The following is a 57671-nucleotide window of genomic DNA, read 5'->3' on the forward strand; positions in this document are numbered from 1 at the left end:
CCTCGGCCAGTTCGCCCAGTTCTTCGCGCACCTTGTCGAGCACCTGGTCGATATCGGGCCAGTCGAAGCCGGCGCCGGCGGCTTTGCGTGAGATCTGGGCGGCCTCGGTCAGCGCGGGTTGGGCCTTCAGCACGCTGTCCAGCATGCCCTTGGGCTTCTCGCCTTTGTCCTTCTTCTCCTGGACCTTGATCTCGTCCCAGCGGCGCAGAACCTGTTCAGAGGTTTTCGCGTCGCCGGCTGCGAAAACATGCGGGTGACGGCGGATCAGTTTCTCGTTGATGGCGTCAAGCGAGTCGCCAATGTCGAACAGCCCTTCCTCGGCCGCCATCTGGGCATAGAAGACGACCTGCAGGGTGAGATCGCCCAGTTCCTCGGCCAAACCAGGGAAGTCGCGCCGGTCGATGGCGTCCATCACTTCGTAGGTTTCTTCGAGGGTGTAAGGCTTGATGGAATCGTAATTTTGTTCACGATCCCACGGGCATCCGTCGGGAGCGCGGAGGCGGGCCATGATCTCAACCAATCGCTGGAATTTCTCACCAGCGGATGGATTGCTTGGGTCTGACATTGCGAGGGGAAATTCCAGCGTAACATAACGGAAATATGGACCTTCACGTTGCAGAGACACCGGCCGACTTCGATCTCGCCCGCGAGTTGTTCCGGGAGTACGCCCAGACGCCGGGCGTAACAGTATGTGTCGTCGGGTTTGAGGATGAGCTGTCGCTGCTGGAAACGGCCTACGAGGCGGTGTTGCTGGCTGCTCATGAAGGCTCAGCGGTTGGCTGCGGGGCCCTGCGCGCATTGGGCGACGGGACGGCCGAGATGAAACGGCTGTATGTGCGGCCGTTCTACCGGGGGCTGAAGGCCGGACGGGCGATGGCCGAGTGGTTGATCGAGTCGGCTAAGGCGCGGGGGTATGCGGCGCTGCGCCTGGATACGCTGCCTTCCATGGACGCTGCTCAACATCTCTATAAGTCGCTGGGATTTCAAGTGATTCCGCCCTACTCGCCAGCGAATCCGCCAGAGGCCAGCTGCTACGAACTCCGGCTTCGGGTGACCGAGTGAGAGGGCTGATCCCGCTTCTGACACTAACTGTCCTGGCGGCTGCGCCATCGCCGTACTTCGGGGTACGGGTGGTGGACGACCAGACTGGCGGCGGGGTGCCGTTGGTGGAGTTGAAACTGCAGAATGACGTGAAGTATTTCACGGACTCCAACGGGTGGGCGGCGCTGAACGAACCGGCGCTGATGGGCCGGCCGGTCTTTGTCGAGGTCACCAGCGATGGCTACGAGTATCCGGACAAACTCGTATTCGGGCGCGGGCTGATTCTGCGGTTGAATCCGGGTGGGCGCGCGACGGTGAAGATCCGGCGGAAGATGATTGCCGAGCGGCTCTACCGAGTGACGGGGGAAGGGATCTACCGCGACTCGGTTCTACTCGGGCAAAAGACACCGATCCGCGAACCGCTATTGAATGGCCAAGTGCTGGGGCAGGATACGGCCACCACGGCGATCTACCAGGGGAAGCTGTTCTGGATCTGGGGCGACACCATTGGCCCGGACTTCTGGAATTTCAGCGTGTCCGGCGCTACCAGCGAACTGCCCGGGCGTGGCGGGCTGGATCCCGCGGTTGGCGTGGATCTGCACTACTTCGTGGACGGGAAGGGGCGGTCGAAGGGGATGCTGCCGCTGCCTCGGCCGGGATTGGTGTGGATCGAGGGGCTAGTCGCGGTGAAGGATCCGGCGGGTCGCGAGCGGTTGCTGGCCACCTATACTCGCCAGGACGGATTGAAGCCTCCGGACGAGTGCGGAGTGGCTCTGTTCGACGACGCGAAGGCGCAGTTTGAAGCGTGGGTCCAGATGCCGTGCAGGAAGAGCCACTATTCCGCGCATCCGTTCCGGCACAACGGGTATTGGTATCTCTACCCGTGGCTGCGGGTGAAGGACGATTGGGCCGCGATCCAGGATCCATCCTTATGGGAAGAGCGTAAAGTGCAGCTTCCGCCAAATGCCACTCGCATCTCCTGTGTGGTGTGGAATGAATACCGCCATCGCTGGATCATGCTGATGGAGAAGACCGGGATGGTTTCTTACGCTGAGGCGAGGGAGCCGGAAGGTCCCTACGGCCCGGCGGTGGAGATTCTGCGGCACGAGCATTACAACTTCTATAACGTCGTCGCGCACCCGTACTTCCAGCAGGACGGTGGGAAGGTGCTCTACCTGGAGGGAACTTATACTGATTCGTTCAGCGACGCCAGGCAGAAGACTCCGCGGTACAACTACAACCAGGTGATGTATCGGCTTCGATTGGACGATCCGAGACTACAAGAGGCGCAACGCTAGCCGCATTGCGCCCCTCCTCCGGCTTGCTTGATCGGAACACAGTCGGCAAACCCGTTAGAAAATGGCTCACCTCCTCCAGGTGAGCCTCCTCCGACAAGGCCAGGACTTTGCGGATCCGAACGTCCATACAGCCGATACCGTATCGTGTCGCAGGCCCCGGATTCGTTACACGGCGGGCGCGAAAAAATGCCAGGCGGTGTCCTAGACTGGGTAGCATGCTGGAAGTTCGCCGTGCGAGCGCCGGAGAGGCGCCGATTCTCCTCGACCTGATCCGGGCGCTGGCCGATTACGAAAAGCTGGATCCGCCGACGCCGGAAGCGCAAGCGCGCCTGGTGAGGGACATCTTTGGTGACAAGCCGCGTCTCGACGCCTTCCTGGCTTTCGTCGATGGGCAGCCGGCGGGCTATGCGCTGGTGCTGGAAACCTACTCCAGTTTCCTGGCGCTGCCCACCCTCTACCTCGAAGACATTTTCGTCAGGACGGAATTCCGGGGCAAAGGAGCGGGCGCGGCCCTGTTCCGCGAGATGGTGGCGGAAGCCGATCGCCGGGGCTGCGGCCGGATGGAGTGGGTGGTGCTGGACTGGAACCGGCTGGCGCAGGAATTCTACGCCAAATTCGGCGCCAGGCACCTGAACGACTGGATGACCATGCGCCTGGTGCAGGACGATTTCGCGGGGATCCTGAAAACGGATTGAAGAGTCTGAAATAATAAAACGGTGCGCCGTACCACCACACTCTGGATCCTCGCTCTTCTATTGACGGTAGCTTCCGCCGTATATCAAAGGATGACCGGCCCGAGTTACCCGGTCCGGGGCAAGGTGAAGCTGGCTGGGGCGGAGGTCTCATTCCGTCTGCCGCGCACCCAGGGCGACGGTGATGCCGAGGTCCGGGTGCCCGTGGCGGACGCCGCCGTGGAAGGGACGCTGGGCTGGAAGCGGTTCAAGACAAACGACCAATGGACCTATTCGAAGATGGCGCGGCAGTCCGGCGACCTGGTGGGACGCCTGCCTCATCAACCACCGGCGGGCAAGCTGATGTACCGGGTGGTGCTGCAGAAAGACCTGGAACGGGTTTCGCTGCACGGCCAACCGGTGGTAATCCGGTTCAAGGGCGAAGTGCCGCAGGTGGTCCTGGTCGTCCATATCTTCTGTATGTTCGTGGGCATGCTGTTGTCGACCCGTGCAGGGTTTGAGTTCTTCCGGCCGGAGCCCAACTACACGAATCTGATTCTCACCACGATCGGGCTGCTGACCGTAGGCGGTCTGATTCTGGGTCCGGTCGTCCAGAAGTACGCATTCGGCGCCTATTGGACAGGCTGGCCGTTCGGTACCGATCTGACGGATAACAAGACCGCGGTGGCGTGGCTGGCGTGGGTGATTGCGTGGTTAAAGACGCGACGAAATCCGAAAGCGGGCTTGTGGGCGTTGGGTGCGGCGATCGTCACGCTGGTAGTGTTCGGCATCCCGCACAGCCTCTTCGGCAGCGAATTGAAGTACTAGCAGGTTAGAAGAGGCGCAGCAGCGATTCCGGCGGACGGGCTGCTTTCATGCGGCGGAACCAGCCGCAGGCGGGGTAGAGCAGGGCCACGCCGCCGATCCAGACGGCATAGAGTACCCAGCGGTCCGGGCTGGCATCCCGGAAAAAAGCCAGGCGGAGCAGGCAGAACAGCCACAGGTGGGCCAGGTAGAAGAACAGTGGGGCCTGGCCGTAGACGGTCAAGAGTCGACGAAGCGGGTCAAGCCAGGTGCCGGCGCGGTATATCAGCGACAGTAGAGAAAGGTTGATGCCGAGGGTGAGCAGGCAGAACGCCAGGCTGGGCGGGTACTTGATCACGGTCAGGAACGATTCCAGGCTGTTGCCGGTGGGCACCATCAGGTTGCCGAAACCTCCGCCGTAACGGATGCCGGCGAAGCCGACAAGATAGGCGAGGCCCATGGGGAGCAGGGCGCGCAGGGCGCGGCTGGCATCATTTCTCAGGAGATGGGCGAACCCCACGCCGAGCGCGCAGATTCCGAACCAGGGCAGCAGCGGGTACATCGAGGCAACGATGCCAACGGAGCCGGGTACGACGAAGAGGTGCATGAGGACACCGGCGGAGGCCTCGTGGCCGCGGAGCGTGGGAATGAGGAAATTCGGAGCCATGATGGCGATGAACGCCATGGCGAGCCAGGAGCGGCGGCTGAGACCCAGCAACGGCGCGCTGAGAAGCATGGTGAGGCCGAGGGTCACCAGGACGGTGAGAACGACGAAGGGCATCTGTTCGCCCGAGATGGGGGTCATGGTGGTGCCGGCCGGGCTAAACCGCTCCGGCAGCAGCCAAACGACCATTTCGAGCAGGTAGCTGACGAGGACAAGTACTGCGCCGCGGCCCATCAGATGGCGGGTGACGCGCGTCTCGCTCCAACCGGCTTCCAGGCGGGCAGCCCGGAAAAACACAAGTCCGGCGCCCATGAGGAAGAAGAAGCCGGGGGCGCAGAGATGGGTGATCCAGCGAGTGAAGAACCAGCCTGTGTCCTGGTAGTGGGGCAGACCCATGTTCCAGTACTCGAAGGGGTGGATGCGGGCGATGAAGAAGCTGGCATGATCGAGTGCCATGAGGACCATGATGAGGCCGCGCAGAGTGTCTAGCGCAGTCAGTCTCACGGTGGCTGGACGTTGGGGGAGAGTCGACGCACTGCTCATGATATTTCCTGGGCCGGATCCTAATGCAGTGTACCGATTTGTCGAGGCTTGCGCGGAGCGGCATTCTGGCCCTGCCGGGTCGGATTGTCTATTACGCATTTTCCGGAACATTTGGCCTGATTCAATCGTCTGGATCATTTGAACGAAGCGCCGGGGACAGCGGCGATTCGCTAATACCGTAGGGAGTAGTCATCATGGCAGGCAATGGGAAGAAGTCGTCGAAGCGCCGCTGGATTTGGGCGTTGGTCATCGTATTGGTGCTGGCCGGAGCGGGCGTGGGTGTCCGGGCGGCGTTAAAGCCTGATAACAAGATCGATCCCTCGAAAATCGCCAGTGTCGATCGCGGCAATATTGCCCGCAGCGTAGTGGCCACCGGCAAGATTGAGCCGCGGTCCACCGTGGAAGTGAAGTCGAAGGCGAGCGGCATCGTGAAGAAGCTGTTTGTCGACTACGGTGAGAATGTACGCCAGGGTCAGGTGCTGGCCGAACTCGACAAGGAGTTGCTGGAAGCGCAAGTGCGGGAGTCCAAGGCGAACCTGCAGGCGGCCCAGGCCGCGGAAGAGGCGGCCATGGCGTCGCTGGAGCGGAACAAAGTCGAGGCGGAAGGTCCGGACGTCCCATTTACCAAGGCAGGCATGGACCGTGCCCGACAGCTCAACAAGGAAGGCCTGATCGCCAAGAATGTGGTGGAAGACGCCGAAAAGCTGTATCAAATGGCTTTGAACAAGCAGAGCTCGGCGTTCCGTACCCTGGCTGTCAGCCGGGCAGAGATCGCCAGGGCGAAGGCCCAGGTGGCGCAGGCGACGGCTGTGCTTGAGCGGGTGCAGGAAGATCTGCGGAATTCGACGATCACTAGTCCCATCGATGGATTGGTGCTGTCCCGCAATGTGGAAGTGGGCAATGCGGTGAGTTCGATTGTGGTGCTGGGTTCGCAGGCGACCCTGTTGTTCACGCTGGGCGATGTGAGCGACGTTTTCGTGCGCGGCAAGGTGGACCAGGCGGATATCGGCAAGGTCTACATGGGCCAACCGGCGCGCATCGTGGTGGAGAGCTTCCGCGACAAGAAGTTCGACGGCAAGGTTTACAAGATCGCGCCCCTGGGTGTGGAGAAAGAGAACGTCACGACGTTTGAAGTGCAGGTTTCCATCCACAACCCCGGCAATCAGCTGAAAGCAGCCATGAGCGCCAATGCCGAGATCATCATGGAAGAGAAGCCCAACGTGCTGCTGGTGCCGGAGGCCGCGGTGCTCTACGACAAGGATCGCAATGCCTCGGTGGAAGTGCCCGACATCACGGCCGAAAAGGGCCGCAAGAAGCTGCCGGTCAAGCTGGGCATCTCCAATGGGGTCAAGACCGAACTGATCTCCGGCCTGACGCAGGGCCAGAAAGTCATCCTGCAGTAGCGAATGACGTTCCGCGATCTCATCTGGGACACGGTTCAAACGCTGTTGGCGCACAAACTCCGGGCGGGCCTGACGATGTTCGGCCTGCTTTGGGGGGTGGTGTCCATCACCTTGATGACGGCCGCGGGCGATGGCTTGCGGGAAGGCCAGCGCCAGGTATCCGCCCAGTTTGGGGAGGACATCATCATCGTGTTTGGCGGGCGGACTTCCCTTCAAGTGGGTGGGGAGCGGGCAGGCCGGCGGGTGATGTGGACGATCTACGATCACACCCTGCTGGCTCCACAAACACCGTCGTGCGAATTCGTGATCCCGGAACTGACGCGCGGCAATGTCTCGGTGAGGAGCGACTACAACTCGGCGCTGCTGCTCATCAGCGGATCCCAACCGCCTTACCAGCGGCTGCGGGCCCTGGCCGTAGATGAAGGAAGGTTCTTCTCGTGGGAGGACGACACCCAGGGACGCCGCGTCGCCTTTATCGGCAGCGACGTGCGCAAGCAGTTGTTTAAAGGCCGCAAGGCGCTGGGCGAGTTGTTGACCATCAACGGGATCCCTTACCAAGTGATCGGAGTGATGAAGACCAAGGAGCAGGACTCCAGCTATGACGGCCGCGACATCAATAAGGTCTTCATCCCCTATGGTGCGATGGTTCGCGATCTGCCGCAGCCGCCGCCATTTCCGCCCGGCACGATGGACCAGATGATCGTCAAGGCCTGGTCGCTGAACGTGCATGAAACCTGCGTGGCGGAAGTGCGCCGCGGCCTGGCGCGCATCCACAATTTCGATCCTGAAGACAAGGATGCGGCCGCTATCTGGGACACTGTGGAGCAGTCTCGGGCGTTCGCCACGATGGCCGACGGGATGAAGTACTTCCTGGGGGCGATGGGGGTCGTCACGCTGCTGCTGGGTGGCATTGGGACCATGAACGTGATGCTGGTGTCGGTGCGGGAACGGACTCGCGAGATTGGGCTGCGCAAGGCAGTGGGCGCTACGCGGCGCGAGATCCTGACGATGTTCTTCCTGGAGACGTTCTTCATCGTATTCCTGAGCGGCGGGCTGGGGCTCGGCTTTGCGCACATGGTGTGCCATTTCGTGAACAAGCTGCAGATGCCGCCGTACTTCGCAGGCCTCTGGGCCACGTGGCAGGTGGGTGCGGCGTGTGTGGGCCTGCTGGGGCTGGTTGCATTCCTTTCAGCGCTTTACCCCGCTATCAAGGCGGCGAGCGTCGATCCCATTGAGGCGCTGCGGTTCGAGGCTGGAGGCTAGGCGGATGCTGAAAGAGATCCTGCTGCAGGCCTGGGATGCGCTGCGCCGTAATCCCACGCGGAGCTTTCTCACGATGCTTGGCATCGTGTGGGGCATTGCGGCCGTGACCTTGCTGCTGTCCTACGGGTCCGGCTTCCGTGACGTGATGGTGAGGACGTTTCAGAACTTCTCGAAGTCGGCGATGGTGCTGTTCCCGGGGCAGACGAGCGAGAACGCCGGCGGCGAGCGGGCGGGGAAGCGGATCCGGTTTGAGCTGGCTGACCTGGAAGCGGCCCAAGCCGAGTCGCCCCTGATCCGGATGATCTGCGCGGAGACCATCAAGCGCGTGCCTGTGACGTATCAGGACCGGGTGCAGACCGTGCCGGTACGCGGCGTGTGTCCCGAGTTTGGGGAGATCCGCAGCGAAGTCGCCCTGGATGGCCGCTGGATCAGTAAGGACGATTTCGGAGAGCGGCGGCGGGTGATCTTCCTGGGCGATTGGGTCCGCGGCAAGCTGTTTGCGGGGCGGCCGCCCATCGGTGAGACTGTCACCGTGCAGGGCGTACGGTTCACGGTGATCGGGGTAATGGATAAGAAGATGCAGTTCGGGAACTACTATGGCCCGGACGACCGGTCAGCGTTCATCCCATATTCGACAGCCGGCGATCTGTGGAATACGCGCTATGTGAGTGATGCGGTGATCCAGCCGATCGCGCCGATGTTTGAGGATAAGGCTACGGACCAGTTTCGGGCGGCGATCGCCAAGCGGCAGGGCTTCAATCCCAGCGACAAGCGGGCCATTACCGGCTTCGGCACTTCCAACCTGCGGCCCATCATTGATGGACTCACTATCGGGCTGCAGGTGCTGCTGGTGTTCATCGGGTTCCTGACGCTGACGATTGGCGGCATCGGGCTGATGAACATCCTGCTGGTCTCGGTGAACGAGCGGACGCGAGAAATCGGGCTGCGCCGGGCTCTGGGTGCGAAACGAACCCATATCGCCCTGCAGTTCCTGGCGGAGGCTCTGGTTCTCACGATCGGCGGGGGAATTTTTGGGGTACTGCTGTCGTATGCGGTGGTGTGGACGCTGCCCCCATTGCCGATGCTGGGGGCGCTGTTCGAGGACAAGAGCGGCAAGGGGGACCTGGTGCTGGCCATCCGCCCCATGACGCTTTTGATCTCGTTCTCGGTGCTGATGGTAGTTGGGATTGCCAGCGGACTCATCCCGGCCATCCGGGCATCCCGCATGGATCCGTCCGAGGCGTTGCGGACGGAGTAAACTCGAAGCTCTGGCACTGGTTCTCTTAGCGCTGCTGCTCGCCGCTCCGCCCGCGGAAGAGGCCTATCAGCACGGTGTGTCCCTACTGGAGCAAGGCCGCGCGGCCGAAGCAATCGCCTTCCTGAAAGAGTCCTCAAGGCTGGCGCCAAAGAATGCGCAGTATTGGAAGGCTCTGGGCGTCGCTCACGCCTCATTGAACCAGTTGCGCGATTCAATTGAACCGTTCCGCCAGGCGTGCACGCTGGAGCCCAGGCTGCTGGATGCATGCTACTACTTCGGGCGAAACCTGTACGGTACGGACAGGTATGCAGAGGCGCTGCCCCCGCTGGAAAAGGCGTTAGCAACAGATGCCGTCAAGGGGCGGGCCGAGGCGGCGATCGGACAGTGCCTTCAGGCCCTTGGGCGGAACGAGGCGGCGGAGAAGCGGTTCGAGTCCGCCGTGGCCAAGCACGATCGGGCGGAGCAGATGGCGCGACTGGCGTATGGGCAGTTCCTTATCAGGCAGGGCCGGGCAGCGGAGGCGGTGAGGGTGCTGCAGCCTGCACAGGAGCCAGAGACCCACGAAGCGAGTTATGAACTGGGGCTTGCGCTCTCGCAATCAGAGCAACTCGATGACGCTGTCGCAGCTCTGCGGCGGGCCGTCCGGCTGAGCCCTGGCAGGACAGTCGCTCGTCTTCTGCTAGCCAAGGTCTATCGCCGCCTGGGACGTGTTCCAGAGGCAGAAAGAGAAGAAATGGCAGCGATTGCAATGGGTCTTCCCGAGCAGCAATAGACTCCGAATGCAAGGCCTTGCACCTCGCTAAGATACTGATAGTTTTATACTTAACAAAATTAACAAGTATTCATCAAAAGGTCCTATCGATAGATCCTTCCCTGTGATAGCATGCTGCGCAGGACTACCGGCCCTGTCCGCCGGCTCCGTCCATGAAGATTACAGGGGGTCCAATTTGAGACAGTACATTTGCAAGCTAGTTGTGTGCCTCCAGATGGTTGTCTGCGCGATGTGGGCGCAGGAGTTTCGAGCAACCATATCTGGCCACGTTCTGGATGCCAGCGGCGGCGCCGTACCCAGCGCCAAAGTACAGGCGACCAACCTCAGCACCAACGAAACCAACATTGCGACAACGGATGCGTCCGGCACATACACCATTCCGCTGTTGCGGCCGGGCGACTACAAAGTAACCGTCACGGCAGCAGGATTCAAACAGTACAATCGCGAACACATTACCCTGCAGGTGGGCCAGAGCGCGGGCGTCGAGATCGCGCTCGAGGTCGGCGCGGTAACGGAGTCGATCAATGTGACGGGCGAAGCCGCGCTATTGGAGACACAAACGGCATCGCGCAGCGGCATTGTGAGCACGCAGCAGGTTTCCGAGCTTCCACTCAACGCTCGCAATCCTTTCATGCTGGGCACCATGATGCCTGGTGTGACGTTCCGCGGTGCAGCCATCTGGCAGCGTCCGTTTGATAACGGCGCTATCGCCGAATGGTCTGTCAACGGCGGCCGCCAGTCGAACAACGAGTTCATGATGGACGGCGCTCCGAACAACGGCCAGGCGGGCAACAACAATATCGCCTATGTGCCGATCGTAGACGCGGTACAGGAGTTCAACGTCCAGATGAACTCGTATGACGCGCAGTACGGCCACACGGGCGGTGGTGTATTCAACGTCGTCCTGAAGTCGGGCGGCACCGACTTCCATGCGACCGGCTGGGAGTTCCTGCGCCGGAAGTGGCTGGACGCCAATACATTCCAGGGGAACGCCGTCGGAGCGAAACGCGCCGACCACTTGCTGGACCAGTATGGCTTCCAGTTGGAAGGCCCCGTCTACATTCCGAAGATCCTGACGAAGCAGTCGAAGACGAAGCTCTTCTACCTGGGCAGCTTTGAGAATTACCGGGAGAACACGCCCAATCCGCTCACCAACTCCTACCCGGAGCAGGAGATGCGCAACGGCGACTTCTCGAAACTGAAGAACGCGGCCGGCAACCCGATCACGATCTACGATCCCCTGAACTACACGCTGGATTCGAATAGCAATCCGGTGCGTACACCGTTCGCGGGCAACATCATTCCGGCAGACCGCATCAATCCGGTCGCGAAGGCTGTTACCGGCTACATGCCGCTGCCCAACACGCCGACAAGGGCGGGTTTCGCGTATTCGACCAACAACCACCTGCTGCCGAACTACGTAAACCACGACAAGTTCTATAACCTGATCCTGAAGTTCGACTTCAACTTCGGGGACAGAAACCGCGCATTCTTCCGGCATGCTTCCAACGACCGTACGGAAGACCGTGCCGTCAATGGTCTTGACAATGTGCCTGGCACGGATGGCCAGCAGCCCTTCCAGCGCATCAACGATGCCTACGTGGCCGACTGGGTGAGCACAGTCACTCCGACGCTTATCCTGAACGTGCGCCTGTCGTACAACCGGTTCATTGAAACCGGTCGCGGGCAGGCCAATACCAGCTTCGACATCACGAAACTGGGAGTACCCGCCTCGCTGGTGAGCCAACTGCCGGGCCCGTATTACTTCGGGCGCTGGCAGATGGACGGCTACTCGGCTCTGGGCCGAGGCCAGGGCATCAATATCACGAACAACTACAACCTGGCGGCGAACGTGACCAAGATCGCCGGCAGCCACACGTTGAAGGCCGGCATCGACATCCGCAGGATCCACTACATCCAGCAGAACAGCGGTGACATCTTCAAGATGGATTCGCGCCGCGACTGGACGCAGCAGGTTTGGAACCAGGGCGACGCCGTTTCCGGCGACTCGTACGCCAGTTTCCTGCTGGGTCTCCCCAACACGAACGGCACAACGGACCGTTCGTCGCTGAACTACCCGCTGTACCCCTTCAACCGCCAGTGGTATCTATCGCCCTACCTACAGGACGACTGGAAAGTCTCGCGAAAGCTGACCGTGAACCTCGGCCTGCGTTGGGATTTCAACCAGGCTCCGGACGAGAAGTGGAATCGCATGAACCGTGGGTTTGATCCAAAGGTCGCCAGCCCCCTGCGTTCGTTGTTCCCGGCAGCCACGCTGGCGCAGTTCCCCAGCCTGGCCAATCTGACGGGCGGCTTCAACTTCGCCGGAGTTGGCGGGCAGCCGACAATCGCCTCAAAGAATGTCTGGACCAACTGGCAGCCTCGCATTGGCGCGGCGTATCAACTGACGGACAAACTGGTGATGCGCGGCGGCTACGGCCTGTATTTCCTCAATCCGAACAACAATTACCTGCAGTTCGCCGGCTTTTCCGCCTTCACGCCGCTCGTCAATTCCAACGATGGCGGACGGACGCCGATCCCGAATGTGCTGAGCAACCCTTACCCTGCGGGCATTACGCGGCCGTCAGGCTCCTCTCTCGGGGCGCTCACGTTTGTGGGCCGCAATAACAACTGGTTCGACCCGACGTTCACGACGCCCAAGGTCCACCAGTTCTCGTTCGGGTTCCAGCAGCAGGTTGGCCAGACGGCCACCCTCGAAGTCACCTACGTCGGCAGCCGGACGAACGGTGCGAACGGCGAGAAGGAATACAACATTCCATCGCTCGCCTTCCGCAAGACCTGCAACCTGATGGAAGGCGGCAGCCCCATCTTCTGCAACGAGCAGTTGACGAATCCGTTCAAGGGGCTGGCTCCGTTCCTGGGCACCAACTACTACACGGCGAACACGGTCAGCCGGTTCAACCTGGCGCGGCCGTTCCCTCAATTCGACGGGACTCTGCTGCAGCAGGGCCGCAACGACTCCAACATCTGGTACAACTCGGCGCAGGTCACTTACAGCCAGCGCGTAGGCCGCGACCTGATCATCAACACCAATTACACCTTCAGCAAGATGGTGGAACGTTGGGGATACCAGGATCCGTATGCCGACCGGATGCAGCAGGGCCTGTACTTCAACGACCGCCCGCACTGGTTCAAATTCACGGCGGTGTATGAGATGCCCTTCGGGCAAGGTAAGAAGTTCGGCGCCGGCACCACGGGACTAGCCAAAAAGCTGATTTCCGGCTGGCAGGCGACCACGTTCTACAACAACTCCAGCGGCGAGCCCACCGATCTGCCGGGCAACGCTATCCAGTTGAAGGATCCGCGCACTCCGGGCGGCGGCTGGGATGGTAAGACCGATTGGAAGGCCCATCAGGTTCGCGCTTGGAACCCGTGCGTGCTGCGCCAGCAGGACAACGGGACCATTGCTCCGCAACCGTATTCGTTGGCGAAGGGCTGCGGCACCGATTTCAGCAACTATGCCTGGCTGCAAGTGGCAAACTTCGCACCCAGCCGGTATGCGCCCAACCGCTCAGGCCAGGTTCGCAAGCACCATGCCTTCACCCTGGACGCCTCGATCAGCAAGATGACCAATGTCACCGAGCGATTCAGAGTGCAGTTCCGCGCCGAAGCGTTCAATCTGTTCAACCACAACTACTTCGGCCGCGAAACGTTCACCACGGACCCGAACAATGCCAACTTCGGCACTATCTTCCCGTCCACGGCAACGAATCAGAATATCTTCCCGCGCCAGATCCAGTTGGGTATCAAAGCCTTCTGGTAAAGCTCGGCGAAGTACGGGATTAAGAGTTTCTGGTTGAGGCAGACCCCCTGCAACTACCAGACTGAACGGCGGCGCGAAAGCGTCGCCGTTCCCCGTTTCACGGCTGATTTATCGTATACACACGGCCCGCATCCAAACCCGAGAGTGTCTGTTTTGAGCCGCCGGGCCCGGGCCAGGTGATCTCCACCTTTTCCACCCTGCCTGCCTTGCCCAACCCAAACCGCACCGTCTTCTCACTGGAGCCGAGATAGCCGACTGCCGTGGTGACGTGATTGTACTGATTGCGGCCTTCGGACACGATGTGGATTTGCGCTCCGATTGCGTCACGATTGCTGCTCTTTCCGGTCAGTTGGAAAGCGATCCAGTGGTTCGCCGTCCCCATGGTATTCCTGAGGACCGCTGGTGTGCCGCTCAACCGGGACACCACTGCATCCACCCGGCCGTCGCCGTCCAGGTCCCCGAAAGCGGCGCCCCGATGCTGGGCGGGTGGGCCGAAGGCGTTTGCCTCGAAGGTCAAGTCTCCACGGTTCACCAGGACCAGATTCTGTTGACGGGACGCGCGGTCGGAGAATAGCTCGGTATTGTCCTGCACGTCGCCGGCGGCTACGAAGATGTCCTTCCAGCCGTCGTTGTTGAAGTCGTAGATCCCCGTGCTCCATCCGCTGAATGCCATGGTGGCCGCCCCGATCCGGCTGCGGTAGGTGACGTCCTGGAACAAGCCGTTGCCCAGGTTCCGGAAGAGCGGAAACGTCTCATTGGCAAGGGCTGAGATGAAGAGATCGGGGCGGCCGTCGTTGTCGATGTCGCGGAAGTCTGTTCCCATGGACGAGACCACCTTGCCGTCGTCCATGATGGCGACACCGGAAGCCATGCCGACCTCAGTGAACCGGCCGCCACCCTCATTGCGGTACAGGAGATTCGGAGTTGTATCGTTGAGCACGGCGACGTCCAGGCGGCCGTCGCCATTGTAGTCGGCGAAGGCCAGGGACATCCCTTTGCCCACCCGCGAGCCAATCCCCGACCCGCTGGAAACGTCGGTGAAAGTGCCGTTGCCGTTGTTGTGCAGCAGGGTGTTGGGCAGGCCGGGGTAGCTCTTGGGGTGGCAGTAGGTGCGGAAGCCCGCTTTTGCGTCACCGCAGAACGGTTCAGTCGCCGGATCCCAGCGGCAGTAGTTCACGATGAACAGGTCGAGGAAGCCGTCATTGTCATAGTCGAACCAACCGGCTGAGACCGGCCAGCCTGTGGCCGGAATGCCGGCCTTGGTCGTGACGTCCCGGAAAGTGCCGTCACCCCGGTTGCGATAGAGGCGGCTGAAGCCAACACTGGTGACCAGCAGGTCGGTGTGACCATCGTTGTCAAAGTCGCCCGCCGCGGCACCCATCCCGTAACCTTCGCCGGAAAGTCCGGCTTTGAGAGTTACGTCTTCAAACCGGAAGTTACCCAGGTTCCGGTAGAGCCTGTTGAACCACTGCGGTGTTGATTTTTGCAGCGAAGGTTGAGGTGCCCCGTTCACCATGTAAATGTCGAGTTTTCCATCACCATCGAAATCAAACAGAGCGACACCACCCGGCACGCTCTCTATCTGATGCTTCTCCGGCGTAGCTGAGTTGTGAAGCCGGAATGACAGTTCGGGGGCAACCGCCGTGAAGGGGGCTTGAGGCTGGGCGCCCAGGGCCAGGCAAGCGATTGCAAGGAGACTCCATTTGCGCATGGTCTTGTGATATTATCGCCGCGATCGTCGGCCCTGTCCGCCGGCGTGTCCGATGGCAAATTGCAGGGGGTCTGCATGAAACGAAGAGTCGCGATAGCGATCGCACTCTTGTGTCTGGCCGCAGTGTGCGCGCCAGGGCAGGAATGCGGCGCAGATTCAGATCCACATGAAGTTGATGTGGTAACTGCGAAGATCAATTGGGAACCAAGGGGGCGGTCCCAGCCGGGCTGCCCCCATTCTAGTGTTTGGCCCCTCTTTCTAGTACGATCAACGCGATGTTTCCCCTCGCCCTGGCGCTGCTGCTCACTCCCGCCGACTACGCAATCAACCGGCTGAAACAGGCTCTGCCGCCGGATGTCTCGATCACGTCAGCCATGGGCCGGGCGTGCCCGCAGGCGGTGCCGGCTCCCGCGGAGTCACTGTCGGTTGCCAGATCCCTGAAGAACGGCAAGACGGTCCTGTCACTGTGCGGAGCTGATCAGGCCGGACTCATGTACGCCGCACTCGACACCGCCGACCGCATCCGGTGGGCCGGATCATCCGGCGACCCGCTCCGCTTTGTCGAAAATCTGTCGGAGCAACCCGCCATCGCTGAACGGGCCGTCTCCATGTACACCATGCAGCGCGCCTTGTTCGAACAACGGCTGCACGACCCGCGCCACTGGGAGCGATATTTCGACCTGCTGGCTGCCAGCCGCATCAATTCCTTCGTCATCATCTTCGGTTACGAGAACGGCGGTTTCATGGCGCCGCTCTACCCGTACTTTTTCGATACGCCCGGCTTTGACTCGGTACGCTTCAACGGGATCACCACCGCACAGCAGGCTCGCAATACCGAGTCCTTCCGGACTGTGATGCGGCTGGCGCACGAGCGGGGCATTCGCATCACGGTCGGGATCTGGGACCACATCTATCGCGGGGGCGTCCAAGGCGGGGGCATTCCCGGCGCCTCTGAGAACGCGGGCAAAGTGGTTCCTGGCTTGGTCTCCGGCCTCGATGCCGAGAATCTTGCACCGTATACGAAGGCAGCGCTACGCCGTTTCCTGGCCACGTTTCCCGATGTCGACGCCATCCAGTTCCGTATGCACGACGAGTCCGGGCTGAAACCGTCCGAGATGCAGGCCTTCTGGCACGAAGTCTTCGGTTTCATCCATCAGATCAAGCCGGAACTGCGAGTCGATCTGCGAGCCAAGGGCCTGCCGGACGCGGTCGTGCTCGATGCCCTGGATCAGGGTTTGAACGCGCGTGTCACCACGAAGTACTGGATGGAGCAGATGGGCCTGCCCTTCCATCCAACGCATATCAACACCCAGAACCAGAGGGACCGGCGGCACGGCTACGCGGATCTTCTCACCTACCCGCAGCGCTACCAGATGGTGTGGCGGCTCTGGAACGGCGGCACCAGCCGGCTGCTGCTGTGGACCGATCCCGAGTATGTGCGGCGTTTCGCGGCTTCGGCGCGGCTCTATGGCGGCAGCAGCATCGAGGTGAACGAGATGCTCGCCACCCATATGCTTGGATCCCCTCACGACGAGAAGCCTGGCGGGATTCTCAATCCGAATTACCGGTTCTACGAGTACGACTTCGAACGCTACTGGGATTTCTACCGTGTCTGGGGCCGTGCCAGCTACAATCCCGAAACGCCCATCACAGCCTGGCAGCGTGAGTACGACGTTCGCTTCGGCACCGGAGCCGGGGTGCACGTGATGCGCGGACTCCACCTGGCCAGCCAGGTGCTGCCCCGCATCGTGGCGGTTGCCTACCGCTACCAGCTTTTCCCCACAACTCGCGGGTGGGCTGAGATGATGCGCGAGGAGAGCCTGCCCAGGTACGCCGATCTGCAGGGCTCCGACATCGAGCAGTTCCTCAGCCCGCGCGAGGAGGCTCACCGGCAGCTCCAGGGCACCCATGCGACCCGCCGGCGGCCGCAGGAGACCAGCGCCTGGTTCACACGGATCGCCGCGTCGATCGAAGCCGAGGCCAGCCTGGCCGAGCAGGCAGCAGGATCCAAGCCGGGCAGGGAACTGGCCACCTCTCTCACCGATCTGCGCATCCTGGCGGGTTTGGCCCGGTATCACTCGCACAGGTTGTTGGCTGCTGTCAGCTACAACCTGTATCTCGAAACCCGGAGCGTGGCAGCCTTCGACGACGCCATCCGGGGCGAGCGTCAGGCCGTGGATGCCTGGCGCTCCATCGTGAAGGCGGCCGGAGACGTCTACACTGATAACCTTGCCTTCGGGGTTCACGCCGTTGGCTTCCCGCGCCATTGGAAGGAAGAGCTGAGCAAGCTGGAGAATGACTTCGCCGAATTGCAGGCACAGCGCCCGGCTGCCATGGGCGAGTCGAAGCCGCTGCCCGCACCCGTAGCCCCAAAAGACCAGCAGCCGCCCTGGGTGACGATCAGGCCTGTTGAGCCTGCGAGATTGGGGCAACCGCTGGAGGTCGCGGCGGTCGTCCATGATCCATCTGGAGTGAGCGCTGTGCGGCTGCGCTACCGACATCTGACGCAGTATGAGGATTACAACAGCCTACCCATGACATTGGATGCCAAGTCAGGCTCGTACACTGCCAGCATTCCTGCGTCGTTTGTGAATCCTCGCTGGGATCTAATGTTCTTCGTCGAAGCGATCGACAAGCAAGGCAATGGACGGAACTACCCTGATTTCGAGGTGGAGGCGCCGTACGTGATTGTGCCGGTACTACGCTGATCGGGCTACCGGACCTTACTCCAATTCTCGTCACCTTCCTTCAGTGCGATGGCCTGATTGGCCGCTACGCTGCTGAATTTTTGCACCAGGCCGCTGGGCCAGCGGATCTCCAGCGAGTCGATTGTCTGGTGCTTCGCCAGACCAAGGTGGACCCGGTACGGTTCAGTGGAGCCGAAGCCTGCACTGCCCTTTACCTCGCGGTACACGGTAAACGCGCCCATCTTCGCCGTCACCTGCGTGCCGACCGCGAAACGGTTGCTCTTCACGCCGGTCAGGTCGACCTGCAGCCAGTTGTTCTGGTTGCCCTTGAGATTTCGATAGAACGCGTTGTTGGCCCAGTCGCCCGGATAGTGGCCGCCAAGCTGGGCATACAGGTCGAGATCACCGTCTTCATCAATGTCGATGAACGCCACGCCATGGCCCTTGTTCCCGGGCCGCTCGAAACCGACGTAGTTCGTCAGATCGGAAAACGTCCCGTCGCAGTTGTTGTGGAAGAACCGGTTCGGTTCCAGGCGACTCATCTGCGGGTCACCAGTACCGAAGTAGAAATCGATGCAGCCGTCGTTGTCCAAGTCGCCCACCCCCGCGCCCATTGTGCCCATGGGGAAGTAGAGCTTCGCATCCCAGGTCACGTCGGTAAACGTGCCGTTGCCGTTGTTGCGGAACAGGCGGTTGGAGTCGGGGTGTACGGCCTTCAGGTTGGCGGGCGCATAGCCCTGCTTCAGGCCCTCCACCGTAGAGTTCCAGTCGGCCAGGCTGGTGGTGAGAATGTCCGGCCAGCCGTCATTGTTGTAGTCGACGAAGAAGCAGACGAAGCCGTTGTGTGAGGGCTGCACGACGCCAGCCTGCTCGGCCATGTTCGTGAAATGGAGGTTCCCATCGTTGTGGTACAAGCGGTTCGGCGCCGGCTCCAGGCCATTGATCAGGATGTCCAGCTTACCGTCCTTGTCATAGTCGCCCAGAGCAATCCCGATGGCACCGTAGATGGGAGGCTCGTCGAGCCCCGCCGCCTTCGTGATATTCGTGAACGTTCCATTGCCGTTGTTGTGGTAGATCTGAGGCACACTGCCGTCCTTCAGCACCCCGTTGGCTACGACCAGATCTAGCAACCCATCATTGTCCAGATCGCCCCAGAGCGAGATGAACCCATCGCCCGGATCGTCGGCTCCGCTCTGCTTGGATACGTCCACGAACTTGCCGCCGATATTGCGAAACAACTTGTTCCGCAGCGGACCACTCCAGCCGTTCAGTGAAATGTACAGGTCGAGTTTTCCGTCGTTGTCGTAGTCGATCAGGTTCAGGCTGTAGCCCGATGGCACCTTCGCCAGGCCCACTTCTTCCGTTACCTCGTGGAACTTGCCGCCATCGTTGTGATACACGCCGATGAAACTGCCGCTACCGGCCAGGAACACGTCCAGCTTGCCGTCTTCATCGTAGTCGCCCCAAGCCACCGTGCCGTTGCCGTCCTTTCGATCCAGTCCCAGTTCTAGGGCCATATTCGCGAATGCGAGCAACGGCGGATTCACCGGATCGATCTTCACCTCTGTTGCCGGGAATATGACGTTCTTTGGAAGAGTAGGCAGCCCGCCCTTGAGCTGCTTCAGCGAGATCCAGAACAGCCACTGATCGACCGAATTCATGCGCCACTGCAGAGTCTGGTAGAACTGGCTGGCGGCATCCACATACTGCCCCTGGCGATAGAGGTTGGCGCCTACCTCACGGAGAATCTCCGCTGTCTTGTCAGCTGACTTCGACCGTGCCGCCGCCTGCGCAAAGTACTTGTTCGATTCCAGGAAATTGCCGCGTTTGGAAAGAGTGCTGGCCATCATAAAGAGCGCCGCCGCCTCTTCGTCGCTATACGGCATGGTGCTGTCGATGACTCGCTCCAGCAGGTCGACTGAGCGGTCGATGCCGATCATCGGATCGTGCGGCACGCGGTGACCACCCTCCTGGACGAAACGCACTTCGCCACTCATCCATTCCGACAGGCTCAGCAGATACCCGTTCGCATTGGGCTCCAGCTTGGCGATCTTCGACGCCAGTTCGAAGGCCAGGTTCGGATCGTAGTACAAGAGCTCAGACCGGGCATGCAGAATCGCCTTGGCTCGCAGGGCGGGGATGTGGTCGGGATTCTTTTTGACTGCCCCGTTCAGCGATTCCATGGCCAGTCCGAGGGCGATGCGGCGCCTGGTCAGGTCTCGCTCACGGTAGTAGTCGAGCAGATGCGATCGTGCAATCTGATACCAGATCTCCGCATCATCAGGAGCGGCCTTCAACAGCTGATCCAGTTCGACCCGCGCTTCGGCCGTCTTGCCTTCACGCAGCAACAGTAAGGCTTTGCGCAGCGCCGAGGGGCGTTCCGGCAGCGCCGGGCCTGGATCGTGCCGCATCTCGTTGTGCGGCTCCTGCGGCGGTGCCTGCGCGGGCGCCAGGACCGCGGCCGCCAGCAACAGGGGCAAAACGGCCCAGGGTCCGGCAATTCTCATGACAACTTTCCATACCTCAGCACTTTTACGCCCTCCCAAGTCACCAGCACGCTGGAAGACCCGGCCGTGACCATTCCATCCAACACCGGTAGAAACGCCTCGATCCTTTCCTTTGAATCGACGATCTCGACCAGGAACGGCATGTCTTCGCTCAACCTCTCCAACTTCGCCGTATGCAACCGGCTCGATCGTCCGAAGCCCATCGGCCCGCGCAGTACGGTTGCGCCGGCCAACTGCAGCTCCCGCGCCTTCAATACGATCGCCTCATACAACGGCCGGTGCCCGCAGCGGTCGCTTTCTCCAAGGAAGATCCGCAGCTGAATTGCATCTTCTGGAATATTCATGAGAAGTTACCTCTGGTTGAAGCCGGCTGCCAACTGGTTGCCCAGCCAGACGCCTAGCAGGCACAACACCACCGAACCCAGGACGTTCACGGTCGCCAAACCCCATTGCCTGTCCTGCATCAGGCGCAGGGTTTCCAGGCTGAACGAAGAAAACGTCGTGAACCCGCCGCAAAGACCCGTCATCACGAACAGCCGCGTGTTCTGAGCCACCAGCAGCCGTCCCTGCGGCCCGCTGATCGCGGCAAAAAAACCGATGAACATCGAGCCGCTGATATTGATCAGCATCGTGCCCAAGGGAAAAGTCTCCGGTCCGAATCGAGCCACCATGCCCGATACCCAGTAGCGGAGCATACCACCCAGGCCGGCTCCGACGGCAATCCATATGTAGCTCACGTCATTAGTTATCCTACGACCGTGAAGCTTCTCGCCGCCTGCTATCTTCTCTGCCTATCCCTGTCCGCCCAAACCGAGCCTCCGGCCCTGCTCGAAAGGAAGACGCTCTCCAAGTTGGAAACCATCGATGCTGCATTCGACGGCGTCCTTGGTGTTACCGCCATCGACCTCAAATCCGGCCGCACGTTTTCGTTGCACGGAGACCTGCTCACCACCCAGGCGAGCCTGATCAAGATCCCGATCCTGGTCACCGCCTTCCAGGCCATCCAGGCCGGTTCCCTCAGCCTCGACCGCAAGTACACACTGACGTCGAAAGACTCAGTCGGCGGCAGTGGAACCCTCGACGCCCGCCTCGCTCAAGGACCAGTCGAACTCACCCTGACGGACCTGCTTACGTTGATGATTCGCGATTCCGATAACACGGCAACCAACCGCGTCATCTCGCTGGTCACCATCGACCGCGTGAATGCGCTCATGCTGCAGCTCCGCCTGCCGAACACCAGGTTGCGGCGCATCATGATGGACGCCGAATCCGCGCGCAAGGACGCTGAGAACACCTCCACGCCGCTCGAGATGGCTCGCCTCGTCGAACTCATCTACCGCAATAAGGTGGGGACGCCAGCCACCTGCGCCCAGATGATTGACCTGCTCAAACTCGTCAAAGCAGACTTCCGCGCGGCCCTGCCCACTTCGGTCCCGATCGCCTCAAAGGTGGGAGAAGTCCCCGGCGTCCACACCGAAGCCGGAATCGTCTACCTGGAGGGCCGTCCGTACGTCCTCAGCGTCATGGCCTCCCTGGCGGCCGGAACTTCGAATCCCATTCGCGATGTCGCAGAGGTGGTGCACGCCCACTTCGTCCGGCTGGCGAACAGCAATCGCTATGGCCATCGCGTCTCCGATCCGCTGTTCTGATCGAGTCCGCACCTGTGCCGGAAAATCGCTGATCCGGAATCCTCCAACTCTGCGCGTCTTTCAATGTCAGCGCAACACGGTCCCGTTGCGCCAATCGCCTTGGAGGTAATCCGCTCATGTTCACGCCAGTCTGCCGGCGCAGAGGCTTCGCGTCCGTTCTAGCCCTGTCGCTCTCGCTGCTTTCACTCAGTCAAGGGCTCGTCGCCCAAGTGGCCGAAGCCGTTTTGCAGGACGGCACTCCTGTCAGGCTCCGCCTCTCCCGAAACCTCTCTTCCGCTGATGCCAAGGAAGGTGAGACGGTGGATTTTGAAGTGCTGGAAGAGGTGCGAGTCGGAGATACGGTCGTCGTTCAGAAAGGCGCTGTGGCGCTGGCGACGGTAACCCTGGCCACCGCCAAGCGCAACATGGGCCGCGGCGGCAAGCTGGATGTGAACATCGATCACGTACGGCTGATGAATGGGGAAAAAGCCGCCCTGCGTTCAATCAAGCAGGCGCAGGGTGGAGGCAACACCGGCAAGATGACCGGCGCCGTCGTCGCCACCTCTATCGTATTCTTCCCAGCCGCGCCCCTCTTCCTCTTCGTGAAGGGCAAGGATGTGACCATCCCGAAAGGCACAGAGATCACGGCGTACGTCAACGGCGATTTCCGCTTCAACCTGCCTGCGACGCTGCTGGCAAAGGCCGCCCCGGTCCCGGCGCAATCCGCACCGGCCGGCTCCGCGCTGACCAACCACAACGTCCTGGAGTTGAAAAAGGCCGGGCTCTCCGACGACCTCATCGTCGCCAAGATTCGTGCCTCCCGCGGCGACTACCGCCTGGATACCGACGACCTCATCGCGTTGAAGAAGGCGGGGCTCCCTGACGCCGCCATCCGCGCGATGCTCGAAGCCGCCCGCTGACAAAGCTGCGGCCTCTCCTCCCCGGCGGGGGCAACCGCCTCCGCCGGGTCAATACAGTCAAATCGAACCCCGCCTACGCGCCCACAATCTTGAACGCCAGTGCGTGCTCGCACGGCTTGGCTTCCGGCAGTTCCACCTTCAGCCCCGCGGCTTCCTGTGTGAACTTCACTTTCCCCTTAAAGCCAACCAGTTCGACATTTCGGATCTTGCCGACATTGTTTGCCCCCCCGGGCGCCAGCGCCGGGATGAGTGCTTCCTTGTCCGGCACACCCATCACGAAGGCGTAGAGCGTGGACCCCTTGCTGATGAATCGTGCGTCCTGCGGACCCAAATCCTTGCGGTTCCGCTCATTGAAGTTCCCGCCGCCCTGGGCCGATGCGCCCGTCCCCGGACCATCCCCGAAGATCTTCCACGGCCGCGTGCCGTAAATGCCCTCGTGATTCACGGCCATCCATTTCGTGATGCCGTCCAGAGTCTTCAGTTCTTCGCTGTCCAGCATGCCATTGCCAGGTAGCGGGAAGTTCAACAGCAGGTTGCCGTTCCTGCTCACGATGTCGACCAGCAGGTCCACGACGGTTTTGGCCGACTTGTACTTGATCTCCCGGTTGTAGTGCCACCCGCCGATGCAGGTGTCGGTTTGCCACGGCTGGTCCGCGATCTTGTCCAACAGGCCGCGCTCCACATCGAGGATGCCCGCGAGCACCCCGTTGATCTCGCGGTTCAGCTTGCTGCAATAGACCGCGCCCACCTTGCCCTTGTTCTTTTTCGCGCTCTCGTTGTACAAATGCGCGATCAGGCTCAGCCCCCACTCCTGGAAGAAGATCGGACCGTCGGTGTACAGCAGGTCCGGATGATAGTTGTCCACCAGGTCCTTGATCCGGTTGAAGTAGTGCTGCTTCCATTTCACCGGCACGTTCACCGGGCTCCAGTCGTCAGTCCGCGTACTGCCCGGCCGCACCGGCACCTCGTGCCCCTCGTGGTAGTAGTCCCAGAACTTCGGATCCGCGCCGTCATACGGCACGCCTTTCTGCGGACCCGCCTTATCGCTCAGGTGGCTCGTCTGGTACCAGTGGTAGCTCACCGCCAGGTGCTCGCTCACGCCAAACTTCAGGCCGCGCTTCTGGGCCGCTTTCTGGAACATGCCCACGACGTCTTTCTTCGGGCCCATGTTCACTGAGTTCCAGCGGTTGAACTTCGAATTCCATAGGTCAAAGTTGTCGTGATGGACGCCCATCGAGACGAAGTACTTCGCACCGGCCTTCTGGTACAGGTCCATCAGGTGCTCGGCATCGAACTGCTCAGCCTTCCACGTCGGAATGATGTCCTTGAAGCCGAACTTCGAAGGATGCCCATAGGTCTTCACATGGAACTGATACTGCTTGGAGCCCTCCTCGTACATCCGCTTCGCGTACCAGTCGCCCGCTTCCGTTTGTGATTGCGGACCCCAGTGCGCCCAGATGCCGAACTTGGCGTCCCTGAACCAATCCGGCGCCGCCACCGGGCGCAACGATTCACTCGTGCCGGCGAATTCGCCCTTCGGGATCTCTGGTTTTGCGTCCTGGCCTTGAGCCTGTGCCAGCCGCAGTCCTGGTGCCGCGGCCAATATTCCAAGCGCGTCGCGTCTGCTGAGTGCCATGGTTTATCACCTCGGCAGCCATTCTACTTCATCGTTAACTGCAACGCTAATGGAAACTCACTTCACAGGCGTGATCCGGTACAACCCGGACGCATGTGGAGACAGTGAAAAGGTCTGCCCCTCGCTCACCCGGCCAGTATCCGCCTTCTTCCACAAATCCCTCACCACACACGTCCCGCTGAGTCCGATCTCGGTCCAATCCACGCGCACGTCGACCGTGGGGCCCTCCCCCGAATGGAACACCGCCAGATACTTCGACTTTCCGTCCGCGGCATCCGATACCCAGGCGATCGCCTCCCCCTTGCGGAACAACTCGCGCGGCTTGGACCCCTTCTGGTTCACGGCCAGCACCTCGTCGTTGGTGATCAATGCCAGCGTGGCTGGATCATTGCTGGGCAGGTCCCCGCCGAACATCATCGGCGACCGCGCGATCGCCCACAGGCTCATCAGCGTCTGCTGCTCAACGGGTGTGAACCTCGAGCGCCGGTCGTCCCCGCGCTCCGCTCGAATCCCGATCCGCCCCAGCGGCAGCATGTCACCGTCCGGCCAGGAATTCTCCCGGCTGTGACCACTCCAGGGAGCCATGAGATCGAAGTTCTTCTTCAGGTCCACCCAGCGGTCCCAGAAATCATCCGACACCCGCCACATCTGGGCATGCGCCGCGTAGAAAGCCGCCTGTTTCACATCCGCCGGGCCGGGCGAAAGGCTCAGCACCATCGGACGCCCACTCTTCCTGATCGCCTTGTCCAGCGCTTCAATCTCGCCCGCATGCAGCGGCCGGGCCATGTCGTCGGCTTTGATGAAATCGACGCCCCATCCGGCATAGAGTTTCACGATCGAGTCGTAATACTCCTGCCCGCCTTCCTTCGTGACGTCCACTCCGTACATGTCCGTGTTCCATTGGCAAATGGAACTCTTGTCCGCTACGTCCTCCGCTTTCCAGCGCGTACCCTGGATGGGTGTATTGCCGCGTACGGCCTGCCGCGGAATCCCGCGCATGATGTGTATGCCAAACTTCAGTCCGAGCTTGTGCACCGCATCCGCCAGGGGCTTGAAGCCCTCTCCGCCGCCCGAGGAAGGGAATCGGTTCTCGGCCGGCAGCAAGCGCCCAAAGCCGTCCATGTTCAACTCGGCATTCGCGCGGTAGCCGTGCGCCTTCGCCTGCGCGTCCGACCACTGGATATCCACGACGATGTATTTCCAGCCATGCGCCGCCAGATGCTTCGCCATGTACTCCGCATTGGCTTTCACTTCGTCTTCCGTCACCGTGGTGCCGTAGCAGTCCCAACTGTTCCAACCCATGGGAGGCGTCGGCGCCTGGGCATGCAGAAGAGCCGCAACACAAGGCAGTACCAGTAGTTTGATCGCTGACATGCATCGAGCATAACGCCATCGGTGATTCGCCGCACTCTTTGGACTTTTTTACCGGCACTGGAAAGAACGACCGGCTTTCGCGGTCCTGTTAACACCCCCTTCACGTAACATTTTCATGGAGTTACGTTTGGACCTGGAATTGCCGCCTGATTAGGCCAAGGACGCATAGCCCATGGACTCGAAAGAAACTAAATACGAGATCAACGACCAGAAGCCCGGGAAACAACCCGAATGGCGGCAATGGGTCATGCCCGCTGCCATCGCGGTCCTTCTCGGGACTACTGTATGGAGCACGCTCGCTCTCACAAACGAGCGCGACCATACCGCTCAGTTAGTGAAGGGCAACCAGGAACTGAGCGCAAATGTCAGCACCATCCAGGGCCAGATGCAGTCCATGGCGGACCGCATTTACGCTCTTAACAATAAAGTGAAGACCGTCGAGCAGGCCGCCCAGCCGAAACCGGCTGAACCCGATGCCGGCGCCCCTGCTGCACCGGCCGCCCCGAAAGTTCGCAGGCGCACCGCCGTTCGCACTGGCCCGCCGAAGCCTGTCATCGCCAACGACCCACGCGTCGATCAACTCCAGGCCCGCCTGACCGACCAGCAGCGCGAACTCGAGAACGCCAAGCTCCAGATCGAAGGCGCCCGTACCGATATCGCCGGCACCCGTTCAGACTTAGGCAAGACCCGTGAAGACCTCGAGGGACGCCTGAATGCCACGCGTGACGACCTCGGCAACACTATCGCCCGGAATCACGACGAAGTGGTGGACCTTCAGAAGCGTGGCCAGCGCAACTACTACGAGTTCCAGATCTCCAAGGCCAAGACCTTCCAGAAGGTGGGCCCGCTCAGCCTGTCGCTGCGCAAGGCCAACAACAAGAAGAACTCATTCGACCTCACCATGCTGGTCGACGATCGCCAGTTGCAGAAGAAGAACATCAACATGTACGAGCCCGTTATGATCAGCCTGCCCGATCACATTCACCCCGTGGAACTCGTGATCAATCAGGTCTCCAAGGATCAGATCAAGGGCTACCTCAGCGAGCCGAAATACCGGAAGTCCGAGATGGCGTCCAGCGATGGACCTGCGTCGCCGAAAGCACCCGCTCTTCAACAACGGCCGCAATAACTCCTCTCCGTCCGTGACCAGCAAAAAGGGGACGATCTCGCTCAGCGAGGCCGTCCCCTTTTCTATTCACTACGCGCGCGGAGTCTAGCCCAGCTTCCAGGGCTTTCGATACTCCTTCGTCAGCCAGCGGTTCGCATCGGCATCGCCGGTAATCTGCTCCTTCGCCGCATCCCACTTCAGCGATCGCCCCAGCCGCATCGAGATGTTCCCCAGATGGCACATCACCGCCGTCTTGTACCCATCCTCCACATCCGCATTCGGCTTCTTCCGGCTCTTCACGCAGTCCAGAAAGTTCCGCACGTGCACCGAGTGCTGCTCCGTTCCCGGATACTTCTGCTGTTCGACGCCCGGCTGCTTCGCGTCCAGACCGCCCCACTTCTCACCGTTGATCTCAATGCCGCCGCGCGTCAGCCGCATCGTCCCATTCGTGCCGTGTACCGTGATCCCCGACTTCCGCGCGCTATTCATCTCGCAGGTCGTCCACGTCAGCACCCAGTCCGGGAACTGATACAGCACCTCCTGCACGTCCGGAGTCTCACCTGCCCCCGTCAGGCAATACCGCCCGCCAAAGGCCGCCACGGCCTGCGGAGCATCCGCATTCATCGCCCACCGCACAATGTCGATATCATGCGCGCCGAAATTCGTCATCTGCCCGCCGGAGTAGTCCCACCACCAGCGGAAATGATACAGGCAGCGCATCTTGTTGTAGGCCCTTGCCGGCGCCGGTCCCAGCCACATCTCCCAATCGAGATCGGCCGGCGGCTTCTCGTCCACCGCTGTGCCCCAGCCCGGCATCGCATTCCGGATCAGGCTCGCCTGCACCTGCGCAATTTTCCCCAGCTTGCCGCTGCGAATCATCTCTACCGCCTGCGCATAGTGCGGACCCGACCTCTGCTGGCTGCCCGTCTGCACCACCCGGTTGTGCTTCCGGGCCGCGTCCACCATCGCCCGCCCTTCCCTGATCGTCAGCGACAACGGCTTCTCACAGTACACGTCTTTCCCGGCCTGGCAAGCTGCGATCGTCGGAATGGCATGCCAGTGGTCCGGCGTACCCACGATCACGGCGTCGATGTCTTTCCTCTCGATCACCTGCCGGAAATCCTTGTACGAAGCCACCGGGCCGCCCGCCGTCCCGGCCTGTTCCGCCAGGGCCAGTCCCAGCTTCAGGTTCGGTTCGTACACGTCGCAAACCGCAACAGGCACAACCTCCGGATTCTTCAGGAACAGCTTCCAGTCCGCGCGGCCTTGCCCGCCTGATCCGATCAGCCCCACCCGGATCCTGTCGTTGGCGCCCATCACCCGCTGATAGCTCGCCGCCGTCAGGGCGGCCGAGGAAAGGAAGGTTCGTCTGTCTATTGTCATGGCAGTAAGTCGTGTCCGGTATTATTCTTTCACACCACGCCTTTGCCACTGGCCGCGCGTGGCAAGATGGTAAGACTTCCTCATGACTCTCTGGCATGGCGCCTCTGTCTTCGCCGCCGCGTTTGTCGCCGGCATGATCAACTCCGTGGCCGGCGGTGGGACCCTCCTCACGTTCCCCACCCTGGTCTGGGTCGGACTCTCGCCGGTCACCGCCAATGCCACCAGCACCGTCGCCATCTGGCCCGGAGCCCTGGGCAGCATGTGGGGCTACCGCGAGAACATCCGCCACAGCGAGCGTCGCCTGCTGCTGCTCGTCCTGCCCAGCATCGTCGGCGGCATCCTGGGCGCCTGGCTGCTGCGCTTCACGCCCCCCGCCATCTTCGCCGCCCTCGTCCCTTACCTCATCCTCTTCGCCACCATCCTGTTCATGGTGCAGGAGTCCATCCAGCGCTGGCTCGGCCTGCACCAGGCCTCCGAGACCCACAAAACCGCCCGCTGGCTTACCGGGGCCATGGTCTTTCAGTTCTTCGTCGCCCTCTACGGCGGCTACTTCGGCGCCGGCATCGGCATCCTCATGCTCGCCGCACTCAGCATCATGGGCCTGCACGACATCCACCAGATGAATGGACTGAAGAACTTCTTCGGCATGTGCATCAATGGCGTCGCTGCCCTCTATTTCGTCGTCATGCGCATGGTCTACTGGCCCGACGTCGCTGTCATGGCCGTCGCAGCCATTGTCGGCGGCTATGGCGGAGCCGGTCTCGCCCGCCGACTGGGCCGCACCTTCGTCCGCCGCGCCGTCGTCACCATCGGCTTCGCCATGGCCATCTCTCTGCTCGTCAAACGCTAGCAGTCGCAAGTTTACACGCAACCCTCTTGCCGCCAGCCGCCTGCTCTGTCATGCTCCCATAAGAGATTTATGGGAGACAAAACTGACAAACAGGGCGAGCTGCTCCAGGGCACCCTCGACCTCCTCATCCTCAAGACCCTCACCCGCGGCCCCAGGCACGGTTACGCCATCGTTGAGTGGATTCAGCAGACCTCCGAGAGCATTCTCCGCGTGGAAGAAGGCGCTCTTTACCCGGCCCTCCACCGCCTGGAACTCAAAGGCTGGCTCGCGTCGGACTGGGGTGTCTCCGAGAACAAACGCCGCGCCAAATACTACGACCTCACGCCCGCCGGCCGCCAGGCTCTCGCCGATTCGACAGAGTCCTTCAACCGTCTCACCGGCGCTGTCCAGCGCATTCTGCTGTCCACCTAGAGGATCCTTGCCGTGTTCTCTCAACTGCGCCTGCGCATCCAAGCCGCCCTCCACCGCCGCCACCTGGAACGCGATCTGGAGGAAGAAGTTGCCTATCATCTCCAGCGCCGCGCCGACAGCCTCCGCGAAGCCGGCGATCCCGACCCGGAACACGCCGCGCTGCGCCGCTTCGGCAACCCCGCATCACTCCGCGAGAACCTGCGCGACCAGTGGACCTTCCCACGCCTCGAATCCGTCTGGCAGGACACCCGCTATGCAGCCCGCCTACTCCGCAACAGCCCCGGTTTCACCGCGGTGGCAGTCCTCTCACTCGCCTTGGGAATTGGGGCGAATACCTCGATCTTCACCGTCATCGACGCCATTCTCCTCAAGACGCTCCCCGTGCCGGAGCCATCCCAACTGGTAATCCTTCGCAATGCGACGAAGATCGAAAAAGACCTCCGCTGGTCTCGCACCGGATCCATGGGCGGCCTCGACAAAGAGAGCGGGCTCCGCACCAGCAGCGTCTTCCCCTATCTCGCTTTCCAGGAACTTCAGGCGCAACTCACCTCCGCTTCCGTTTTCGCCTTCGCCAGCCTGTTCGACATTCACACCGTAGTGCAGGGCCGTGCCTCCATGGGCTCCGGCCATATGGTCTCTGGCAACTACTTCCAGGTGCTCGGTGTTCATCCCGGCTTGGGCCGCCTGCTGGTTGAGGCCGACGACCGCCCCGGAGCACCTCGCGCCGCAGTCGTCAGCCATCGTTTCTGGCAAACCGCCCTGGCCTCCGACCCCGCCGTCATCGGCCGCACCCTCGGCATCAATGCGGTCGGCTTCACCATCGTCGGAGTCACCCCGCCTGGCTTCTACGGAGTCTCCGTCGGCGGCTTCATATCCGCGCCCGACGTCTATGTCCCCCTGCAGGCCCAGCCCCTGCTGGCACCCTATACGCCGCACTCCAGCCGGAGCATTTTCCAGGCCCCCGATTTCCTTTGGCTCAACATCATGGCGCGCACCCGGCCCGGTGCCTCCCGCCAGTCCACAGCCTCCGAAGCAACCAGCCTGTGGCGCCAGTTCATCCTCGAACAGGGCTTCTCGAAAGACCCCGTCCGAGACGATTTCCGCATCATCGCCCTTGCTGGCGCCCAGGGTATCGATTCCCTCCGAACGAAGTTCGAACGGCCGCTGCTGATGCTCCAGGTTGTTGTCGCCTTGGTTTTGCTCATCGCCTGCGCAAATCTCGCCAGCCTGTTGCTCGCACGCTCCGAGAGTCGCCGCCGCGAAATCAATGTCCGCCTCGCCCTCGGCGCCGCCCGGGCCCGCCTGTTCCGGCAGTTCCTCACCGAAAGCCTCCTGCTCGGTGCGTTGGCCGCTTCCCTTGGAGTCCTATTGGCTCAGTGGGGCACGCAGGTCCTCGTGGCAGCCCTCTTCGAACGGGACGTTGCCCTTCGCCTCCAGATCCAGCCGGACCTGCGCGTCCTGCTCTTCAGCCTCACCCTGTCCCTGCTTACCGTGTTCCTGTTCGGACTCGCGCCTGCCTTTCGCGCCACCCGTACCAGCCTGGCGCCGGAACTGCATCGGATGGCCCGCACCGCCTTCCTCAGCCGGGCCGTCATCGTCACCCAGGTGGCCCTGTCTCTCGTCCTCCTGGCCGGGGCCGCCCTATTCCTCCGTACCCTCCAGAACCTCTACTCCGTCCAGTTGGGCTTCAATAAGGAAAATGTCCTGATCTTCGCCGTCGATCCCACCCGCAACGGCATGCGGGATCAACAACTTGTGAACTTCTATGAGGCCCTTCGCGCCCGCTTGCGCGTCATCCCCGGCGTGCGGTCCGTCTCCGCCTCCAATGAGACCCTCATGAGCGGCTGGTACTCCAGTTCGATGATTGCGATGAACGGCGAATCCGCGGCCGGCAGCCAGCCCATTAGCATGCGCTACCTGCGCGTCACACCAGACTTCTTCGAGACCATGGGCATACCACTGCCATCCGGACGCGGAATTCTCGAATCCGACACCGCTGCCGCCCCCTCTGTCGCCGTCCTGAGCGAGACCGCCGCCCGCCTCGTTGCGCCCTCCGGTTCCCCCCTCGGCCGTAGCTTTCAATGGACCGGTAAGTGGCGGGGCAAGGAGGTGACAGTAGTCGGAGTCGCCCGCGACACCCGCTCGCACGAGCTCAGCCAGCCAGTCGAACCTACGCTCTACGTCCCTTACCTGCAGGGCCCCTGGGACGTGGGGCGGCTCCAGTTTGAACTCCGCACCGCCGTGCCCGCTCGCGATGTGTTGCCACTCGTACACCAGGCCGTTCAGGCTCTCGACGCCAACTTGCCGCCCTATCAATTCCGGACTCAAAGCGAACAGGTGGATGAACGCTTCGCCCTGCAGCGCGTGCTCGCCCGCGCCTGCACGGCCTTTGGCCTCATGGCCCTCCTGCTCGCCAGCATCGGGATTTACGGCATCATCGCCCACTCAACCACTCGCCGCACCGCCGAAATCGGAGTGCGCGTCGCCCTCGGAGCCCGGCCCGCGGATGTGATCTGGCTGGTCCTGCGCCAAGCCGCGTTCCTTGCTGCCCTCGGCATTCTTGCCGGCTTGGCGCTTTCCCTTGCTTCCGCCCGGCTTATCGAAGCCAGCCTCTACCAGGTGAAAGCGACAGATCCTGCAGCCCTCGCCGCCGCCGCGGCCGTACTCGCCCTCACCGTATTTGCTGCCGGTCTGCTGCCCGCCCGCCGCGCCGCGAAAGTCAATCCGGTCGCCGCCCTCAAGTACGAGTAGCGGAACTGGACCCCAAGGCATGTAATCCCCGCTACACACGCCGTTTACAATCCGGATGTACCGATACTGTTTTGTTCACTATGATCACGTGAACGCTAACGAATGAATCGGAATGCGGCACTCGATTCACATATTCTGATATCTCAAATCGCCCTCGCCCAGAGCGCATGAAGGAGTCCTAACCTCATAGAACCACGTAGTTTACCTGAACTGGGGAGTGACCTCTACCTCGAAAGGGGTAGACGACGCCTGTGATACCTATCTAGTTACGTTTTGAACGGCAACATAAAACGATTCATTGACAGGTTACTATTATTACGTTAGTATCAGCCCCAGCCTAGCGTATTGGGCCGTAGGCTCTTTGCGCAGGACAGATTAATGGTCCAAGGGGGTCACAGCGTATGATGCTCTCCCGAGTAGTCATCCGTCGTCAGTTCGTGCCGATCCTCGCGCTTCTTCCCTTTCTTTGTATGACCGGGTGGGCGCAGCAGATTACCGGCACTATCAGCGGCACGGTGAAAGACGCACAGCAGGCGGCCGTCGTCGGTGCGAAAGTCACAATCGTGAGCGCGCAGCAAGGTACAACCCGTGAGGTCAGTACCAACAACGAAGGCGTCTTCGTCTTCGCCAACACACAGCCTGGAACCTACAACCTCAGCATTGAGTCCACTGGGTTCAAGAAGTTCGAACAAAAGAACGTCATCCTGTACGCCAGCGACCGTCTCAGCCTCGGCGACCTGTCACTCAGCGTCGGCGCACTGACTGAAACCGTCACTGTCGAAGGCGACGCGGCCCAGGTTCAGGCCACCTCCGCGGAACGCGCCGGTGTTCTCACCAATAAGCAGGTTGTCGATCTGGCTCTCACCAGCCGCAACCTCTTCGATCTCGCTAAGACGATTCCCGGTGTCGTCTACACCGGCGGCGTCGGCGGCATCGCTGCCAACGGCAATCGCAACAACCAGAACAACTTCACGCTCGACGGCGTCACCAACATGGACACCGGTTCGAACGGCGGCACGCTCGCGTCCACCAACATGGACATGATTGCCGACATGAAGATCATCACCAATTCACAGGGTGCTGAGTTCGGCCGCGCTTCCGGCGCGCAGATCCAGGTCGTCACCAAGGGCGGCACCCAGCAGTTCCACGGCACCGGCTACGGCTTCCATCGCCACGAAAGCCTGAATGCCAACACCTGGCGCAACAATATCGACGGTCGCGCCCGGCCTTTCTACCGCTACAACTACGCCGGCTTCAACGTCGGCGGCCCGGCTTACATCCCCGGCAAATTCAATAAGGACAAGGAGAAGTTCTTCTTCTTCGTCGGTATCGAGTGGCAGAACCAGTTGGTGCCGAACAACCTGTCCAACGTCACGGTGCCCACGGCGCTCGAACGCACTGGCGACTTCTCTCAGTCGCACGATGCGGGCGGCGCTGCCCTCACCATCCTCGATCCGGCAAATGGCAAGGCCCAGTTCCCTGGCAACAAGATCCCACAAAGCCGTCTCAACGCCGACGGCGTGAAGATCCTGAACTGGTATCCCGCCCCCAACGCTCTTGGTGTCAATAACGGCTTCAACTACCAGTCGCAGGCTTCCAATAAGTACCCCCGGCGCGAAGACATCTATCGCGGCGACTACAACATCAGCGACAAGTGGAAGGTTTATGCGCGCTACATCAACAACAAGGATGAAACCAGCATGGCCTACGGCCAGTGGAACGCGCAGTACAACATCCCGTTCGGCCCGATGAGCTTCGGCGCACCTGGCTGGTCGTTCGTGTCCAACGTCACCACGATCATCAATCCGACTCTCACCAACGAGTTCCTGTTCGGGTCGTCCAAAAACGTCCTGCACATCTTCCCGCTGGACAACGCTTTCGATCGCGGCAAGCTGAACCTCTCGTACAAGATGCCGTATCCCGACGCCGACAAGCTGAACCTCGTTCAGAACTGGCAATGGGACGTTCCGAATTCTCCGAGCGTCAACTTCACCGGCACCCCGTTCTCGAACTATAACCACACCTACGACATCACCGACAGCGTCGCCAAGGTATGGAACTCGCACACGTTTAAGACCGGCATCTACATCAACAAGAGCGCCAAGGATCAGACGTCCACCAACTCCATCAACGGCTACGTCAACTTCAACCGTGATACGAACAATCCCGGTGACACCAACTGGTCCTGGTCGAATGCTCTGTTGGGCAACTACAACTACCTGCAGCAATCCAACAAAGTCCTGAATGGTCAGTATCGCTCCATCAATGTGGAGTGGTACCTGCAGGACAACTGGAAGATCAACTCGAAGCTCACGCTCGAATACGGCATACGCTTCTATTACATCCAGCCGCAATATGACGCCGCTCTCCAGACCTCGTCCTGGAACAAGACGATGTTCGATCCGGCTTCCGCCGGCGTGCTCCGCATTGCCGGACAGTCGAACGGTGTCCGCGTTTCCGTCAATCCGCTAACTGGCGAAACCGGCCCGGCCGCCCTCATCGGCTCCCTCGTGAACACAGGTAAGGGCTTCGTCAACGGCGTCTATGCCAACGGCATGGGCCTGGCGGGCCAGAACTATCCGAAGGGCCTCCTTGATGGCAGCGGTCTGCAGTATGCCCCACGCGTCGGCGTCGCCTACCGTGTCGCCAATAAGACTGTGATTCGCGCCGGCGGCGGTGTCTTCTACGACCGCCTCCAGGGCAATCCCATCTTCGACATGCTCGTCAATCCGCCGTCCATCGCCACGCCGCGGTTCTACTACGGCAACCTCGCGTCGATCCCGCCTGCCTCCGCCGGCGTCTTCTTCCCTGGCGGCGTCAATGGCTTCGACAAAAAGGGCAACATCCCCACAACCTATAACTGGAACTTCACCATCCAGCGCGAACTGCCGATGAGCATCCTCTTCGACGTCGCCTATGTGGGTTCCTCGTCCAACCACCTGCTCTACCGGTTGAACCAGAACGCCATCCCGCTGGGTGCCGCCTGGCTGCCGCAGAATCAGGATCCCGAGAAGACCCCGCTCTATGATGGTTCCACCAGCAAGGCGGCAAACTTCTACCGGCCGTACCAGGGCTATACCAACGCCACCGCTTACGGATTCGGTGCCAACTCGAACTACCATGCGCTGCAGATGTCGGCCAACCGCCGTCTCGGCAACGACTTCACCTTTGGTGTGGCTTACACCTGGTCGAAGGCCATGGGCACGACGAACGACGATTACACCACCAACGTGCCCTTCAACTTGCGTGCGGCCGACTACGATGTCCTGAACAACGATCGCACCCAGGTCTTCGTGTTGAACTATGTCTACAACCTGCCCAAGTTCGTCAAGGGCACCAGTGGCGCGGCCAAGTTCGCCAAGTTCTTCACCAACGAATGGCAGATCTCTGGCATCACCACCATGCAGACCGGCGCGCCGGCCAACATCAGCTTCTCCATCGATAACACGGGCAATCTCAACGAGCGCTACACCGGCTCGCCTGATGTCGCTCCGCGCGTTCGCTACACGGGCCGGCCTTCCTACCCGAAGAGCCTCTACCAGTACGTTGACGCATCCGTCCTCGCCATGCCCATCGTTAAGGGCAGCGCGGGCTTTGACTCCAATCGCTACCCCGTCCGTCAGCCGACTTGGACCAATTGGGATGTCTCCATCTTTAAGAACATCCCCATCCATGAACAGATGCGCCTCCAACTGCGCTGCGAAATGTTCAATGCTCCGAACCATCCGCAGTTCAGCGATTACAACAGAAGCGCCGCGTTCAATCCCGCCACCGGGAAGGTTCGCAATCTGCCGACAGCGCTCGGCGGTACGGATCGCTTCGGCTTCGGTGCCATCACCGGAACCAACGACCCCCGCCGCATCCAGCTCGCTGCGAAGTTCTACTTCTAAGCGAATGGAGAGGATATACTGGGCGATCTAATGCTCAGTGTCTGGTTAACACTACTGCTGGCCGCTGTCCCGCAACAAATGCTGGACAGCGGCCGGCAGGCGTTTCAGGCCGGTGATCTGGCCCGCGCCGAACAACTCTTCCGCGAATACCTGAAGTCCAATCCGAATTCAGCCGAAGCCCTCTCCAACCTGGCCGCCGTTCACGCCCGCCGTGAACAGTTCACTGAGGCCGTTGCCCTCTATGAACAGGCCCTCAAGGCGAACCCCTCCCTCGTTCCCATCCACTTCAATATCGCTGTCTCCCTGGGACGGATCCAGCAATACGGCAAAGCCGCCAGCCACCTGCGTACCTTCCTTAAGTCCTACCCCCGCGAAGCCCGCGCCCACCAGCTTCTCGGTCTCTGCCTCGTCGAGACCGGCGAACTGTCGGAAGCCCTCTCGGAACTCGAGATCTCCTATAAGGAGAACGACAAGGACCGCAGCATCCTGTATGCGCTCGCCTACGCGCAAAGCCGCGCCGGCAATGCCGATCGCGCCGCCGAACTCCTCGCCCGCTCTGAAGGCGACCCCACCCAGGCCAAGCTCATCGAAGGACTCATCGAATACCGCCGCGGCCGCTACGACGAAGCCCGCGTCCTCTTTGAGGCCGTCGTCGCCGCCAACCCCAATATGGCGCCAGCCCTCGCCGCCCTCGGCCGCCTGAACCTCCTCGCCCGCAAAGACGACGAGGCGATCTCGCTCTTTGAACGCGCACTCAAGCTCAATCCCTCCGACTCCGAATCCACTTACCAGTTGGGCGTCCTCTACGACCGCAATGGCCGCTCACCCGAGGGCGTCACCATGCTGAAGCGCGCCATCACCCTGCGCGCCAATTACCCGGATCCTCACTATCAACTGGGCCGCATCGCGCTGAACGCCAAAAACTACCCTGTTGCCGTGAAGGAACTGGAAGAAGCCCGCCGCATGCTACCAGACCAGGAGGCCATCCGCCTGCTCCTTGGCCGCACTTATCAGGCGCTCGGCCGCGCCGCGGAAGCGAAAAAGGAGTTCGACGAGGTCCGCCGCCTCAAGGCCGCCGTCATCGAGAAATCCCGCCAGCGCGTCGAGTCCGACTCGCTCATGCAGCAGGAACCCGCCCCTACCCCTCAAAAATGAGATTCCTGATCGCTGTCTTCCTTCTCTCAGCCCTCCCTCTGCTGCCCCAGGGCATGGCCTCCCGTGGCGTCAAACCTCAGCCGCGCCCCAAACTCTCCGGCAAACCCTGGCCGTCGTCTCTCGTGAACATTGCCTCGAAAGCGGGTCTGAACCACACCCAGGTCTATGGCGCCGAACGCGACGTCCAATACGTCTCCGAAACCTCCTCCGGCGGAGTGGCCTTCCTCGACTACGACAACGACGGCTTCCCCGACATCTTCTTCGTCGGCGGCACTCGTTTCGGAGCCCCTCCTCCCGAAGCCGGCAATCGCCTCTATCACAACAACCACGACGGAACGTTCACTGACGTGACAGCAAAGTCCGGCCTGGGGCGGGTCGGCTGGGGCCAAGGCGTCGCCGTCGCCGACTACGACAATGACGGCTACCTGGACCTGTTCGTCACCTATTGGGGCGAGAACGCGCTCTACCGCAACAACCACGACGGCACCTTCACCGACGTGGCCCGCAAGTCAGGCCTGATCCCTAATCCAGCGCCCGCCTATCCTTATTGGTACGCCGGAGCTACTTGGCTCGACTACGACCGCGATGGCCGCCTCGACCTCTTCATCGCAACCTATATAGACTTCGATCTGGCAAAGATCCCCAAGCCTGGCCAGAGCGCCTCCTGCAACTGGAAAGGCGTCATCACCCCGTGCGGCCCAAGAGGTCTCAAGACGGGCCGCCAGTTCCTCTACCACCAGAAACCAGACGGGACATTCGAAGACGTCAGTAAGTCATCCGGTGTGGGCAGTGCCCGCTCCTCGTTCGGCCTCACCGCTATTTCGGCCGATCTGGACGGCGACGGTTGGCCCGACATCTACCTCGCCTGCGACTCCACCCCCTCACTCTTCTTCCGCAATAACCATGACGGAACTTTCTCGGAAGAAGGCATCGAGCGCGGCATAGCCCTGAACGACGACGGCATGGAGCAGGCCGGCATGGGGCTCGCGATTGGAGACTTCAACTCCGATGGCATCCTCGACATCTTCAAAACGCACTTCGCCGACGATACCCACATCCTTTATGAAGGGCTCGGTAAAGGACAATTCCGCGACCTTACGCAATCGTCTGGAATCGCCGTCGAAACACGCTTCATCGCCTGGGGCGTCGGCCTGCCCGACCTCGACAACGACGGCCTGCCGGACCTCTTCCTGGTCACCGGCAACGTCTATCCAGACACTGAGCGCGACCTGCCCGCCTATCCCACCCGCATGCCGCCCTTGCTGTTCAGAAACCTGGGAGCCGGACGTTTCGAGCAGCTATTCTCCACCCAGGCCGGACCCGCGATGGACGAACTGCACTCCTCCCGCGGAGCCGCCTTCGGCGACTTCGACAATGACGGCGATCTGGATGTGGTCGTGTGGAATCGCAACGAAACCCCGGCGCTCTATCGCAACGACCTGAAATCCACCAATCACTGGTTGAAGGTGAAACTGGAAGGCACGGTCTCCAACCGCGCTGCGATAGGTGCGCAAGTCACTGTGGAATATGGTGATCGCAAACAGGTCCAGGCCGTCCTGTCACAAGCCAGCTTCACCTCGCACAACGACCTCCGCCTGCATTTCGGCCTGGGAGCATCGACACAGGCCGCCATCACGGTTCGTTGGCCCAACGGTCAAATCACGAAGCACGCCGCCAAAGAAGTCGACAAGTTGATCCAGATCAAGGAACCGGCCAACTAGGGGCGCGGCTTGTCGCCCACCACCAGCAGAGTTTCGAAAAACGGGGCCTGCTCCTCTTTGTGGACAACCGTCGATTCGATCCGCCCGAAGCCCGCCTTTTTGAGGAATCCCACCAATTCGACTTCAGCGAAGCCCAACCAAAGATCGGCGTACAGCTCCCGCGCCTCTTCGAAGTGGTGCTTTACCAGGTCGAGGACGGCAATGCGGCCCCCGGGGCGCAGAATCCGGAAGGCTTCCTTGACGGCACGGTCAGGATGCTGGGCGTGGTGGAGCGACTGGCTGAAGAAGGCGAGGTCGACCGAGGCGTCTTCGATCGGCAGCTTCTCCATATCGCCGCGCCGGTACTCCAGATTTCCGATGCGGTTTTTTGCGGCCAGGTCGGCGCCGAATTCGACCATTTTCTCGGAGTTGTCCACCGCAATCACGCGCTCGGCGCGCTGCGCCAGTAATTGCGAAAAAGTGCCCTCCCCGGCGCCCAGGTCGGCAATCACCATCGGCGGCATCAGTTTTAGTAGCGTCTCGGCGAGCCCCTTCCACGACCGCCCCGGTACATAGTGTTTGCCGAACTTCCCGGCCAGTTCATCGAAGTACGCCCGCATCCGGTCGCGCCGCTTGTTCAGCGTCAGGTTCAGCGCTTCCGTGTCGCGCTCTGCCTCGGCCACCTCAACCGCCCCATCCTGAAGGACTTCCAGCAATCGGCGGCCGCTGTCGGAACGCGGTTCCATCAACCGGTACATCACACTTTTGCCGATCCGCCGGTCCTCCACCAGCCCCGCCTGGCGCAGTTGAGAGAGCTGGCTGGAAATCGTACTCTGGCCGGTAGAAAGGATTTCCTGCAGTTCAGCTACAGTCAACTCCTCCTGTGCGAGTAGCAGAACCAGCCGGACCCGGCCCGGATCGGACAGCAATCGGAACGTATTCAGCATTGACGGCATAGTGCGATGTCACATATCATATCAACGTATCGCGATTTGACGATATGAAAATTCTAGGAGAGTCGATGAGCACTACCATTACCCCTGCCACGACCGACTACAAAGTCGCCGACATGTCCCTGGCCGACTGGGGCCGCAAAGAGATCACCATCGCCGAATCGGAGATGCCCGGCCTCATGTCCATCCGCCGCAAGTACGCGGCGCAGAAGCCCTTGGCCGGCGTGCGCGTGACCGGTTCGCTGCACATGACCATCCAGACGGCGGTCCTCATCGAGACCCTCGTCGACCTCGGCGCCAGTGTGCGCTGGGCCTCCTGCAACATCTTCTCCACGCAGGACCATGCCGCCGCCGCCATCGCCGCTGCCGGCGTGCCCGTATATGCCTGGAAAGGCGAGTCTTTGGAAGAGTACTGGGACTGCACGCTGAAGGCTGTGCTGCATCCCGGCGGCCTCGGCCCGCAGTTGGTGGTGGACGACGGTGGCGACGTAACCCTGCTGATCCACAAGGGTTACGAACTCGAGAACGGCTCCGATTGGGTGAACACCCCGTCCGGCAGCCATGAAGAGGACGTCATCAAGGATCTGCTCAAAAAGGTCAATGCTGAGAACCCCACCTGCTGGCGGGAACTGGTGAAGGAATGGAAGGGCGTTTCCGAAGAGACGACCACGGGCGTTCACCGGCTCTATAAGATGCAGCAGGAAGGCAAGTTGCTGGTTCCGGCCATCAACGTCAACGACTCGGTGACGAAGTCGAAGTTCGACAACCTCTATGGTTGCCGCGAGTCGCTTTCCGACGGCATCAAGCGAGCGACGGACGTCATGGTCGCCGGCAAAGTGGCCGTGGTTTGCGGTTACGGCGACGTCGGGAAGGGTTCCGCGCACTCCCTGCGCGGCTTCGGCGCCCGCGTGATCGTGACCGAAATCGACCCCATCAACGCCCTGCAGGCGGCGATGGAAGGTTACGAAGTGACCACCGTGGAAGACACGCTGGGCCGCGGCGACATCTATGTCACCACCACCGGCAACTGCGACATCATCACGCTGGAACACATGGCGAAGATGAAGGATCAGGCCATTGTTTGCAACATCGGCCACTTCGACAACGAGATCCAGATCGACCGCCTGAACAATGCCCCGGGCGTTGTGAAGCTCAACATCAAGCCGCAGGTGGATCAGTACACCTTCCCCGACGGCCACGCCATCTTCATGTTGGCGGAAGGCCGCCTGGTGAACTTGGGCTGCGCGACCGGCCACCCCAGCTTCGTGATGTCGAACAGCTTTTCGAATCAGACACTTGCCCAGCTCGACCTGTGGAAGAAGAAGGACGAGTATGCGGTTGGCGTCTACGTGCTGCCCAAGTACCTCGACGAGGAAGTGGCCCGCCTGCACCTGGAAAAGATCGGCGTGAAGCTGACGGTGCTCAGCGAGAAGCAGGCTGAGTATCTCGGCGTGCCGGTGGAAGGTCCCTACAAGGCCGACCACTACCGCTACTAAGCTCCGCTGGATCAGTGACAAAGGGCCGGCCTTCGGGCTGGCCCTTTGTCGTTCCACGAAGATTTTCTTCCATTGGATGATCGATCCAAAGATGGAAAAACGCTAATCTTCCCGGAGGCCACGCTATGTGCGCCTCCGGAGGAGAAAAGACTTGGCTTTGATTCGTGTGCCGGCGCCTCGGAGGGCGTCCGCTTCCCATCGTTTTGTTCCGGTGTTGGTACTGTTGGCGTGGACCGCGGCCCAAGCCAGTGCCAGCGTCATTCTGAACGCTCCAGATCCCTCGAACGCCTTCTACAACGGCTACACCTACGACTACGTGACGCCGTCGAACAATGTGCCCCTCGCCACCATGTTCTCGGCCCAACTGCCGGCGGTCGATGGTGTTGCCGGCCAGAAGTTCTGGGGCAGCGCCACCCTGGCGGACAACAACGGCTTTGGTCCGTATATCATTGCAAAGATGGCAGGAACCGCTAGCGGCACGCTGGATGCCGACACCTATTTCCGCGTCAACTGGTTGTTCGACTCCCCGCAATTGCCAGGCGTCTACTGGCAGGTTGTGGCAGGCATCCAGACCGACAATGGCTACTTCTATGGGGAATTCTCCAATCCCGCTTCGGTCAACGGCCATACCGCCAGTGGGTCTGGCTTGCTTACCTCAAACAGCAAGACTTTTGCTCCGGCCGGCACACAGGTGCAGGCCTGGGACATGACCTTCCTGATTGGCGAGTACGGTGTGCCCCCGATCAATGGCTCCATCTCGGTCACCATCCCCCAAAACTCGATCGATCTACTGGGAGCAGCGGTCAACGGCGGAAGCACGGCGCCGACGCCCGGCGGTTCCACCGTTCCGGAACCCGGGACCATCTTCTTGGCCGGAATCGGGCTGGTGGCTCTCGGCCTGGCGGGCCGCCGCTCTACCGGCCGAAGTGAGTAGTGAGGTAGTCCACGATCGCTTTGGCTTCCGCTTCCTTGGCCGTCGCGCCGCGGGCGATCATGCTGTCCACCATGGCCGTCCAGGCCGCACGGTTGCGCCTCAGGCCGAGCGCGGTCTCCAGGTTGTGGCAGGGGCCGCCACAGGTGCGCTGGACCAACGCCTTGCCGGGCGCATCCGGCAGGACGACAGGACCTTTGCGAGTGACTGACGTCCTCTCGACCTTTGAGTCGAGAATGGCCGGGGCGGCTGTCCTACCCAAGGCAAATGTCATTACGCTGTCAGCCGGCGTGCCGCCAAAGAAGCCGCCGCCTCCGCCGGCCATGATGGTCACATACTGTTTGCCGTCTTTCCCTAAGTAGGTAATGGGGATGGTATGCCCATTGGCGTCAAGCGGCTGCTCCCAAAGCTTGCGGCCGGTTTTGGCGTCGAAGGCCCGGAAGCGGCTGTCGTTGGTGGCGGCGATGAACACCAGGCCGCCGGCGGTGGCAATGCTGCCGCCCAGGTTGGGCGCACCGGTATTGTGGACGCCCAGCGCCTCCAACGCCGGAATCGTGCCCAGAGGCGAGCGCCAGGCGATGTCGCCGGTCCGGGTATCGACCGCAACCAGTTCCCCGAAGGGCGGATTGGTGCAGGGAATCCGCGTATCCCGATTCCAGAAGCGGGCATAGGCGCCGTACTCGGAGGTACGGATGTAGGTGACTGCTCCAGTGGCCGGGTCGGTCTTCTTCTCCATGTGACCCCACTGGCCCAGATTGTTCACGTTGATGTAGAGGTAGCCGAGGCCCGGATCAGCAGAGGCTCCGCCCCAGGAACCGCCGCCCAGGGTGCTGGGAAACATCAGGACGTTCTGATCCACTTCGAACGGGGTATAGAGCGGCACGGGCCGCAACTGATTGCGGTCGTACAGATCGCGGCAGAAGCCGGCGTGCTCCGGAGTGAGGTTGTAGATCTCGTCCCGGGTGAACTCCACGCGCGAGAGCGGGGGCGGCTTGAGCGGGAAGGGCTGTGTCGGAGAAGTCTTTTCGCCGGGGACGGAGGTCTGGGGCACCTTGCGTTCTTCCATGCCGTAGAGCGGCTTGCCGGTGACGCGATCGAAGGCGAAGAGCAGCCCCGTCTTCGTCACTTGGGCAACCGAGGGCACGATCCGGCCGCCGATATTGGCGTCAAACAGGATGGGCGGGGCGGCCGGATCGAAATCCCACAAATCGTGATGGATGAGTTGTTGGAACCACTTGAGCTTACCGGTGGCGGCATCCAGGGCGACCAGGCTATTGCCGTAGAGGCCGTCGCCGTGGCGGTCAGCCCCATAGAAATCAGACGTGGGGGAGCCCAGGGGGACATAGACGAGGCCGCGTCTGACATCCACGGTGAGGAAGCCCCAGGCGTTCGTGCCTGAGCGGTTTTGCCAACCACCGGCGGGCCAGGTTTCGGAGCCTGGCTCACCCGGCCGGGGCACGGTGTGGAAGCTCCATAGGAGTTTGCCGGTATTGGCGTCCCAGCCACGAATGTCGCCATAGGCGCCTTTCGAGGGGGAACCCTCGCCGTTGGCGCTGCCGGTGATGACGATGTCCCCAAAGACAGAAGGGGGCGACTGCAGCGAGATTTTTGCGTCCGGCAGATCACCCAGGACGCCCTGTCGCAGGTCGAGCAGACCCTCCGTGGCGAAGCCTGGAGCGGGCTTGCCGGTCGCGGCGTCGAGCGCCACCATGCCGCCTTTCACGCCGGCGAACACACGAGCACGTATTCCCTTGCTACCGGGCCAGTAGGCGAGGCCGCGGAGCGCCACCTGTGTGGCTTCGTAGTGCCAAAGCTGGCGGCCGGTTTCCGGCTCCAGGGCGAAAATACCGTTGGCCGCGGTGACGTACATGACGCCACCGGCCACGATGGGAATGCCTTCTGAACCTGGTTTGCCGGTGTGGAAAACCCAAGCCTTCTGCAGGCGATCGACGTTGTCGCGGTTGATATGTTTGAGGGGCGAGAACCGGGCAGCGCCGGGGTCGTGGCCATAGACCGGCCAATCGGTTTGGGCCAGGAGCGGCGAGACGCAGGCGCCGAGCAGCACGAGAATTCGGGAATTCATCGGGAGAAGTCCAGTATATGCAGCCGGCGCGGCCGGGGTGCGAATTCTCTCCAGATCGTGCGACGCTGTATGGATTGTGTGCCGCAGCATCAAAGTATTGAGAAACCAGGAACCCCCGGCGACCCCGGCCGAGGTGGACGCCGCCGCGCTGCAGTTTGTGCGAAAGATCAGCGGCTTCCAGAAGCCGTCGAAGGTGAACCAGGAGGCGTTTGAGCGGGCGGTGCGGGAGATCAGCGCCTCGAGTGCGCGGCTGCTGCAGTTCATCGCGGAGAACGCGCCAGCGCGCCGGGTGGTATCGAAAGTCGAGGCGGAATGAACACGAGAAGAGTGTTGGTTTGCCTCCTGCTCAGCGCGAGCGCCTGGGCACAATTGCGCGTCGGCACCTTCAAATCCGATGTCACTCCGCCCCTGGGGCAGCCGTTGATCTGGGTGATGCCGGCCTCGAAGATTGAGGATCCGCTGCTCGCCAAGGGGATCGTCCTGGAGGATCGCGGGCAGAGGTATGTGCTGTGCGCGGTGGACTGGTGCGGGCTATCGAACCGGTCGTACCGGCTGCTGCGCGACAAGGTGGCCCAGGCGGCCGGGACCACTGCCGAGCGAGTGGCACTGCAGACACTGCATCAGCACACCGCTCCCTACGTCGATGGCGACGCGTACGCGCTGTTGGAGCAGATGGGCCGCCCGGTGGTCCGTTTCGAGGAAGCCGCGCTGGTCCGGATCGCTGACCGGTTGGCCGATGCGGTGAAGGCGGCCACCGGGGCGCTGAAGCCATTCGACCAGGTGGGCACGAGCGAGGCGGAGGTGGAGCGGGTGGCATCCGCCCGCAGGCTGCCGGCCCCGGGTGGCAAGGTCGTGATCCGGTTCAGCACCGACGGCAAGAAGCCGGAAATGGCGGCCGCACCGGAAGGGCCGGTCGACCGGACCGTCCGAACCGTGACGTTGGGGCAGGGTCAGAAGCCGCTGGTGCGGCTACACTACTACGCGACGCATCCGCAAACCTGGTGCTGCGATGGGCGTGTTTCCGCCGATTTTGTGGGTGCGGCGCGCGAGCAATTGGAACGGGAAGAGGGCGTCTTCCAGGTGTACTTCACCGGAGCCGCCGGAGATGTGACGGTGGGGAAGTATAACGACAGCAGCGTGGGCAAGCGGACGGAGCTGACGGCGAGGATGCTGGCCGGGTTGAAGAAGTCGGATGCTTCGATCCAGTGGTCCGCCGTCACTGAGCTGAACTGGAAATCGTTGCCGCTAGTACTGCCGAAGAAGCTGGCTTCCCAGGCAGAGGTGGACGCGCGATTGGCGGAAGCCAAGGCTACCGCCGATGACGCCGCGCGCTACCGGTTGACGATCGCGGCAGCGTTCGGGCTGCGGACGGAGCCGCTGTCGGCGAGTCTGCTCAGCCTTGGGCCGGTGCGCATTGTGCACCTGCCAGGGGAACCGATGCTCGAGTTCCAGCGGTTCGCCCAGATCGCCGCGCCGGGGCAGTTTGTCGCGATGGCGGGGTATGGGGATATTGCGCCCGGGTACCTGTGTACGGACCGCGCCTATGAGCAAGGCGGGTATGAGCCGGGCGCGTCGAATACGACAAAAGGCGCCGAGAGCATCATCAAGCAGACCCTGCGAGCGCTGCTGGGTTCGCGATCCCGAGGCGTTCCTGGCCGCTGAGACTGCAGCCGCGGCGGGCCAGCGACCGCTACTTTGTTTACAATCCGGACCAAACACGGCGACCGCCGGCAGGTCTAATGTCCATGCTGGGCGACCTGCGTCACTCTCTCCGTACCCTTCTGCGCAACCCGCGCTTCACCTTCCTGGCCGTGGCAGTCCTCGCCGTCGGCATTGGAGCGACCTCGGCCATGTTCTCCGTGGTCTATTCCGTCCTGTGGCGCCCGCTGCCTTACCAGGATCCCAGCCGGTTGATGGTGCTGCTGGGCGCCGCCCAGGGGCGAGGCGACCGGATGCCCGTCCCGCCCGGCGATTTCAACGCCTTCCGTACCCGCGCGCAGTCGTTCGCGAATCTCGCCGCGGCCGAACTCTGGTCGCCCACCCTCACCGGAGTCGACCAGGCGGAAGAGCTTCACGGCCTGCACACCTCGGCCTCCCTCTTTGACGTCCTCGGAGTTCGCCCGGTCCTTGGCCGCACCTTCGCCCCGGAGGATGATCGCCCTGGAGCGCCCAAGGTGGTGGTCCTGAGCCATCAGCTCTGGCAGCGCCGTTTTGGAGCTGACCCCGGCATCCTGGGCCGCACCATCCGACTCAGCAACGAGCCGCACACAGTGATCGGCGTCATGGCCAAAGGGTTCTACTTTCCGCCATTCTGGGCCAACAAAGCGGAGCTCTACGCCGCTCCAGCGTACGGGCCGGACCGCGCCGATTCGCACACCTTCTCCACTCTGCGTGTCTTTGCCCGCCTGAAGCCCGGAGTCTCGCTGGAGCAGGCGCGATCGGAAGCCGCCCGCATTGCGGCCAGCCTGGCGGAGGAGTTTCCGCGTTCGAACCAGGGGCGCTCGGCAGCGCTCACACCGCTCAGTGAGATCTCCACCGGCAAGGTTCGCGTCCTGCTGGTGGTGATGTTTGCCGCTGTCGCCGCCACCCTGCTGATCGCCTGCGCGAATCTCGCGAACCTGCTGCTGGCCCGTGCCGCCGGGCGAGCCCGGGAGATCGCGGTCCGCCAATCCCTGGGCGCGCAACGAGGCCACCTCATCCGGCAGTTCCTCTCCGAAAGCCTGCTGCTGGCTTGCGCCGGTGGAGTCCTCGGCCTGCTGCTCGCCATTTGGGCGGTGCCCGCGCTGCTCGCCCACCTGCCGGAGTCTGGAGTCTTTCAACTACCGCGCAGCCAGGAGGTGGGCGTCGGCTTTGCGGTCGTCCTCTTCAACTTCGCGGTCTGCCTGCTGACGGGGCTCCTTTTCGGCATCGCACCCGCGCTCAGTGCCTCGCGCTGCGATATTCAACTCGCCCTAAAAGACGGCTCACGCGGGACCACTTCCGGCGGTTCGGCCCGCCGTTTCCGCAACGCGATGATTTCCGCCGAGGTGGCGCTGGCGCTGGTGCTGCTGGTGGGCGCCGGGCTGCTGCTGCGCACCTTCCAGAACCTGCGGTCGCTGGACCCGGGCTTCCAACCGGCGAACGTCCTGGCCGTCAATCTTTCGCTTTCCAGCTCCGGCCACGCGAAAGCCGAGCTGCGCAGCGTCTTTTACCAGCAACTGCTGGAACGCTTCCGTGCGCTGCCGGGCGTCAAATCCGCCAGTGCCGTGAACCACGTGCCCCTCATCGGCGACACCTGGGGTAGCGACATTACGCCCGAGGGCAAGCCCGCCGCCGCGCCCGGCCAGACCGCCACCGCCGTCTACCGCGTCGCCCTGCCCGAATACTTTTCCACCCTGGGCATCCGTTTCGACGCGGGCCGCGACTTCGCCATGTCCGACTCCGAACACGCCCCCGCCGTCGCGGTCGTCAACCGCACCATGGCCCGCCGCCTCTGGCCCGGAGAAAACGCGCTGGGCAAGCGCTTCAAGGCGGGAGACGCCCAGTCCGACGCTTCCTGGATGACGGTGGTCGGCATCATTCGAGACACGACGCAGAACGAGTGGGGCGCTGCCGCCGACAACGAATTCTATGTCCCCTTCCTGCAGGATGCCGGCTATCAGCATGGCGCCGGTGGCTTCCGGACCATGACCCTCGCCCTCCGCTACAGCGGCGACCGCGCCGCCCTGGCCGCGCTCATCCCTGCGCAGGTGTGGAGCCTCGATCGAGACGTCGCCATCCCCAGCATCGTGGCGCTGGACGACGCGGTGGCGGACTCGGTCTGGGCCCAACGGGCCGCGATGTCGCTGCTAGTAGTGTTTGCCGCCGTCTCAGTATTGATGGCCGCGCTGGGCATCTACGCGGTCCTGTCGTTCCTGGTGCGGGGCCGCACGCAGGAGCTCGGCATCCGCATGGCGCTGGGCGCACAACCGCTGCAGGTGGTTCGGCTGATCCTGGCGCAGGCGCTGCCTCCGGTGGCGGTGGGTGCGGCAGCCGGACTCGCCGCCGCGCTGATCCTGGCACGGCTCATCGGCAGCCTACTGTATGGGGTGCAGGCGACCGATCCGGTGGTGTTCTCCACGGTCACCGCCCTGATCGTCGTGGTCGCCCTGTCCGCCAGCCTGATCCCGGCGCGTCAGGCGTCGAAAGTGGATCCGCTCACCGCGCTGCGGGCCGACTGATCCCGGGCAGCCCTGAAAGAGGCCGCGATCGCCTGGGCGAGCGGCCTTCTGCCGACGCACATGTAAACAAATTTCAGCCCGCCGAACATTCGCGCCTACTCCCTCGTTCTACCAATGCATAGACACGACAAGGGAAGCGAATGTCCAAACCTGAACAGATCCAAGGCGAGTTTCTCCCCGGAACTCTCTCCATGCTCATTCTCCGCACGCTCGCCCGCGGACCCCTCCACGGGTATGCGATCGCCAAGCGCATCAAGGACGCCTCCTCCGACGTGCTGGCGATTGAAGAAGGCTCGCTCTACCCTGCGCTGAACCGCCTGCTGGTGAAGGGCTGGCTGACAGCGGAATGGGGCCTCTCCGACAACAACCGCAAGGCCCGGTTCTACCGCCTCACCGAGGAAGGCCGGCGCCATATGGCGCAGGAAGCCCTGGACTTCGACCGCATGGTCGACGCCATCCGCCTCGTTCTCAAGACCGTCTAGAGGAGCCGCCCCATGAGCTGGACCAACGAACTCTCCAACCGCTTCCGCTATCTGCTGCGGCGCAACCGTTTCGACGCTGAACTGGAAGATGAGATCCGGTTCCATCTGGAAGCCCGTGCCGATGAGCTCGAAGCCGAAGGCATGACCCGCAAGAACGCCCTCCTCCAGGCTCGCCGCGAGTTCGGCTCGCAGGCCCGCATCCAGGAGGACTCACGGTCGTTCTGGCACTTCCAGTGGCTCGAAGACCTCCTGTCGGATCTCCGCTACGGAACCCGCACCCTTGTCCGCAACAAGACCTTCGCCCTGGCCGCCATCTTCTCCTTGGCCCTGGGCACCGGGGCCAATACCTCGGTCTTCAGCTTTACGATGGAGTTCCTCTTCAGCGACCCCTCGGTCACCGACGCCGACTCGCTGGTGGTGGGCCGCATCGCAGGCCGCAGCCACTCGCCGTATCGCGAATACAAGGTCGTTCGGGACGCCAACGTCTTCGCAGGTCTCGCCGGCCTGCGCGAATCCCAGGCCAACTGGCGCAATGGCGACGACACGCTCCGCATCCATGTCCTCCAGGTAACGGGCAACTACTATCAGGTCACCGGCACGCCGCTGCTGATGGGCCGGCCCATCCAGCCCGGCGACCGGGATACCGTGGTCATCAGCTACCCCTTCTGGCAGTCCCGACTCAACGGCCGCGCCGACGTCATCGGCCGCGCCCTCGTCCTCGACGGCCGGCCATTCACCATCACCGGCGTCCTGCCGCGCGTCCATCGCAGCCTGATCGGCTTCGGCTTCTCGCCGGATCTCAGCATGCCGGTACTCAACGAGGAAACGGACGTGCAGTTCATCGGTCGCGTCATGCCCGGCCTCTCCCGGGAACAGACGCTCGAGCGGTTGCGCCGCGCCGCCGAAGAGGTCGACCGCGTCTACCCCCGACGGGATGCCGAGCCCCGCGCCGTCACCGTTCGAATGTACGGAGTCCATGGGCTGGATCGCCTGACGGGCGAGAGGGGTGGGCCCATCATCGCCTTCTTCGCCCTGCTCATGGTGGTCGTGGGGCTCGTCCTGTTGGTCGCCTGCGCCAATGTGGCCAGCCTGGCGCTGGCCCGAGCCGCCAGCCGCCGGCAGGAACTATCGGTCCGGCTCGCCATCGGAGCCAGCCGCGGCCGAGTGATCCGCCAACTGCTGGCCGAGAGCCTGCTGCTCGCGGGCCTCGGCACCGCCGCCGGAGTCGGCATGAACCTGCTGCTGACGAATGCGGTGAGCGGAATGGCGTTGCCATTGCCTTTCCCCATCCGCATCTACTTCACGCCGGATTGGCACCTGCTGGCCTATTCGGTGCTGGTCGCGGTCGGTTGTGCCCTGGTCTCCGGAGTGATGCCCGCCCTGGCCGCGACCCGTTCCGACCTCCAATCCGGCCTGAAACAGGACGCCCGCCAGGCCTCCGGCGGGTTCTGGAATCCGCGCAGTCTCCTGGTCGCCGGACAGCTTGCCCTCACCGTGGTCCTGCTGGCCACCGGGTTGCTTTTCCTCCGCAATCTGAACCAGGCCACCAGCATGAGCCCTGGCTTCGACGTTGGCTCCACTATCTGGGCCAACATGCGCCTCGTGCCGGAACGCTATGCCCGCCCGGAGCTCCAGGCCAACACGGTCCAACGGGCCCTCGACGAGCTGCGGGCCCTTCCAGGAGTGGAAGCCGCGTCCATCACGCAGGTCGTGCCCCTCAACGACAGCTCCGATATGCGAGCGCCCATCATCACCGATACCAGCAGCAGCGAGCCTACTTTGCGGATGAACATGAACCGTGTGACACCCGACTATTTCCGCACCATGGGGATCCGCTTGCTCGATGGCCGTGACTTCACCATGGCCGACCGCCTGGGTGCCAACAAGGTCGTGGTGATCAACGAAGCGCTGGCCCGCAGCCTCTTCGGGAATGCCCGTGCCGTGGGCCACACTCTCGGCTGGCGCGAGCCGGGGGGCCACACAGTGAACCGCTTTCAGATTGTGGGTGTCGTCGCTGTCAGCAAGTACCGCAGCCTGGGCGAGGAAGACACGAATGCGCTCTACATGTCCTATTTCCAGACGGACGATCCGGGCTCGACTGTGGCCTTCCTCGTCCGCTCCTCACGTCGTCCGGAAGGGCTGCTCCGGCAGATCGACCGCACGCTGGGCAGCATTGACTCCTCTGCCGCGATCGAGGTGAAGCCCATGACCGATGCCCTGGGCCTGGCTTTCCTGCCCAGCCGCGCCGGGGCTGCGCTGTTAGGCACCATGGGCGCACTGGGCCTGTTGCTGGCCTCACTGGGCCTGTATGGAGTGCTGGTCTATACGGTGAATCGCCGTGTCCGCGAAATCGGCATCCGCATGGCGTTGGGCGCCAGCCCCAAACAGGTATTGCGGCTGGTCTTCGGCCAAAGCCTGCTCCTGGTCGCAGTCGGCTGCACGGTGGGCTTGGGCCTGGCCTTATTGGCAACACAACCGCTGACCATGTTCCTGGTGCCTGGGGTTCACCCCACCGATGTGTCGACCTACATCACGGTGGTCGGCATCCTACTGGCCGTGGCGGTGCTGGCCACCGCGGGTCCGGCGGTGCGAGCGGTGAGAGTGGATCCGACTAAGGCGCTGCGGTACGAATGACCGACGGGTAGCTCGGCGGCCGAACTGAGAAAGACGCTCCCATGGGGACGTTCATTCCTCCGTCCCTCCGTGGACGGAGGTGAACGTCCCCCTCCGCACCGCTGCCGCCAGCGGCTTCGCGAAGTCGCCGCGCCGGGCTACTCGCACTTTGTTCAGCCCCATCCACTGCGCCAGTGTGCTCAGTTCACTGGCCAGAGCTTCGGCGACCAAGACCGGCTCGACGCCCGGCTCAAGATACGAGCCCAGGACCGCGAGCTTTCCCGTTGCCCGCTCCGCCTTCAGGTCGACCCGGGCCACCAGCCGGTCGCCCAGCAGGAACGGCAGGACATAGCTGCCCCAGCGACGCTTCTCCTGCGGCACAAAGATCTCGAAACGGTATTCGAAGCCGAACAGCCGCTCTGTCCGCTGCCTCGTCCAGATCACCGGATCGAAAGGGCAGAGCAGGGCACTGGCCCGGACCTCTGTGGGCAACGGAGAGCCGGGATAAAAATACGCCGCATCGCGCCAGCCTTCCACTCGGACCTTCTCCAACAGGCCGGCCTCGACCAGTTCCAGCAGCCTCGGCTTCGCCTCCTGCATGGGCATCCGAAAGTAGTCCGCCAGGTCGCCCGCGGCCGCGACGCCATGCGCTTTCGCCGCCATCAGCAGCAGCCGGCGCTGCGCTTCCTCCACTTCCACACGGTGTTCGAGATGCTCGCCCGGGATCACGCGCTCGGCCAGATCGTAGACTCGGGTGAAGTTCGGCAGCCGGTTGGCGATCGAGACCTGCCCCCGCCCGAAGTGGGCCTCCAGCACGGCCCTGGGCACTGTGCCGAACCACGATTCAGCCAACTTGCGCGACCGGTTTTGCGGATCCGGCAGATCCGCCGGAGTCAGGGCACCGCGCGTCCGCAGGTGCTCCAACGCCTCCAGCGCGTACTCCGGATACTGGTCCAGGAAATCCTGGAAGCCGAACGGCCGCGCCCGGTGCTGCGCCCGCCGGTAAGCCAGCAGCGGCCACGACTCCATGGGAATGACGGACGCCTCGTGCGCCCAATGCTCGGTGAACTCCCGCCGCTGATAGACCAGTTCCTCGAAACACGCTCGCCGGTACGAGCCCAGCCGCGAGTAGAACACGAGGTAGTGCGCGGGCAGCAGGACGTTCACATAGTCGAGCTGCACCAGGCCCAGCCGCCGGATGATCTCGCGCACATGGCCGATATCCGGTTCCGCCGGCCGTGCGTCCGCGAACCCTTGCGCCGCCAACGCCAGGCGCCGCGCCTCGGCCAGCGAAAGGTCGGGAGCCATACGGAACGCTACGCCGGACGCGCCTTCAAACCAAGACCAGGGCCCGTAGGCAACACAAGCTTGCCCTTCTCGACCTTCACGCCGTCATAAGGGTCGTTCGAGATCAGCAGGAAGCCATCGAGGTCCGCATAGTCCACCAGGGGAGAGAGTTGGGCAGCCGCTGTGACGGCGACCGAAGAGCTCACCATGCAGCCCAGCATCACTTTCAGGTTCAGCGACCGCGCCAGTTGGATCATGCGCCAACCCTCCAGCAGGCCGCCGCACTTGTCGATCTTGATGTTCACGCCGTCGAAGTGCGGTGCCAGCCGGGGGATGTCCGCGGGGTGCAGGCACGCTTCGTCGGCGATGATGGGCATGTGGACCCGCTTGCGGATCCAGTTCATGTCTTCCAGGTTGGCCGCCGGCAGGGGCTGCTCGATGAACTCGACGCCCTGCTTCTCCAGCCAGTTGATCTTCTCCACCGCCTCTTCCTTGCTCTTGAAGCCCTCGTTGGCGTCGACGCGCAGGGGTTTCTTCGTTACGGCCCGGACAGAGGCGATCATCTCCTCGTCGTTGGCCAGCCCGACCTTCACTTTCAACACGGGAAAGGCGTCAGCCTCCAGGACCTTCTGCCGGACGACGTCGGCCTTGTCGATGCCGATGGAGAACGTGGTCACCGGAGCATCGTTGCGGTCGAGGCCGAAGTACCGCCAAACCGGAATGTTCAGCTTCTTGCCCACCCAGTCCAGCAGCGCGATGTCGAGCGCCGCCTTGCCGGCCCAGTTGCCCTCGATCTTCTGGAACGCGCCCTGCATGAACTTGGCGAACGCCCACGGATCGGCACTCTCCAGCCACGGCCGGATCGCCTCCAAGGCGGCTGTGCAGGTCTCGGCGCTCTCCTTGTAGCGGATGATGGGCGCGCCTTCGCCGATGCCCGTCACGCCGCCATTGGTGAACTCGACGTAGAACGTATCGCGATACTCGCTCGACGACATCACCGTGGTCCAGGTGTGCTTCAGCTTCAGCCGGCGCGTCTTGAGGACAAGGCCGCTCTTCTTGGTGGCCATCTTCGTGGGGACCGGAGCAGCCAGGGCGGCGCTGGTGCCGAGGAATGTTCTGCGCTTCATTGTTTCCACCTTCTGCAGGCAACCAGCAGCTTCGTCCAGGGCTGGTCGTCCAACTTGCTGATCTGAATCACCGGATGCGTGTTGGTGGTGGAGTGGATGAACTCGCCATGGCCCACATAGAAGCCGGTATGGTTGATCTTCTGCACCGACGGTCCGAAATAAACGAGATCGCCGGGCCGCAGGTCCTTGCGCTCGATCGTGGCGACCTTCTCCCACAGCGCCTGCGGTTTCGCATCGCGAGGCAGATCCACGCCGCCGCGCCGCACCAGCATCTGGACGAAGCCCGAACAATCGTAGCCCGCCGAGGAGCGGCCGCCCCACGTGTAGGGCCGGCCCAGGAATCGATGCGCGAGCTCGATGATCTCCGGGATCTCCAGGGTCTTGGGGGCTTCCACAACGTCGCCGTTCTGGATGGAGCCCGTACGGCCATCCGGCAGGCGGACCTGGATCCAGCGATCGCCGCGAGCGGTTTGATCGGCCACTACTTCCAACCTGGTTTCAAAGGGCAGGCTGATCAGCGGCCGGTGCTTCGTCACCGAAGGTTCGCGGTAGACATGGGCCAGCAGCGCCTGGACAGTGACTGAGCGGCCGGCCGGGTATGTTTCGCCGTCCTTCAAAAGACGGACACTGCCGCGCTCGATCCATCCGGCATAGTCGTCGCCGGGGGTGGTGATGCTGATCCAGCCCTCCTGTTCGGCGGTCACCTGGACCGTCATGCCATACAGCGCCTGCGACACGACATCGGCGTCCGCTGAGGGTTTGGAGTACATATCAAGGACCGGTTGGAGAACCACAGCCCGTGTTTCCGCCATGAGACAACCTGCAGTCAGCAAGAGGGATAGAAGCGTTCGAACCACCTGAACAGTATACTCCTTGGATGGCGTACACCAATAATGGGTGGTGCTTTCAAGTGCTACAAATACAATACCTTATTGGATAAGTGGAATTGCGTGTCATGCCTCCGAGGTGTATGATGGAGCCATGATTATTTCCATGCGCAAGAATGCCGCCCGGGCGGAGATCGATTCGGTCATCCAGCGCATTGAGGACTTCGGGTACAAGATCCACACGATCGAGGGTGAAGAGCGTGTCGTGATCGGTGCCATCGGAGTGGGCGACACCAGTGCCTGTCTTGAGGCGCTGGAGGCGATGAATTGCGTCGAGAAGGCAGTGCGCATCTCGGCGCCTTACAAGTTTGTTTCGCGGGAGTTCAAGCCGGGCCGGACCACCATCACGATTGGCGGCAATGTCCATGTGGGCAACTCCGAGTTTGTAGTAATGGCGGGCCCGTGTTCCGTGGAGAGCGAGAAGCAGATTCTGGAATCCGCGGAACTGGCGGCCAAAGGTGGAGCGAAGATCCTGCGTGGCGGCGCCTTCAAGCCGCGCACGTCGCCGTATGACTTCCAGGGCATGGAAGAGGCGGGTTTGAAGCTGCTGGCGAAGGCGCGCGAGCACACCGGCCTGGCGATCGTCACCGAGGTCATGTCGGACAACGATGTTTCGCTGGTGGCCTCCTATGCCGACGTAATGCAGGTGGGCGCCCGCAACATGCAGAACTTCGCGCTGCTCAAGGCTTTGGGCAAGTGCGGCAAGCCGGTGCTGTTGAAGCGTGGTTTGAGCTCGACCATTAAAGAACTACTGATGTCGGCGGAGTACATTGTGGCGCACGGCAACAACGACGTCATGCTGTGCGAACGCGGGATCCGTACGTTCGAGACCGCGACGCGCAACACCTGCGACATCGTCGCCTGTGCTGTTTTGAGGGAACTGACGCATCTGCCCGTGATCCTGGATCCGAGCCATGCCACCGGCAAGCGCAGCCTGGTGCCGGCTCTGTGCCGCGCGGGCGTGGCGATTGGCGCGGATGGCCTGATTGTGGAGATCCATCCGAATCCACAAAAGGCGATCAGCGACGGTGCGCAGTCGCTGGAACCGGCCCAGTGGCTGGACATGATGAAGAGCCTGCAACCGTATATCGAGCTGTGGAAGGCTGAGCGGATGTCTCCGGTGGCAGTCTAGCCGCGTGCCAGTGTAATCTGCAAGAAGTGCTGAAACTCACACCTGGGCGCTGGGCCTCGCTCGGCGCCTTTCTTGCGGTTGCCTGTCTGGCTGTCTGGTGGGTCCTCTGGCGGCCCGCAACTGCGACCGATCTGATTGGCCTTTTTCCGGATGGCGAAGCGCCTACCTTGTATCTCGATGTGGCGGGGCTCCGCTCATCGGGCGTGCTGGACTTGCTGGCGGGCAAGGCCGGGGCGGAAGAGCCTGAGTACCGCAAGTTCGTCGAAGCCAGCGGTTTCGACTACCGGCGCGACCTGGATGCGGTGGCGATGCGGGTACGCAGCACGGATACCTTGCTGATTCTGAAGGGCCGCTTTGATGCGGCACGCCTGGCGGCGTACGCCAAGTCGAACGGTGGACGCTGCACGCCGGATGTCTGTACCGTGCAGGGATCCTCCCCGGAGCGCCAGATCTCCTGGATCCCCATGAAACGGCAGATGTTGGGGCTGGCGGTGGCGCCCGATCCGCTGGCTGTGGCCCTGCTCAATTCCTCGCCGCGCAGGATTTCGCGGCCGTTGCCTGAGTCGCCGGTTTGGCTGGAAGTGCCCGGATCTCAACTGCATGGCGGTCCCGGCCTGCCGCCCGGGCTGAGTGCCCTGCTGTCGAGCCTGGATGGAGCCGACAGGGCGCTGCTGACTGCCGGCCTGGATGGAATCGGATTCGCGCTGGAGTTGAACGCGACCTGTCCGGAACCGGCCAAAGCGAAGGAAATTGCCGGGCGGCTGACGCAGATGACCGAGATGTTCCGGAAACTGCTGGCACGGGAGAACCAGAAACCCGATCCGGCCGACCTCAGCGGGCTGCTGGCTGGTGGAGAATTCGCGGCGGAGGGCCTGACGGTCAAAGGCAAGTGGCCGCTATCGAAGGTTCTGCTGACTTCGATGCTGGGCAAATAACGGGCTACTGTTCCAGCAGCTTCTGCACAGTGCCCTCGAGTTTCGACGCTTCCCGGAAGCCCTTGAACTTCATTCGCACAAAGCCTTCCCGATCAATCAGATAGGTATAGGGGCGATCGGTGGGCAGGACTTCGGTCTGGCCGCGCTCCATATGTCCGGGCATGACGCTCATGCGCTGCAGCGAGGCGAACGTGCGGATGCCCACGGCGTCGGCCGGGGTGACGGCGACGCTCATCATGCCTTCGCGGCCGAAGCGGGTGGCGAGATCGTTGAGTACGCCGATCTGGGACAGGCACTCAGTGCAATCCGGCGACCAGATCGTGACGGCCAGGAC

Annotated in this window: 43 protein-coding genes (2 of these 43 cut by a window edge); 28 read left to right on the forward strand and 15 right to left on the reverse strand. The window is 62.2% G+C overall.

Annotated elements, in window-relative coordinates; all coding sequences use genetic code 11:
* Positions 1-565 carry the 5' portion of a nucleoside triphosphate pyrophosphohydrolase gene (mazG, locus tag ACR9Y2_RS15880; RefSeq protein ID WP_435042376.1) on the reverse strand. It extends 260 nt beyond the left edge of the window, so only the first 565 of its 825 coding nucleotides appear in the window; it begins with the start codon at positions 563-565; the stop codon falls past the left edge of the window.
* A gap of 35 nt (positions 566-600) precedes the next feature.
* Between mazG and ACR9Y2_RS15885 the strand changes: the two genes are divergently transcribed.
* The 4 genes from ACR9Y2_RS15885 to ACR9Y2_RS15900 all read left to right on the forward strand — a co-directional run bounded on the left by ACR9Y2_RS15885 (position 601) and on the right by ACR9Y2_RS15900 (position 3838).
* Positions 601-1062, forward strand: coding sequence for a GNAT family N-acetyltransferase (locus tag ACR9Y2_RS15885; protein ID WP_435042377.1), 462 nt, complete (start codon positions 601-603; stop codon positions 1060-1062).
* Entirely contained in the window at positions 1059-2339 is a 1281-nt protein-coding gene (locus ACR9Y2_RS15890) for a hypothetical protein (RefSeq protein ID WP_435042378.1), read from the forward strand. Before ACR9Y2_RS15885 ends, ACR9Y2_RS15890 begins: the two co-directional genes overlap by 4 nt.
* A gap of 107 nt (positions 2340-2446) precedes the next feature.
* Complete coding sequence (locus tag ACR9Y2_RS15895; RefSeq protein ID WP_435042379.1) at positions 2447-3034, forward strand: GNAT family N-acetyltransferase; 588 nt, start codon at positions 2447-2449, stop codon at positions 3032-3034.
* Between the two features lie 90 nt (positions 3035-3124).
* Positions 3125-3838, forward strand: a complete 714-nt coding sequence (locus tag ACR9Y2_RS15900; RefSeq protein ID WP_435042380.1) for a hypothetical protein — start codon at positions 3125-3127, stop codon at positions 3836-3838.
* 4 nt (positions 3839-3842) lie between these two features.
* Here the strand turns inward: ACR9Y2_RS15900 and ACR9Y2_RS15905 are convergent, their stop codons facing one another.
* Positions 3843-5021, reverse strand: coding sequence for a DUF1624 domain-containing protein (locus tag ACR9Y2_RS15905; RefSeq protein ID WP_435042382.1), 1179 nt, complete (start codon positions 5019-5021; stop codon positions 3843-3845).
* A 194-nt stretch (positions 5022-5215) separates the two neighbouring features.
* Between ACR9Y2_RS15905 and ACR9Y2_RS15910 the strand changes: the two genes are divergently transcribed.
* The 5 genes from ACR9Y2_RS15910 to ACR9Y2_RS15930 all read left to right on the forward strand — a co-directional run bounded on the left by ACR9Y2_RS15910 (position 5216) and on the right by ACR9Y2_RS15930 (position 13501).
* On the forward strand, positions 5216-6424 hold the full coding sequence (locus tag ACR9Y2_RS15910; protein WP_435042383.1) for an efflux RND transporter periplasmic adaptor subunit: 1209 nt from the start codon (positions 5216-5218) through the stop codon (positions 6422-6424).
* A gap of 3 nt (positions 6425-6427) precedes the next feature.
* Complete coding sequence (locus ACR9Y2_RS15915) at positions 6428-7687, forward strand: ABC transporter permease (protein ID WP_435042385.1); 1260 nt, start codon at positions 6428-6430, stop codon at positions 7685-7687.
* Positions 7688-7691: 4 nt separating this feature from the next.
* A complete protein-coding gene (locus ACR9Y2_RS15920; RefSeq protein ID WP_435042386.1) occupies positions 7692-8945 on the forward strand; it encodes an ABC transporter permease in 1254 nt (417 codons plus the stop codon).
* A 76-nt stretch (positions 8946-9021) separates the two neighbouring features.
* On the forward strand, positions 9022-9717 hold the full coding sequence (locus ACR9Y2_RS15925) for a tetratricopeptide repeat protein (RefSeq protein ID WP_435042387.1): 696 nt from the start codon (positions 9022-9024) through the stop codon (positions 9715-9717).
* A gap of 175 nt (positions 9718-9892) precedes the next feature.
* The gene (locus ACR9Y2_RS15930; protein ID WP_435042388.1) at positions 9893-13501 is read left to right on the forward strand and encodes a carboxypeptidase regulatory-like domain-containing protein; all 3609 of its coding nucleotides are present in this window, start codon (positions 9893-9895) and stop codon (positions 13499-13501) included.
* 97 nt (positions 13502-13598) lie between these two features.
* Here the strand turns inward: ACR9Y2_RS15930 and ACR9Y2_RS15935 are convergent, their stop codons facing one another.
* A complete protein-coding gene (locus ACR9Y2_RS15935; protein WP_435042389.1) occupies positions 13599-15212 on the reverse strand; it encodes a CRTAC1 family protein in 1614 nt (537 codons plus the stop codon).
* Positions 15213-15487: 275 nt separating this feature from the next.
* Between ACR9Y2_RS15935 and ACR9Y2_RS15940 the strand changes: the two genes are divergently transcribed.
* Positions 15488-17920, forward strand: coding sequence for a hypothetical protein (locus tag ACR9Y2_RS15940; RefSeq protein WP_435042390.1), 2433 nt, complete (start codon positions 15488-15490; stop codon positions 17918-17920).
* Positions 17921-17925: 5 nt separating this feature from the next.
* Here the strand turns inward: ACR9Y2_RS15940 and ACR9Y2_RS15945 are convergent, their stop codons facing one another.
* From ACR9Y2_RS15945 to crcB, 3 genes are read right to left on the reverse strand one after another with little or no spacing between them, the layout of a single operon-like run.
* On the reverse strand, positions 17926-20406 hold the full coding sequence (locus tag ACR9Y2_RS15945) for an FG-GAP-like repeat-containing protein (RefSeq protein ID WP_435042391.1): 2481 nt from the start codon (positions 20404-20406) through the stop codon (positions 17926-17928).
* On the reverse strand, positions 20403-20750 hold the full coding sequence (locus ACR9Y2_RS15950; RefSeq protein WP_435042393.1) for a DUF190 domain-containing protein: 348 nt from the start codon (positions 20748-20750) through the stop codon (positions 20403-20405). The genes ACR9Y2_RS15945 and ACR9Y2_RS15950 overlap by 4 nt, the downstream gene beginning before the upstream one ends.
* 6 nt (positions 20751-20756) lie before the next feature.
* Positions 20757-21143, reverse strand: coding sequence for a fluoride efflux transporter CrcB (crcB, locus tag ACR9Y2_RS15955; protein WP_435042394.1), 387 nt, complete (start codon positions 21141-21143; stop codon positions 20757-20759).
* A 21-nt stretch (positions 21144-21164) separates the two neighbouring features.
* Here crcB and ACR9Y2_RS15960 point away from each other — a divergent pair, with 21 nt between their 5' ends.
* A complete protein-coding gene (locus ACR9Y2_RS15960; RefSeq protein ID WP_435042395.1) occupies positions 21165-22055 on the forward strand; it encodes a serine hydrolase in 891 nt (296 codons plus the stop codon).
* Positions 22056-22171: 116 nt separating this feature from the next.
* Positions 22172-22954 carry a hypothetical protein gene (locus ACR9Y2_RS15965; RefSeq protein WP_435042396.1) on the forward strand — a complete coding sequence of 261 codons (783 nt, stop codon included), beginning with the start codon at positions 22172-22174 and terminating at the stop codon, positions 22952-22954.
* A gap of 73 nt (positions 22955-23027) precedes the next feature.
* Here ACR9Y2_RS15965 and ACR9Y2_RS15970 read toward each other — a convergent pair whose 3' ends face one another.
* Together ACR9Y2_RS15970 and ACR9Y2_RS15975 are read right to left on the reverse strand one after the other, a co-directional pair.
* On the reverse strand, positions 23028-24590 hold the full coding sequence (locus tag ACR9Y2_RS15970; RefSeq protein WP_435042397.1) for an alpha-L-fucosidase: 1563 nt from the start codon (positions 24588-24590) through the stop codon (positions 23028-23030).
* A gap of 57 nt (positions 24591-24647) precedes the next feature.
* A complete protein-coding gene (locus ACR9Y2_RS15975) occupies positions 24648-25964 on the reverse strand; it encodes a glycoside hydrolase family 27 protein (protein WP_435042398.1) in 1317 nt (438 codons plus the stop codon).
* A gap of 172 nt (positions 25965-26136) precedes the next feature.
* Here ACR9Y2_RS15975 and ACR9Y2_RS15980 point away from each other — a divergent pair, with 172 nt between their 5' ends.
* Positions 26137-27093: a hypothetical protein gene (locus ACR9Y2_RS15980; protein WP_435042400.1), complete on the forward strand. Its 957-nt coding sequence runs from the start codon at positions 26137-26139 to the stop codon at positions 27091-27093.
* An 84-nt stretch (positions 27094-27177) separates the two neighbouring features.
* Here the strand turns inward: ACR9Y2_RS15980 and ACR9Y2_RS15985 are convergent, their stop codons facing one another.
* Entirely contained in the window at positions 27178-28455 is a 1278-nt protein-coding gene (locus ACR9Y2_RS15985; protein ID WP_435042401.1) for a Gfo/Idh/MocA family protein, read from the reverse strand.
* Positions 28456-28537: 82 nt separating this feature from the next.
* On the opposite strand from ACR9Y2_RS15985, the gene ACR9Y2_RS15990 reads away from it, so the two are divergent.
* The 6 genes from ACR9Y2_RS15990 to ACR9Y2_RS16015 all read left to right on the forward strand — a co-directional run bounded on the left by ACR9Y2_RS15990 (position 28538) and on the right by ACR9Y2_RS16015 (position 39233).
* Positions 28538-29305 carry a sulfite exporter TauE/SafE family protein gene (locus ACR9Y2_RS15990; RefSeq protein ID WP_435042402.1) on the forward strand — a complete coding sequence of 256 codons (768 nt, stop codon included), beginning with the start codon at positions 28538-28540 and terminating at the stop codon, positions 29303-29305.
* Between the two features lie 69 nt (positions 29306-29374).
* Positions 29375-29716 (forward strand): PadR family transcriptional regulator, encoded by a 342-nt coding sequence (locus ACR9Y2_RS15995; protein WP_435042403.1) that lies wholly within the window; start codon positions 29375-29377, stop codon positions 29714-29716.
* Positions 29717-29728: 12 nt separating this feature from the next.
* Entirely contained in the window at positions 29729-32467 is a 2739-nt protein-coding gene (locus ACR9Y2_RS16000) for an ADOP family duplicated permease (protein ID WP_435042404.1), read from the forward strand.
* Between the two features lie 401 nt (positions 32468-32868).
* Positions 32869-36357 carry a carboxypeptidase regulatory-like domain-containing protein gene (locus ACR9Y2_RS16005; RefSeq protein ID WP_435042405.1) on the forward strand — a complete coding sequence of 1163 codons (3489 nt, stop codon included), beginning with the start codon at positions 32869-32871 and terminating at the stop codon, positions 36355-36357.
* Positions 36358-36387: 30 nt separating this feature from the next.
* Entirely contained in the window at positions 36388-37512 is a 1125-nt protein-coding gene (locus ACR9Y2_RS16010) for a tetratricopeptide repeat protein (RefSeq protein ID WP_435042406.1), read from the forward strand.
* Positions 37509-39233: a CRTAC1 family protein gene (locus tag ACR9Y2_RS16015; protein WP_435042407.1), complete on the forward strand. Its 1725-nt coding sequence runs from the start codon at positions 37509-37511 to the stop codon at positions 39231-39233. The genes ACR9Y2_RS16010 and ACR9Y2_RS16015 overlap by 4 nt, the downstream gene beginning before the upstream one ends.
* Here ACR9Y2_RS16015 and ACR9Y2_RS16020 read toward each other — a convergent pair.
* Complete coding sequence (locus tag ACR9Y2_RS16020; protein WP_435042408.1) at positions 39230-40168, reverse strand: ArsR/SmtB family transcription factor; 939 nt, start codon at positions 40166-40168, stop codon at positions 39230-39232. The genes ACR9Y2_RS16015 and ACR9Y2_RS16020 overlap by 4 nt on opposite strands.
* A gap of 65 nt (positions 40169-40233) precedes the next feature.
* Here ACR9Y2_RS16020 and ahcY point away from each other — a divergent pair, with 65 nt between their 5' ends.
* Together ahcY and ACR9Y2_RS16030 are read left to right on the forward strand one after the other, a co-directional pair.
* Entirely contained in the window at positions 40234-41661 is a 1428-nt protein-coding gene (gene ahcY, locus ACR9Y2_RS16025; protein ID WP_435042409.1) for an adenosylhomocysteinase, read from the forward strand.
* Between the two features lie 151 nt (positions 41662-41812).
* On the forward strand, positions 41813-42595 hold the full coding sequence (locus tag ACR9Y2_RS16030) for a PEP-CTERM sorting domain-containing protein (RefSeq protein ID WP_435042410.1): 783 nt from the start codon (positions 41813-41815) through the stop codon (positions 42593-42595).
* Here ACR9Y2_RS16030 and ACR9Y2_RS16035 read toward each other — a convergent pair.
* Positions 42576-44675, reverse strand: a complete 2100-nt coding sequence (locus ACR9Y2_RS16035; protein ID WP_435042411.1) for a pyrroloquinoline quinone-dependent dehydrogenase — start codon at positions 44673-44675, stop codon at positions 42576-42578. The two genes, ACR9Y2_RS16030 and ACR9Y2_RS16035, sit on opposite strands and share 20 nt — an antisense overlap.
* Positions 44676-44772: 97 nt before the next feature.
* Here ACR9Y2_RS16035 and ACR9Y2_RS16040 point away from each other — a divergent pair, with 97 nt between their 5' ends.
* From ACR9Y2_RS16040 to ACR9Y2_RS16060, 5 genes are all read left to right on the forward strand, one after another.
* Positions 44773-44991, forward strand: a complete 219-nt coding sequence (locus ACR9Y2_RS16040; RefSeq protein ID WP_435042412.1) for a DUF2277 domain-containing protein — start codon at positions 44773-44775, stop codon at positions 44989-44991.
* Positions 44988-46337, forward strand: coding sequence for a hypothetical protein (locus ACR9Y2_RS16045; protein WP_435042413.1), 1350 nt, complete (start codon positions 44988-44990; stop codon positions 46335-46337). Before ACR9Y2_RS16040 ends, ACR9Y2_RS16045 begins: the two co-directional genes overlap by 4 nt.
* 77 nt (positions 46338-46414) lie before the next feature.
* The gene (locus ACR9Y2_RS16050) at positions 46415-48874 is read left to right on the forward strand and encodes an ABC transporter permease (RefSeq protein ID WP_435042415.1); all 2460 of its coding nucleotides are present in this window, start codon (positions 46415-46417) and stop codon (positions 48872-48874) included.
* A gap of 140 nt (positions 48875-49014) precedes the next feature.
* Positions 49015-49356, forward strand: a complete 342-nt coding sequence (locus ACR9Y2_RS16055; RefSeq protein WP_435042416.1) for a PadR family transcriptional regulator — start codon at positions 49015-49017, stop codon at positions 49354-49356.
* 12 nt (positions 49357-49368) lie between these two features.
* Entirely contained in the window at positions 49369-51990 is a 2622-nt protein-coding gene (locus tag ACR9Y2_RS16060; protein WP_435042417.1) for an ADOP family duplicated permease, read from the forward strand.
* Between the two features lie 51 nt (positions 51991-52041).
* On the opposite strand, the gene ACR9Y2_RS16065 is transcribed toward ACR9Y2_RS16060, so the two are convergent.
* Genes ACR9Y2_RS16065 through ACR9Y2_RS16075 form a run of 3 tightly spaced genes read right to left on the reverse strand, consistent with a single transcriptional unit; the run spans position 52042 to position 55195 of the window.
* Complete coding sequence (locus ACR9Y2_RS16065) at positions 52042-53277, reverse strand: winged helix-turn-helix domain-containing protein (protein ID WP_435042419.1); 1236 nt, start codon at positions 53275-53277, stop codon at positions 52042-52044.
* 8 nt (positions 53278-53285) lie between these two features.
* A complete protein-coding gene (locus tag ACR9Y2_RS16070) occupies positions 53286-54383 on the reverse strand; it encodes a dipeptide epimerase (RefSeq protein WP_435042420.1) in 1098 nt (365 codons plus the stop codon).
* Positions 54380-55195 (reverse strand): NlpC/P60 family protein, encoded by an 816-nt coding sequence (locus tag ACR9Y2_RS16075; protein ID WP_435042422.1) that lies wholly within the window; start codon positions 55193-55195, stop codon positions 54380-54382. The genes ACR9Y2_RS16070 and ACR9Y2_RS16075 overlap by 4 nt, the downstream gene beginning before the upstream one ends.
* Positions 55196-55364: 169 nt before the next feature.
* Here ACR9Y2_RS16075 and aroF point away from each other — a divergent pair, with 169 nt between their 5' ends.
* Together aroF and ACR9Y2_RS16085 are read left to right on the forward strand one after the other, a co-directional pair.
* The gene (gene aroF / locus ACR9Y2_RS16080; RefSeq protein ID WP_435042424.1) at positions 55365-56402 is read left to right on the forward strand and encodes a 3-deoxy-7-phosphoheptulonate synthase; all 1038 of its coding nucleotides are present in this window, start codon (positions 55365-55367) and stop codon (positions 56400-56402) included.
* A 26-nt stretch (positions 56403-56428) separates the two neighbouring features.
* Positions 56429-57337 carry a hypothetical protein gene (locus ACR9Y2_RS16085; protein ID WP_435042425.1) on the forward strand — a complete coding sequence of 303 codons (909 nt, stop codon included), beginning with the start codon at positions 56429-56431 and terminating at the stop codon, positions 57335-57337.
* Between the two features lie 4 nt (positions 57338-57341).
* On the opposite strand, the gene ACR9Y2_RS16090 is transcribed toward ACR9Y2_RS16085, so the two are convergent.
* Positions 57342-57671: the 3' portion of a TlpA family protein disulfide reductase gene (locus ACR9Y2_RS16090; RefSeq protein ID WP_435042427.1), read on the reverse strand. It continues 204 nt past the right edge of the window; 330 of the gene's 534 nt are visible here — the last part of the coding sequence; its start codon lies off the right edge, out of view — the gene reads right to left on this strand; its stop codon occupies positions 57342-57344.

The organism is Paludibaculum fermentans (genome assembly GCF_051172195.1).
In the GTDB taxonomy this organism is placed as follows: Bacteria; Acidobacteriota; Terriglobia; order Bryobacterales; family Bryobacteraceae; genus Paludibaculum; species Paludibaculum fermentans_A.

What these genes read in the sequence shown, in the direction of transcription:
- ACR9Y2_RS16075 (WP_435042422.1), bottom strand. Translation starts at nt 55,195, where the DNA reads ATGGCGGAAACACGGGCTGTGGTTCTCCAACCGGTCCTTGATATGTAC.
- ACR9Y2_RS15935 (WP_435042389.1), bottom strand. Translation starts at nt 15,212, where the DNA reads ATGCGCAAATGGAGTCTCCTTGCAATCGCTTGCCTGGCCCTGGGCGCC.
- ACR9Y2_RS16060 (WP_435042417.1), top strand. Translation starts at nt 49,369, where the DNA reads ATGAGCTGGACCAACGAACTCTCCAACCGCTTCCGCTATCTGCTGCGG.
- ACR9Y2_RS16065 (WP_435042419.1), bottom strand. Translation starts at nt 53,277, where the DNA reads ATGGCTCCCGACCTTTCGCTGGCCGAGGCGCGGCGCCTGGCGTTGGCG.
- ahcY (WP_435042409.1), top strand. Translation starts at nt 40,234, where the DNA reads ATGAGCACTACCATTACCCCTGCCACGACCGACTACAAAGTCGCCGAC.
- ACR9Y2_RS15950 (WP_435042393.1), bottom strand. Translation starts at nt 20,750, where the DNA reads ATGAATATTCCAGAAGATGCAATTCAGCTGCGGATCTTCCTTGGAGAA.
- ACR9Y2_RS15910 (WP_435042383.1), top strand. Translation starts at nt 5,216, where the DNA reads ATGGCAGGCAATGGGAAGAAGTCGTCGAAGCGCCGCTGGATTTGGGCG.
- ACR9Y2_RS16055 (WP_435042416.1), top strand. Translation starts at nt 49,015, where the DNA reads ATGTCCAAACCTGAACAGATCCAAGGCGAGTTTCTCCCCGGAACTCTC.
- ACR9Y2_RS15985 (WP_435042401.1), bottom strand. Translation starts at nt 28,455, where the DNA reads ATGACAATAGACAGACGAACCTTCCTTTCCTCGGCCGCCCTGACGGCG.
- ACR9Y2_RS16010 (WP_435042406.1), top strand. Translation starts at nt 36,388, where the DNA reads ATGCTCAGTGTCTGGTTAACACTACTGCTGGCCGCTGTCCCGCAACAA.
- ACR9Y2_RS15900 (WP_435042380.1), top strand. Translation starts at nt 3,125, where the DNA reads ATGACCGGCCCGAGTTACCCGGTCCGGGGCAAGGTGAAGCTGGCTGGG.
- ACR9Y2_RS15915 (WP_435042385.1), top strand. Translation starts at nt 6,428, where the DNA reads ATGACGTTCCGCGATCTCATCTGGGACACGGTTCAAACGCTGTTGGCG.
- ACR9Y2_RS15885 (WP_435042377.1), top strand. Translation starts at nt 601, where the DNA reads ATGGACCTTCACGTTGCAGAGACACCGGCCGACTTCGATCTCGCCCGC.
- ACR9Y2_RS15940 (WP_435042390.1), top strand. Translation starts at nt 15,488, where the DNA reads ATGTTTCCCCTCGCCCTGGCGCTGCTGCTCACTCCCGCCGACTACGCA.
- ACR9Y2_RS16015 (WP_435042407.1), top strand. Translation starts at nt 37,509, where the DNA reads ATGAGATTCCTGATCGCTGTCTTCCTTCTCTCAGCCCTCCCTCTGCTG.
- ACR9Y2_RS16035 (WP_435042411.1), bottom strand. Translation starts at nt 44,675, where the DNA reads ATGAATTCCCGAATTCTCGTGCTGCTCGGCGCCTGCGTCTCGCCGCTC.
- ACR9Y2_RS15995 (WP_435042403.1), top strand. Translation starts at nt 29,375, where the DNA reads ATGGGAGACAAAACTGACAAACAGGGCGAGCTGCTCCAGGGCACCCTC.
- ACR9Y2_RS15975 (WP_435042398.1), bottom strand. Translation starts at nt 25,964, where the DNA reads ATGTCAGCGATCAAACTACTGGTACTGCCTTGTGTTGCGGCTCTTCTG.
- ACR9Y2_RS16070 (WP_435042420.1), bottom strand. Translation starts at nt 54,383, where the DNA reads ATGAAGCGCAGAACATTCCTCGGCACCAGCGCCGCCCTGGCTGCTCCG.
- ACR9Y2_RS15980 (WP_435042400.1), top strand. Translation starts at nt 26,137, where the DNA reads ATGGACTCGAAAGAAACTAAATACGAGATCAACGACCAGAAGCCCGGG.
- ACR9Y2_RS16050 (WP_435042415.1), top strand. Translation starts at nt 46,415, where the DNA reads ATGTCCATGCTGGGCGACCTGCGTCACTCTCTCCGTACCCTTCTGCGC.
- ACR9Y2_RS16045 (WP_435042413.1), top strand. Translation starts at nt 44,988, where the DNA reads ATGAACACGAGAAGAGTGTTGGTTTGCCTCCTGCTCAGCGCGAGCGCC.
- ACR9Y2_RS16020 (WP_435042408.1), bottom strand. Translation starts at nt 40,168, where the DNA reads ATGCCGTCAATGCTGAATACGTTCCGATTGCTGTCCGATCCGGGCCGG.
- ACR9Y2_RS15990 (WP_435042402.1), top strand. Translation starts at nt 28,538, where the DNA reads ATGACTCTCTGGCATGGCGCCTCTGTCTTCGCCGCCGCGTTTGTCGCC.
- ACR9Y2_RS15970 (WP_435042397.1), bottom strand. Translation starts at nt 24,590, where the DNA reads ATGGCACTCAGCAGACGCGACGCGCTTGGAATATTGGCCGCGGCACCA.
- ACR9Y2_RS15965 (WP_435042396.1), top strand. Translation starts at nt 22,172, where the DNA reads ATGTTCACGCCAGTCTGCCGGCGCAGAGGCTTCGCGTCCGTTCTAGCC.
- ACR9Y2_RS15920 (WP_435042386.1), top strand. Translation starts at nt 7,692, where the DNA reads ATGCTGAAAGAGATCCTGCTGCAGGCCTGGGATGCGCTGCGCCGTAAT.
- ACR9Y2_RS16005 (WP_435042405.1), top strand. Translation starts at nt 32,869, where the DNA reads ATGATGCTCTCCCGAGTAGTCATCCGTCGTCAGTTCGTGCCGATCCTC.
- aroF (WP_435042424.1), top strand. Translation starts at nt 55,365, where the DNA reads ATGATTATTTCCATGCGCAAGAATGCCGCCCGGGCGGAGATCGATTCG.
- ACR9Y2_RS15945 (WP_435042391.1), bottom strand. Translation starts at nt 20,406, where the DNA reads ATGAGAATTGCCGGACCCTGGGCCGTTTTGCCCCTGTTGCTGGCGGCC.
- ACR9Y2_RS15905 (WP_435042382.1), bottom strand. Translation starts at nt 5,021, where the DNA reads ATGAGCAGTGCGTCGACTCTCCCCCAACGTCCAGCCACCGTGAGACTG.